Annotated in this window: 55 protein-coding genes, 3 pseudogenes and 2 riboswitches; of the genes and pseudogenes, 39 read left to right on the plus strand and 19 right to left on the minus strand. The window is 54.5% G+C overall.

All coding sequences use genetic code 11. The features are described from left to right. Positions 1–187, minus strand: a 187-nt coding sequence (locus C230_RS19890; RefSeq protein ID WP_040393261.1) for a sigma factor-like helix-turn-helix DNA-binding protein, incomplete at its 3' end; no start/stop codon positions are given. A 1,021-nt stretch (positions 188–1,208) separates the two neighbouring features. Further along, positions 1,209–1,988, minus strand: a complete 780-nt coding sequence (locus C230_RS0108715) for an NlpC/P60 family protein (protein ID WP_018131650.1) — start codon at positions 1,986–1,988, stop codon at positions 1,209–1,211. Positions 1,989–1,996: 8 nt separating this feature from the next. Continuing rightward, positions 1,997–2,122, minus strand: a riboswitch (cyclic di-AMP (ydaO/yuaA leader). Between the two features lie 174 nt (positions 2,123–2,296). Here C230_RS0108715 and C230_RS0108720 point away from each other — a divergent pair. The 4 genes and pseudogenes from C230_RS0108720 to C230_RS23885 form a co-directional block, all read left to right on the plus strand. Then, positions 2,297–2,665 (plus strand): penicillin-binding transpeptidase domain-containing protein, encoded by a 369-nt coding sequence (locus tag C230_RS0108720; protein WP_018131651.1) that lies wholly within the window; start codon positions 2,297–2,299, stop codon positions 2,663–2,665. 5 nt (positions 2,666–2,670) lie between these two features. Beyond that, positions 2,671–4,053 (plus strand): sensor histidine kinase, encoded by a 1,383-nt coding sequence (locus C230_RS19900; protein WP_018131652.1) that lies wholly within the window; start codon positions 2,671–2,673, stop codon positions 4,051–4,053. A 124-nt stretch (positions 4,054–4,177) separates the two neighbouring features. After that, on the plus strand, positions 4,178–5,008 hold the full coding sequence (locus C230_RS0108730; RefSeq protein WP_018131653.1) for a D-Ala-D-Ala carboxypeptidase VanY: 831 nt from the start codon (positions 4,178–4,180) through the stop codon (positions 5,006–5,008). Between the two features lie 89 nt (positions 5,009–5,097). Continuing rightward, positions 5,098–5,232 (plus strand): annotated as a pseudogene (locus tag C230_RS23885) (MgtC/SapB family protein); the annotation flags it as partial. A 29-nt stretch (positions 5,233–5,261) separates the two neighbouring features. Here the strand turns inward: C230_RS23885 and C230_RS0108735 are convergent. Then, positions 5,262–6,125: an NAD(P)-dependent oxidoreductase gene (locus C230_RS0108735; RefSeq protein ID WP_018131654.1), complete on the minus strand. Its 864-nt coding sequence runs from the start codon at positions 6,123–6,125 to the stop codon at positions 5,262–5,264. A 239-nt stretch (positions 6,126–6,364) separates the two neighbouring features. Beyond that, positions 6,365–6,511, plus strand: a riboswitch (cyclic di-AMP (ydaO/yuaA leader). A 145-nt stretch (positions 6,512–6,656) separates the two neighbouring features. Here C230_RS0108735 and C230_RS22510 point away from each other — a divergent pair. The 12 genes from C230_RS22510 to C230_RS23135 all read left to right on the plus strand — a co-directional run bounded on the left by C230_RS22510 (position 6,657) and on the right by C230_RS23135 (position 17,176). Continuing rightward, the gene (locus C230_RS22510) at positions 6,657–6,806 is read left to right on the plus strand and encodes a hypothetical protein (protein WP_018131655.1); all 150 of its coding nucleotides are present in this window, start codon (positions 6,657–6,659) and stop codon (positions 6,804–6,806) included. 162 nt (positions 6,807–6,968) lie between these two features. Further along, positions 6,969–7,256, plus strand: coding sequence for a DUF3055 domain-containing protein (locus C230_RS0108745; protein ID WP_018131656.1), 288 nt, complete (start codon positions 6,969–6,971; stop codon positions 7,254–7,256). A 149-nt stretch (positions 7,257–7,405) separates the two neighbouring features. Continuing rightward, positions 7,406–9,064 (plus strand): GAF domain-containing sensor histidine kinase, encoded by a 1,659-nt coding sequence (locus C230_RS0108750; RefSeq protein WP_018131657.1) that lies wholly within the window; start codon positions 7,406–7,408, stop codon positions 9,062–9,064. Continuing rightward, complete coding sequence (locus C230_RS0108755; RefSeq protein ID WP_018131658.1) at positions 9,054–9,701, plus strand: response regulator; 648 nt, start codon at positions 9,054–9,056, stop codon at positions 9,699–9,701. The genes C230_RS0108750 and C230_RS0108755 overlap by 11 nt, the downstream gene beginning before the upstream one ends. 410 nt (positions 9,702–10,111) lie before the next feature. Next, positions 10,112–10,942 (plus strand): D-amino-acid transaminase, encoded by an 831-nt coding sequence (gene dat / locus C230_RS0108765; RefSeq protein ID WP_018131660.1) that lies wholly within the window; start codon positions 10,112–10,114, stop codon positions 10,940–10,942. Positions 10,943–11,279: 337 nt separating this feature from the next. Further along, entirely contained in the window at positions 11,280–11,801 is a 522-nt protein-coding gene (locus C230_RS0108775) for a D-glycero-alpha-D-manno-heptose-1,7-bisphosphate 7-phosphatase (RefSeq protein WP_018131661.1), read from the plus strand. Next, positions 11,801–13,189 carry a class II fumarate hydratase gene (locus C230_RS0108780; protein ID WP_040393273.1) on the plus strand — a complete coding sequence of 463 codons (1,389 nt, stop codon included), beginning with the start codon at positions 11,801–11,803 and terminating at the stop codon, positions 13,187–13,189. Before C230_RS0108775 ends, C230_RS0108780 begins: the two co-directional genes overlap by 1 nt. Positions 13,190–13,293: 104 nt before the next feature. Beyond that, positions 13,294–13,992, plus strand: a complete 699-nt coding sequence (locus tag C230_RS19905) for a hypothetical protein (RefSeq protein ID WP_018131663.1) — start codon at positions 13,294–13,296, stop codon at positions 13,990–13,992. 158 nt (positions 13,993–14,150) lie between these two features. Next, entirely contained in the window at positions 14,151–14,306 is a 156-nt protein-coding gene (locus tag C230_RS22515; RefSeq protein WP_018131664.1) for a hypothetical protein, read from the plus strand. A gap of 293 nt (positions 14,307–14,599) precedes the next feature. Then, the gene (locus tag C230_RS0108800) at positions 14,600–14,902 is read left to right on the plus strand and encodes a hypothetical protein (protein ID WP_018131666.1); all 303 of its coding nucleotides are present in this window, start codon (positions 14,600–14,602) and stop codon (positions 14,900–14,902) included. Between the two features lie 307 nt (positions 14,903–15,209). Next, positions 15,210–16,823: a glycosyltransferase gene (locus C230_RS19910; RefSeq protein ID WP_018131667.1), complete on the plus strand. Its 1,614-nt coding sequence runs from the start codon at positions 15,210–15,212 to the stop codon at positions 16,821–16,823. 131 nt (positions 16,824–16,954) lie between these two features. Further along, a complete protein-coding gene (locus C230_RS23135) occupies positions 16,955–17,176 on the plus strand; it encodes a hypothetical protein (protein WP_018131668.1) in 222 nt (73 codons plus the stop codon). A gap of 242 nt (positions 17,177–17,418) precedes the next feature. Here the strand turns inward: C230_RS23135 and C230_RS22525 are convergent, their stop codons facing one another. Both C230_RS22525 and C230_RS19920 read right to left on the minus strand, forming a co-directional pair. Next, positions 17,419–18,102 (minus strand): hypothetical protein, encoded by a 684-nt coding sequence (locus C230_RS22525; protein WP_018131669.1) that lies wholly within the window; start codon positions 18,100–18,102, stop codon positions 17,419–17,421. A 169-nt stretch (positions 18,103–18,271) separates the two neighbouring features. Next, the gene (locus C230_RS19920) at positions 18,272–19,426 is read right to left on the minus strand and encodes a glycosyltransferase family 4 protein (protein ID WP_018131670.1); all 1,155 of its coding nucleotides are present in this window, start codon (positions 19,424–19,426) and stop codon (positions 18,272–18,274) included. 407 nt (positions 19,427–19,833) lie between these two features. Here C230_RS19920 and C230_RS0108825 point away from each other — a divergent pair, with 407 nt between their 5' ends. Together C230_RS0108825 and C230_RS19925 are read left to right on the plus strand one after the other, a co-directional pair. Continuing rightward, a complete protein-coding gene (locus C230_RS0108825; protein WP_018131671.1) occupies positions 19,834–20,916 on the plus strand; it encodes a glucose-1-phosphate thymidylyltransferase in 1,083 nt (360 codons plus the stop codon). 19 nt (positions 20,917–20,935) lie between these two features. Further along, a complete protein-coding gene (locus C230_RS19925) occupies positions 20,936–21,988 on the plus strand; it encodes a protein kinase family protein (protein WP_018131672.1) in 1,053 nt (350 codons plus the stop codon). A 49-nt stretch (positions 21,989–22,037) separates the two neighbouring features. Here the strand turns inward: C230_RS19925 and C230_RS0108835 are convergent, their stop codons facing one another. Next, a complete protein-coding gene (locus tag C230_RS0108835) occupies positions 22,038–22,604 on the minus strand; it encodes a hypothetical protein (RefSeq protein ID WP_018131673.1) in 567 nt (188 codons plus the stop codon). Beyond that, entirely contained in the window at positions 22,601–23,815 is a 1,215-nt protein-coding gene (locus C230_RS0108840) for a glycosyltransferase family 4 protein (RefSeq protein ID WP_026174228.1), read from the minus strand. The genes C230_RS0108835 and C230_RS0108840 overlap by 4 nt, the downstream gene beginning before the upstream one ends. 253 nt (positions 23,816–24,068) lie before the next feature. On the opposite strand from C230_RS0108840, the gene C230_RS0108845 reads away from it, so the two are divergent. The 3 genes from C230_RS0108845 to C230_RS0108855 are packed head-to-tail and all read left to right on the plus strand — an operon-like array spanning position 24,069 to position 27,261. Continuing rightward, a complete protein-coding gene (locus C230_RS0108845; RefSeq protein WP_018131675.1) occupies positions 24,069–25,349 on the plus strand; it encodes a nucleotide sugar dehydrogenase in 1,281 nt (426 codons plus the stop codon). Between the two features lie 12 nt (positions 25,350–25,361). Then, entirely contained in the window at positions 25,362–26,339 is a 978-nt protein-coding gene (locus C230_RS0108850; protein WP_018131676.1) for an NAD-dependent epimerase/dehydratase family protein, read from the plus strand. Between the two features lie 4 nt (positions 26,340–26,343). Then, entirely contained in the window at positions 26,344–27,261 is a 918-nt protein-coding gene (locus C230_RS0108855; RefSeq protein ID WP_018131677.1) for an NAD-dependent epimerase/dehydratase family protein, read from the plus strand. A 39-nt stretch (positions 27,262–27,300) separates the two neighbouring features. Here C230_RS0108855 and C230_RS0108860 read toward each other — a convergent pair whose 3' ends face one another. Then, on the minus strand, positions 27,301–28,068 hold the full coding sequence (locus C230_RS0108860; RefSeq protein ID WP_018131678.1) for an NUDIX domain-containing protein: 768 nt from the start codon (positions 28,066–28,068) through the stop codon (positions 27,301–27,303). 194 nt (positions 28,069–28,262) lie between these two features. On the opposite strand from C230_RS0108860, the gene C230_RS21345 reads away from it, so the two are divergent. The 3 genes from C230_RS21345 to C230_RS0108875 are packed head-to-tail and all read left to right on the plus strand — an operon-like array spanning position 28,263 to position 31,807. Then, entirely contained in the window at positions 28,263–29,876 is a 1,614-nt protein-coding gene (locus C230_RS21345; protein ID WP_018131679.1) for an RIO2 family protein, read from the plus strand. Positions 29,877–29,933: 57 nt separating this feature from the next. Further along, positions 29,934–31,028 (plus strand): glycosyltransferase family 4 protein, encoded by a 1,095-nt coding sequence (locus C230_RS0108870; RefSeq protein WP_018131680.1) that lies wholly within the window; start codon positions 29,934–29,936, stop codon positions 31,026–31,028. Beyond that, the gene (locus C230_RS0108875) at positions 31,028–31,807 is read left to right on the plus strand and encodes a HipA family kinase (RefSeq protein WP_018131681.1); all 780 of its coding nucleotides are present in this window, start codon (positions 31,028–31,030) and stop codon (positions 31,805–31,807) included. The genes C230_RS0108870 and C230_RS0108875 overlap by 1 nt, the downstream gene beginning before the upstream one ends. Before the next feature lie 38 nt (positions 31,808–31,845). On the opposite strand, the gene C230_RS19935 is transcribed toward C230_RS0108875, so the two are convergent. Next, entirely contained in the window at positions 31,846–32,937 is a 1,092-nt protein-coding gene (locus C230_RS19935; protein ID WP_018131682.1) for a glycosyltransferase, read from the minus strand. Between the two features lie 163 nt (positions 32,938–33,100). Here C230_RS19935 and C230_RS0108885 point away from each other — a divergent pair, with 163 nt between their 5' ends. The 6 genes from C230_RS0108885 to C230_RS0108910 are packed head-to-tail and all read left to right on the plus strand — an operon-like array spanning position 33,101 to position 39,077. Next, positions 33,101–34,174, plus strand: a complete 1,074-nt coding sequence (locus C230_RS0108885; protein ID WP_018131683.1) for a glycosyltransferase — start codon at positions 33,101–33,103, stop codon at positions 34,172–34,174. Positions 34,175–34,210: 36 nt separating this feature from the next. Beyond that, the gene (locus C230_RS19940) at positions 34,211–34,984 is read left to right on the plus strand and encodes a glycosyltransferase family 2 protein (protein WP_018131684.1); all 774 of its coding nucleotides are present in this window, start codon (positions 34,211–34,213) and stop codon (positions 34,982–34,984) included. Beyond that, positions 34,965–36,065, plus strand: a complete 1,101-nt coding sequence (locus C230_RS0108895) for a YheC/YheD family endospore coat-associated protein (RefSeq protein ID WP_018131685.1) — start codon at positions 34,965–34,967, stop codon at positions 36,063–36,065. The genes C230_RS19940 and C230_RS0108895 overlap by 20 nt, the downstream gene beginning before the upstream one ends. Further along, on the plus strand, positions 36,062–36,814 hold the full coding sequence (locus C230_RS19945) for a GT-D fold domain-containing protein (protein WP_018131686.1): 753 nt from the start codon (positions 36,062–36,064) through the stop codon (positions 36,812–36,814). Before C230_RS0108895 ends, C230_RS19945 begins: the two co-directional genes overlap by 4 nt. Then, positions 36,811–38,127 (plus strand): UDP-glucose dehydrogenase family protein, encoded by a 1,317-nt coding sequence (locus tag C230_RS0108905; protein ID WP_018131687.1) that lies wholly within the window; start codon positions 36,811–36,813, stop codon positions 38,125–38,127. The genes C230_RS19945 and C230_RS0108905 overlap by 4 nt, the downstream gene beginning before the upstream one ends. Beyond that, on the plus strand, positions 38,124–39,077 hold the full coding sequence (locus C230_RS0108910; RefSeq protein WP_018131688.1) for an NAD-dependent epimerase/dehydratase family protein: 954 nt from the start codon (positions 38,124–38,126) through the stop codon (positions 39,075–39,077). The genes C230_RS0108905 and C230_RS0108910 overlap by 4 nt, the downstream gene beginning before the upstream one ends. 63 nt (positions 39,078–39,140) lie before the next feature. Here the strand turns inward: C230_RS0108910 and C230_RS0108915 are convergent, their stop codons facing one another. The 6 genes from C230_RS0108915 to mqnE form a co-directional block, all read right to left on the minus strand. Next, positions 39,141–39,938: a carbon-nitrogen family hydrolase gene (locus C230_RS0108915; protein WP_018131689.1), complete on the minus strand. Its 798-nt coding sequence runs from the start codon at positions 39,936–39,938 to the stop codon at positions 39,141–39,143. A 24-nt stretch (positions 39,939–39,962) separates the two neighbouring features. Continuing rightward, on the minus strand, positions 39,963–40,214 hold the full coding sequence (locus C230_RS0108920; RefSeq protein WP_018131690.1) for a hypothetical protein: 252 nt from the start codon (positions 40,212–40,214) through the stop codon (positions 39,963–39,965). 5 nt (positions 40,215–40,219) lie between these two features. Next, complete coding sequence (locus C230_RS0108925) at positions 40,220–40,627, minus strand: peptidylprolyl isomerase (protein ID WP_040393285.1); 408 nt, start codon at positions 40,625–40,627, stop codon at positions 40,220–40,222. Between the two features lie 146 nt (positions 40,628–40,773). Next, positions 40,774–41,331, minus strand: coding sequence for a YhcN/YlaJ family sporulation lipoprotein (locus tag C230_RS21350; protein WP_018131692.1), 558 nt, complete (start codon positions 41,329–41,331; stop codon positions 40,774–40,776). Positions 41,332–41,368: 37 nt separating this feature from the next. After that, positions 41,369–41,767, minus strand: a complete 399-nt coding sequence (locus C230_RS0108935) for a DUF1540 domain-containing protein (RefSeq protein ID WP_018131693.1) — start codon at positions 41,765–41,767, stop codon at positions 41,369–41,371. 253 nt (positions 41,768–42,020) lie between these two features. Then, a complete protein-coding gene (gene mqnE / locus C230_RS0108940; RefSeq protein ID WP_018131694.1) occupies positions 42,021–43,127 on the minus strand; it encodes an aminofutalosine synthase MqnE in 1,107 nt (368 codons plus the stop codon). A gap of 168 nt (positions 43,128–43,295) precedes the next feature. Here mqnE and C230_RS0108945 point away from each other — a divergent pair, with 168 nt between their 5' ends. Both C230_RS0108945 and C230_RS0108950 read left to right on the plus strand, forming a co-directional pair. Continuing rightward, positions 43,296–45,092 (plus strand): ABC transporter ATP-binding protein, encoded by a 1,797-nt coding sequence (locus C230_RS0108945; RefSeq protein ID WP_156807407.1) that lies wholly within the window; start codon positions 43,296–43,298, stop codon positions 45,090–45,092. Positions 45,093–45,212: 120 nt separating this feature from the next. Continuing rightward, positions 45,213–45,785: pseudogene (locus tag C230_RS0108950) on the plus strand (sulfite oxidase-like oxidoreductase); the annotation flags it as partial. Positions 45,786–45,972: 187 nt separating this feature from the next. Here the strand turns inward: C230_RS0108950 and C230_RS19955 are convergent. Both C230_RS19955 and C230_RS0108960 read right to left on the minus strand, forming a co-directional pair. Then, the gene (locus tag C230_RS19955) at positions 45,973–46,812 is read right to left on the minus strand and encodes a VanW family protein (RefSeq protein WP_018131697.1); all 840 of its coding nucleotides are present in this window, start codon (positions 46,810–46,812) and stop codon (positions 45,973–45,975) included. A 105-nt stretch (positions 46,813–46,917) separates the two neighbouring features. Beyond that, positions 46,918–48,393 carry a Mur ligase family protein gene (locus C230_RS0108960; protein ID WP_018131698.1) on the minus strand — a complete coding sequence of 492 codons (1,476 nt, stop codon included), beginning with the start codon at positions 48,391–48,393 and terminating at the stop codon, positions 46,918–46,920. A 93-nt stretch (positions 48,394–48,486) separates the two neighbouring features. Between C230_RS0108960 and C230_RS21355 the strand changes: the two genes are divergently transcribed. From C230_RS21355 to C230_RS0108985, 5 genes and pseudogenes are all read left to right on the plus strand, one after another. After that, complete coding sequence (locus tag C230_RS21355; protein WP_018131700.1) at positions 48,487–49,371, plus strand: VanW family protein; 885 nt, start codon at positions 48,487–48,489, stop codon at positions 49,369–49,371. A 147-nt stretch (positions 49,372–49,518) separates the two neighbouring features. Then, complete coding sequence (gene trpS, locus C230_RS0108975) at positions 49,519–50,502, plus strand: tryptophan--tRNA ligase (protein ID WP_018131701.1); 984 nt, start codon at positions 49,519–49,521, stop codon at positions 50,500–50,502. Positions 50,503–50,520: 18 nt separating this feature from the next. After that, a pseudogene (locus C230_RS21975) lies at positions 50,521–50,622 on the plus strand (cell wall hydrolase); the annotation flags it as partial. A 117-nt stretch (positions 50,623–50,739) separates the two neighbouring features. Continuing rightward, the gene (locus C230_RS0108980; RefSeq protein WP_018131702.1) at positions 50,740–50,919 is read left to right on the plus strand and encodes a hypothetical protein; all 180 of its coding nucleotides are present in this window, start codon (positions 50,740–50,742) and stop codon (positions 50,917–50,919) included. A gap of 50 nt (positions 50,920–50,969) precedes the next feature. Beyond that, positions 50,970–51,323, plus strand: a complete 354-nt coding sequence (locus C230_RS0108985) for a rhodanese-like domain-containing protein (RefSeq protein ID WP_018131703.1) — start codon at positions 50,970–50,972, stop codon at positions 51,321–51,323. A gap of 113 nt (positions 51,324–51,436) precedes the next feature. On the opposite strand, the gene C230_RS0108990 is transcribed toward C230_RS0108985, so the two are convergent. Continuing rightward, positions 51,437–52,225: an ABC transporter substrate-binding protein gene (locus tag C230_RS0108990; protein WP_018131704.1), complete on the minus strand. Its 789-nt coding sequence runs from the start codon at positions 52,223–52,225 to the stop codon at positions 51,437–51,439. A gap of 147 nt (positions 52,226–52,372) precedes the next feature. Between C230_RS0108990 and C230_RS0108995 the strand changes: the two genes are divergently transcribed. Then, complete coding sequence (locus C230_RS0108995) at positions 52,373–52,624, plus strand: hypothetical protein (RefSeq protein WP_156807411.1); 252 nt, start codon at positions 52,373–52,375, stop codon at positions 52,622–52,624. 2,232 nt (positions 52,625–54,856) lie between these two features. Here C230_RS0108995 and C230_RS0109015 read toward each other — a convergent pair. Next, the gene (locus C230_RS0109015) at positions 54,857–55,348 is read right to left on the minus strand and encodes an inorganic diphosphatase (protein ID WP_018131709.1); all 492 of its coding nucleotides are present in this window, start codon (positions 55,346–55,348) and stop codon (positions 54,857–54,859) included. Positions 55,349–55,555: 207 nt separating this feature from the next. Between C230_RS0109015 and acsA the strand changes: the two genes are divergently transcribed. After that, positions 55,556–57,289 carry an acetate--CoA ligase gene (acsA, locus tag C230_RS0109020; RefSeq protein ID WP_018131710.1) on the plus strand — a complete coding sequence of 578 codons (1,734 nt, stop codon included), beginning with the start codon at positions 55,556–55,558 and terminating at the stop codon, positions 57,287–57,289. The last annotated feature ends 83 nt before the right edge of the window (positions 57,290–57,372 follow it).

Genomic DNA, 57,372 nt, shown 5'->3' on the forward strand with positions numbered 1-57,372 from the left:
GGATGAGGACGTTCGGATTCTCTAAATTTCCGCTTTGTTCCAACTCCTTTCGTTGCTGCTCGTATTGTTTGATGTATTTTCCGACCGTTTTCCGGTCAACGCCAGTCATTCTCGCAATCTCTCTCTGAGACTTCCCCTCCCGGTAATGCATAATGAGGATGTTTTGCTTTTGAATCAATTGGATCATCTCTCCCGGCTCCTCACGTTGCGAACTATCTGCTTTGTGAGGATTATCGGTCAAGGTGGGGGAATTTTCAATGAGCGGTGTGGCGTATTTTTAAGTTACCGTATACAGTCAGCAAACCGAATGGAAAAGTCCTTTTTTTCGAACACGTACGGTTGAACCGCCCCATGCTCGGCCGCTTGCAGGATTGGTTGACGCCTGTGTGGAAGCGTCTCTGTGCCGGATGCCATTTGAACAGAAACACTTTCGAACTGATTCAACGGACTGGTTTTCGGGTCGTTCGCGTGAAGGGGTACGCCAGTGATCTCTTTCTGGTGGTTGAGGCGGAGAACATGAAAGGCATGCCGGGGAGCGACGGACAAGTTTTCGGTGCAGAAAAAATTCAGATGTTGACAATGAAAAAAGACGTGTATCTGCCAACCGACCGAGGAACTCAGTGGAGCAAATTGGTCTCTGGAGGGGCTGAAGCGGGATCGTATTAGGCATAGTCAGTCAGGTTGCATCTATTCCAATTTTGCACATGGCGTCATAATCACAACGCAGGTCAAAAAACAGGATGTACGCGATGTTCAGCGTTTCAGTCTGCCGAAAAGAAGGGCGTAACAATTGTGCTTTGATTTCCTTTTCCCGCTTGTCGGGCGCAACGAGATAAAGGAGAGCATCTGCCGTTTGCGGCATGGAAAGGGACAGATCATGCAGGCGGAGGATTCCGGAATAAATGGACGTGCCCTTCTATGATTTGGAAATTATAGGTTTGGACTCTGCTATAATCAAACAACAGAAAGGGCATGAAGGTCACGGCTCTTCTCGGCAAGCGGCCAGCAGTATGATTCATTTGCATTCTGGGCCCGGATAAGAAGAAAGCATCACATTTGTTCCTCAGAGGGAAGGTATGCATCAGATCGTATGTACAATTCCGGGGCATCGGGAAAATAGCATGAAAGGACTCATCAAAGTGATATAGGGAGCAGCTGCCCCCTATATCACTTGTTTATGAGATCGGCAGATTGATTTCCGGACGGATTTATTGCGGCTTTACAACCGGCCGCTGTGGGGGGAGGACATAGGTATTCGGGATAACAGGAGGTTTTGCCTCATGACCCGGTATGGTTTTGCCCGGTGTCCAGGATCCTTCCGGTAATATCCGCTGCGCCGTAAAGAAATTGCTGCCCCACCAATAACGGAAATCGTTGACAATCCCAATCGCTGTCGGATTCCTGTCCGATCTTGTGCCGATGACTGCTGGTTGCCCATTGATCATTCCCATATAAATCGCTACGTGCCGAATATATTTTTTTCCGTTCGAATCTCTACCCCACCAAGTCAAAATATCCCCCGGGAGAAGATTTTCGGTGCCTTCAAGTTTCCATTTCCCGTTTACTTTTTTCGGATAAACACCCGTAATGCGGGTGCCAACGGAGCCATAATTGCGTGCGACATCGGTTATGTTAAAGCCAAAGTCTCCATAGACCAGCTTGGTGAACTCGGAACAGTCTATCAATCCTTTTGTCTGATAGGAGTTATAGCCGTGACCGTACACCATATACCCGTTGTCCATGTACCAGATCGCCCGCTCAATGACCTGATCCGCCACGCTTCCCCGTATGTTCCGATAAGCGTCCCGATACTGTTGAACCTTCACAAGCTCGTCTTTTTGATAGTCGGCATAATATTTTTTGTACTTTGCAATCGCTTCGCTTCTGGTTAAAACATCGGAAGTCGTTGCAGATGCAGGGTTCGTCAGAACCGTACCAAAACCGCCCAGGATAACGGCGGCGAGCAAAAAAATGCGGCCTTGTTTCATTTGAATCATCATCCTCCCTTTGCAGCCTGCGAGGTTAGCTGACGGGTTCGGATAAAGGGATTTACCCGACCACTCGTGGTTTCACCCCAAAACTGGATCCCCCGCGCTCCGAAGAGCTTCGGCTACGCTTTTTTTAAACATGAGCGTACTGTAATGGTACTAGGAGATCTGTGTGAAATTCCAGACACAATAATTGGCAGGCTCGATCTGTGATTTCGAAACAGCTTCGTCACATTTTTTCCATAATTGTTCGTTATAATGGAAAGTATCATAGAGGAAGATACGGATGTTGGGAACCGTTGACAGGGGTGCAGTATGTCAGCACGATTGCAAACGGCGGCAAGCGAATGAAGCCGTTTGTGGTGAAACAGATTGTTTCGCCGGACAAACAGGTGATTCAAAAAACGGAACCCCAGGTATTGTATACCGTTTCGTTCAGCCTGCAACAGTTGCAGAATGTGCGGGAAGGCATGTGGCAGGTTACGCGGGGTAGCTCGTCCCAGTATTGGGGGCTGATCGCCGAGAAAATGTTCGACATATGTTTTCAGGAGCCGCAAAAAAAAAACGGACGGGAAATGAACCGATTCAGCTGCGTACAAACCGGCGGCGTGCTGCAAAAGCCAGGGGCTGGCGGCCGCCGTTCGTTTGCCGCCAGCGGTGAGCTGCAAGGAGAGTGACCTGTGTGAAACGATCGCTTCAATCAAAAATGGCGTGGACATTGACAGCCCTTGCATTCGCTGTTGCATTGCTCACCTGCTGGATTTTGAATGCTGCGGACCGTTATCATTTTGTGCAGTACGTGGAACAGAACCGGCAACTTCGCAATCAACGGATTGCCCATGTCCTGGGGCAGGCCTATGAACGAAACGGCGGTTGGGGCAAGACAACGGGCATCGAAGTCGCTCAGCTCAGCGAACTGGAAGGCGTTCATATCCATCTGCTGGATGCTCACAGGAGCGTGATCTGGGAAAGTGACGCCTTCGCAACCGGCAGCCAGGACCTTTCGGTGCGGCAAGCGCCTGAAGCAACAAACGGTTACGAGCTGGTGCCGGTTCAATCCCGTGGTACCACCGTCGGTTATGCCGAAATTTTTTATCACGACCCGCAATCGTACAGTCAACTGGACTGGCACTATCGCCGGGCGATGACACAGGGCGCGATCGGCGCCATTTTCCCTGTCCTGGTGCTGTCGCTTGTGGTGAGCTGGTATCTGTCCCGCCGCATCACGCGCCCGCTGACGGAGATGATCCATTTGGCATGGCAGATGCGGAAGGGCAACCTCAGTGTTCGCATTGAAAATCCGCCCGGGAACAATGAGTTGACCCAACTGGCCCAGTCGCTCAACCATTTGGCAGATGAATTGCAGAAACAGGACAAGCTTCGCCGCACTTTGACGGCCGATGTGGCGCATGAATTGCGTACACCTCTGGCAACTTTGAAGAGCCATTTGGAAGCATTGATCGACGGCATCTGGAAACCTACGAAGTCTCGGTTCGAAGCTTGCCTCGAAGAGGTGGAGCGCCTGATTTCTTTGGTTTCCAGCTTGGAATCCCTCACGCGGGCAGAAAGCGACAGCATGCAACTGGAGCTCGAATTCCTCGACCTGGCAGAGGTTACGCGTTCGATTATCGATCTGGTTTCCCCTAACTATGCTGCCAAAGGGGTACGTCTGGAATTTCGGGCGGAGGGGTCGTTTGCAGTTCCACTGGATAAAGACAGGTGGAAACATATCCTGCTGAACCTGCTGGATAATGCGTTGAAATATACCGACCCGGGCGGTACGGTTTGCATCAGCGCGGCACGGAGTTCGCCCAAAGAGGTTTTGGTCACCGTCCAGGATACAGGTATTGGGATCAGGGAAGAGGATCTGCCGTTTATTTTTGAACGGTTTTACCGGGCGGACAAATCGCGAAACCGCGCAACCGGCGGAGCGGGAATCGGACTGGCCATCGTCAAAAAGCATGTAGAGGCCCATCATGGAACGATTGAGGTGGAAAGCCAGCCCGGCAAAGGGACCGCCTTCCGGATCCGGTTGCCTCTGAAAGATCCAAAATGGATGGATTAAAGAACGCGAATCTTATATTTTCCACATCAGGGCTTATTCTGTTGGGGGACTGCATTCGCTATAATAGGACAGACTGGAGAATGCGGCGGTAAATCACACAACACGTGATGGATAGGAAGGTACTATGCGAAAAATTCGATTGATCTCTTTTACCCGTTTGCTGCTTGTGGGAGTCATAACTCTGGCGACCGGATGCAATGGCCTGAAAACCGGCCAGAAGGCCATATTCCCCGGCGTTTTCACACCGTCTGCTCCGTCCCCGGATGCAGATACAGCTTCTCATGCAAATCCGTGGTCGCCTGCGAATCCGGAAGCTGCGGGAAGCTCAGACACTATTGTGCCCAAAAATGACGAGGTCCAAGTCGCCGCGAAACCGGATGATATCGCCGTACTTGTCAATAAAAAGAATATGCTCCCGGCCAACTATAAGCCATCGGATCTGGTCGAACCGGCGGTTCCGTTTATTTTCAGGGAGAAAGATGAACGGCGCTTAATGCGAAAGGAAGCGGCCCAAGCACTGGAAAGGCTGATCGCCGGAGCCGGGAAGGACGGCATTTATCTTGCGGTCGTATCCGCTTATCGTTCCTATGATACGCAAAAAACGTTGTTTGCCTACTATATAAAAACACAAGGGGAAGAAGCGGCTCGAAAATACAGTGCGGAGCCAGGTCACAGCGAACATCAGACAGGGCTTGCTGTCGATGTTTCCGGCAGTACCGGAAAATGTGCAGCCGAGGATTGCTTTGCTGATACGCCGGAGGCGAAATGGTTGGCCCAGCATGCGGCCGAATATGGATTTATCATCCGGTACCCGAAAGGCAAAGAATCCGTTACCGGATATAACTACGAACCATGGCACATTCGCTATGTAGGCACGAAGATGGCCAAAGAAATTGCCGAAAAAGGATTCACGCTGGAAGAATATCTGCGAAATGCCGTTCCTGCGTCTGAATAATTGCGTCTGAATAATAACGAGATGGAGTCACATGGTTACTCTTTCTGGAAAAAAATAAACATCGAAAGCAAGTTGCGGATCTGGGACCGATCACGATTGTATCGATTTACAGGGTCGAATTGTACAGCAAGCCGAACAGCGGGAAGATGGTGGACCCGATGCGGCTTGCTGCGCAGATCGTCTATAAGACCGTTGGGATCGCGATGGCGGGTGCCACGGTCTTATGGTTAACGGTTTCTTGATTATGTAATTTTTATTTGTCCAGCAGTTTGAACAGCGCTTGCGTTCCGCACTCTTCGAAGCCTTCGGCGGCCAGCCTGTCGTACAGGGACTTCGCCAGTTCCAGCCCTGGCGTCCAGAGCCCCATTTCTTTCGCCGATTGCAAAGCGATCTGCATGTCTTTGATGAAATGCTTCACATAAAAGCCCGGCTCGAAATTTCCGGCGATCATGCGGGGGGCCAGATTGCTGAGCGACCAGCTGCCGGCTGCCCCGGTCGATATGCTCTGCAACACGCGTTCAGGATCAAGTCCGGCTTTCTTCGCGTAGGCGATCGCTTCGCACACCCCGATCATGTTGGAGGCGATCGCGATCTGGTTGCACATTTTGGTGTGCTGTCCCGCACCGGCTTCCCCCTGCCAGACGATGTTGGTTCCCATCCGGCTGAAAATTGGTTTCATCGCTTCAAAATCTTCCACATTGCCCCCCACCATGATCGCCAGTCTGGCTTCTCTCGCGCCGATGTCGCCGCCCGAAACGGGAGCATCCAGGGCATGGATTCCTTTCGTTTTTGCCGCTTCGTAGATTTTTTTCGCCAGCGTGGGTGAAGAAGTGGTCATGTCAATTACATATGTGCCCTTCCCGGCGTTGGCGAGGATCCCGTTTTCGCCCAAATACAGTTCTTCCACGTCTTTCGGGTAGCCGACCATCGTGATCACGACATCTGCCTGAGCAGCCAGGTTGGCCACCGACTGCTCCCATTTTGCCCCCATCTCGACCAGCTCTTCCGCTTTCGATCTGGTGCGGTTGTACACGAGTAATGGATACCCCGCTTTGAGAAGATGGGAAGCCATGCTTTTTCCCATAACGCCCGTGCCGATAAAGCCGATCGTTTCCATCCAGATCCCTCCTCGGTTTATCCCCATTATATATCAAAAACGGGCGGCGAAAGGAGCCGGCGACCGGACCGAATACCGTCTGCCGCTGCTGCGGGGAACTTTACATAACATTTCACTCAAACCGATTTTCGCCGATTATTCGTGTAATTCTACACGCCAGTCAAAAATACTACTGATTTCGCCGTTGTTATTGATTTGCAATGGAAAACTGGCTTCCGTATAATAAACTGTACAACTTCATATCCAAGTCGCTGAATTCCGAAAGGAAACGGGGGAACCAATTTTTGGGGTGAATCCGGCCATATGACCTCTGTCATATGACTGGTAGGGCAATCTCTTAAGTCCGAACCCGGCAGCTAACTTCGTAAGCGTTTAAGAGAGGCAGTGAAGGCATTGTGCGGAGAATGTCGTGATTGTGTGCCCCCGTAGCGCGTTTTGTGTCTATGGGGTTTTTTGTTTCCTGACACGAGCTTGACGAACGGAACGGAAGCCAAATCGAGTAAAATCAATTGAAGAAAGGGGGAGACAGAGATGAAACGGATGCATCAACAAGTCGAACTGGAGAAGTTTCTGGAACGGTTGGAGATTGAAAACAGGCTGGCGAAACTGGATCGGAAGAACGGTCAACCGGATCATCTGGACGCGCACCTGACGATGCCCGTCATCGAACAGACCAAGTAATAATGGCATTGAGGGCCAAAAAGCGACAATGGCATACGCAAGAACGAGGAGCGAAAGGAAAAAAAGGCGTCGGACGTCGAAAATGCTATTTCGCCCGGAAAACGGTGTACCGCAAGGTGGAACCTGCATGGCAATGTCCAATCGAAAAAGGGGGGAGTCTGAATGGAGCAAATTCTGTTCGATCATCAGGAAACGACTCACACGCGTCATGTGGGGTTTGTGGCGGGAGGAACCCGGTTTGATTTCGTGCTGATCCATTCGCAGCATTTTTTTGGGAAGACGATCGTAACGTGTCTGCAATCCAATCGCAGCGCGCTTTTGGACACGCATGACGTCAACATCGTGGATGAACTGGCCGGCTTGTTCAATTTGCAGCGGGAAGATGCTTTGCATTTGGCCGATTTCCTGAAAGTGCCGCTGAGCGACCGGTTGTTGAGGTCGGAATATTGAGTTATCTAGAAAACACCCGCAACGGGTGTTTTTTTGTGCAATCAGCCCGTTTCCGCCTGTTCCGGCGAGACCGCCGGCACATACCATATTGCCAGAGGTATGCCAAGGATGCGATCATCTTATTAAACGAATTGGAAGGGGGATATTCGGTGCCGCAACAACGGCCGATCCACGAGTTGTTAGCGTTGAAAGAAATTGCGGAAACTTTGAACACCTTGAACGACATGCATCCGATGCTGGATGCGGTGCTCCAAAAACTGTTGCAAGTCACGGGGCTGACGACCGGTTGGATTTTTCTGGTCGATGAGGAGCCGGAATACGCCTGTGTGGTCGACCACGGTTTGCCGCCCGCCCTTTGCTGGGGCGGGAAAACTCCGATGGGAGAGGGCAGTTGCTGGTGTCTCGACCGGTACTGGAAGGGAAAACTGAATCATGCGGTGAATATTATTGAATGCAAACGGATCGAGGACGCGATCGAATTGAACTGGGGTGACACCGGCGGTATTGTGCATCATGCGACCGTGCCCCTGAAGGCGGGCGGCGAACTGTTTGGGATATTGAATGTGGCAGCACCTGGCAAGGAAATTTTTACCGATGAGGAACTAGCACTGCTGCAAGCGGTTGCTTACCAGATTGGTACGGCTGTCAAGCGTACCCGGCTGTATCACGCGCAACAAAAACGGGCGGAGCATTACGCGAAATTGGGGGAAGTCAGCCGGCGGCTCGGATCCATCTTGGAAACCGACCAAATCCCCGGCGAGTGGGTCCGGCAGGTGGCGAAAACGTTCGACTGGCCATCGGTCGCTTTTTTCGTGCGGGAAGGTGACGGGTTGTCGCTACGGGCGCTCTGCGAGAATGGAACCGTCAGCAACAGGTGGCGATCGGTTGCTCCCGAACGGGCCGGTCCGATCGGGACCGCTTTGCTTGAGGGGCGGAGAGTGATCGTGAGCGACAACCGGGACCCGCTGCCTGAATTGGAAGCGATTGGCGTGCCTGCTTTCCGGTCGGCCGTCGCAGTGCCTCTGCGGTTGCGGGAACGGGTGATTGGCGTGCTGTTTGTCGGCAGCCAAAAGAAAAACCGGTTTGATGCACATGATGCGGATGTGCTGGCCGCTTTATCCGACCATACCGCGCTGGCTTTGGAAAATGCGAGGCTCTACGCGCAGCGGCGGGAAATCGCGAAAATCGAGGAGCGCAACAGGCTGGCGAGGGATCTGCACGACTCGGTTTGCCAAACCCTGTTTTCGCTGGCGTTAACGGCGCGGGGAGCAGAATCGGCAGTCGCCAGGCAAAGCGAGATTGTCCACCAATCGCTGCGCGAGATTGAAAGATTGGCGCAAGACGCGTTTAAAGAGATGCGTTCCCTGATTTGGCAGCTTCGTCCCGCCGGGTTGGAGCAAGGATTGGTGACCGCCCTGAAACGATACGGCGAAAGCCTCGGGCTGGTGATCCGCGAGCAGCGGGAAGGGATGCGCGAATTGCCGCGGTCGGTCGAGGAAGCGCTGTGGCGGATCGGCCAGGAGTCGCTCAACAATGTCAGCAAGCATGCCGGGACCGATCAGGCGGCCGTAAGGCTGTGCATCACCGAGGCGGAAGCGTGTCTGGAAATCAGCGATCAGGGCAACGGTTTTACGGTGGGGAAAGCAGGCTGCCGGCAGTCGATGGGAATGTTGACGATGCGTGAGCGGGCCGAGATGCTTGGCGGGGTATTTTCGGTGAAATCGGCCCCGAACAGGGGCACGCAAATCCGGGTCACCATTCCATTAGCGAAAGATCAAGCGGGAATGAGGCAGGCGTATGAAAATTAGGATTTTGTTGGTCGACGATCATGCGGTGGTGTTAAAAGGGCTCAGCTTTTTCCTGGGCACGCAGCCCGATTTTGAACTGGTCGGGGAAGCCGGCAACGGGACGGAAGCGTTGGAAAAAGTGGCGGAGCTGCAGCCGGATGTCGTTTTGATGGACCTCGTGATGCCGGAGATGGATGGCATCGAAGCAACGGCGCAGATCAAGCGGCACCATCCTTCCGTCAAAGTGCTGGTGCTGACCAGTTTTTCCGAACAGGATCAGGTGCTCCCCGCCTTGCGTGCGGGAGCGTCCGGCTATCTGCTGAAAGATGTGCAGCCGGATCAATTGGCGGAAGCGATCCGCGGAGCTTACAGCGGAAATGTGCAGCTGCATCCGGAAATCACGCACAAATTGATGGCGGAGGCGGCCCTGCCGCCAGGCAAACCGGCTGCCGCGGATCCCCTTGACGAGTTGACCCAGCGGGAAAGGGAAGTGCTGGGCCTGTTGGCGCAAGGGATGAGCAACAAAGAGATCGCGGCCGCCCTGCATATCGCGGAAAAGACGGTGAAAACCCACGTCAGCAGCATCCTGGGCAAGCTCGAGCTGGCTGACCGGACGCAAGCAGCCCTCTATGCGGTGAAACGAGGCATCGCGCAATAGTCATGCCAGCGGTGCCAATCAGCCGAAAGTCTTAGGACCGGTCCCCTTGCAAAGGCGGACCTTTTTTCGTATACCGGATCGAACCATCTGCTGAAGCTGCCATCGCCTGCAAGGTGTACGATGGAGGCGGAAATCAACTCTCCGGAAACACCGGCGGAGCAAAGGGAAGGGGCGATCGGCAGATGATGTTTTATGTATACTTTTACGAGAAAATGGTCGAGTTCCAGCAGTTCGAACTGCAGAAAGCGCTGCGCAACGCCTGGATGTTCGGGCCGCATCACCATCAGAACGAACGATAAGCGAGCGGGTGGTTGCGGCCTGCTCTTTTTTTGTCGGGAGCGGGATTGCGGTTGGCTTGTGTGCGATTCCAATATATGATAGAAAGGAGGACAACGAAAGGGTGGATGAGAATGATCGTCTATGTGAACGGGCAATGGATGGATGACAGCACGGCGTCAGTATCGTTTCAGGACCGGGCGTTCGTTTTTGCGGACGCGGTGTATGAAGTGGTGTACATATACAAAGGTACTTACTTCAAAATGGATCTCCACCTGGAACGCATGCAAAACGGGCTGGACAAACTCCGCATCCCCTTCCGGGCGGACGATTTGCGAAGCGTGTTTGACGAACTGCTGCAGCGGAATCCGGGCATCGAACGGGGCATCCTGTATGTGCAGGTGACGCGCGGTGCAGCGCCGCGTGCGCACGGGCTTCCCAGGCTGGAGCAGCCGACGGTCGTCGCTTATGTGAAGCCGCTGCAATATGACTCACGGATTTGGGACAACGGAGGCCGGGCTGTGTTTGTCGAAGACTTGCGCTGGCACATGTGCAACATCAAGACGACCGGCCTGCTGCTCAACTGCATGGCGAAGGAAACCGCGTTGGAACGCGGCTGCGACGATGCGATTTTTCACAGGGGGGAGATTGTGACCGAAGCATCCGCCTCCAACCTGTTTATTGTAAAAGATGGGAACCTGGTCACCCATCCCAACGGCCCCTGGATTCTGCCTGGCATCACCCGTCATGTGGTGATCGAACTGGCCGGCAAAATTGGAATTCCTGTGATCGAGCGGCCGTTCACGAAAGACGAACTGCTGGCGGCTGACGAACTGTTCCTGACGGGAACGACGAGCGAAGTTGCTCCTTATGTGGAAGTGGAAGGGCAACCGATCGGGAACGGGCAGGTCGGACCCATCACCCGCCGGATTCAGAAGGCGTTCAGGCAGGCTACAGGCATGTAAGCCCACGGCTGCTTGCGCGCGCATGCAGCCGTTGCAGCCGCGACCCGGTTTGGAACAGGAGATATACGCACGGGTTGTCGGTCAAGGGGGGGCGCCTTGTCGCCTCCCTATCTGGTCGAAGCAAAAGTTGATCTGGTGGCGATTTAGCAAGCGGTGGAACGCAAGGGATCGCAGATTGGTACGCTCCGCCAGGCCGCCAAAATCGGGGTGATGCTGCAACCGGTGTCGGGCAGCAAGTAGGGCAGAAAGTGCCATCCGAACGGGAATGGCGCTTTTTTGTTTATCCCGCCGGATTCGGTGCACACTAGCAGATAGCTGGAAAAGGAGGCATTGCCAGATGGGGGACAAAGCGGTGTTCCTTGACCGGGACGGTGTCATTAACGACAATGCCCGGCCTGTCAATGGCCCGCAGGACCTGATTTTGTTTCCTGGCGTGGAACAGGCGATCAAACGGCTGAAAGCTGCCGGTTATCGGGTTTTTGTGGTGACCAACCAGGGCGGTGTCGGGCTTGGCTACATGACAGAGGCGGACTTGCAGCAGATTCATGACAAGCTGTTGTCGGAGCTGGGGAAAAGCGGGGCGGTGATCGATGAAATCCGTTACTGTGCGCACAAACCCCGGCAAGGGTGCGCTTGCCGCAAACCGGAGCCGGGCATGATCCTCGAACTGGCTGACAAATATCGCATCGACCTTGACAAAAGTTTTATGGTGGGCGACAGGGACTGTGACATCGAGGCAGGGCGGCGGGCCGGCACCCGGACGATTTTTGTCGGCAAGGGACATCCGGCTGCGGATGCGGCGGCCGCCGATCTGCAAGAGGCGGTGGAGATTATTTTGCAGGGGGAGCGGGCTTGCTGATGGGACAAGAGTTTCGGATCGCTAGAGATTCACTGGGGGAGGTACGGGTTCCGGCGGACGCTTATTATGGAGCCCAAACGGAACGGGCGCGGCACAATTTTCCGATATCCGGTCTGCGCTTGCAGCCGCGGTTCATTCGGGCACAAGGGATCATCAAGCGGGCGGCGGCGATCGCCAACCGGGACGTGGGCGAGCTGGATCCGTCGCTGGCGGCTGCCATCATTGCGGCGGCGGAAGAAGTGATCGAGGGAAAATTCAATGACCAGTTCGTGGTCGACGTCTATCAGGCGGGCGCCGGCACGTCGCAAAACATGAACGCGAACGAGGTGATCGCCAATCGCGCCTGCGAGTTGTTGGGCGGCGAGCGGGGGGACACGTCGCTCGTTCACCCGAACGACCATGTGAATATGGCGCAATCGACGAACGACACGATTCACGTGGCGATGAATATCGCGGCGATCGAGGCGATTACCCACGATCTGTTGCCGAATCTGCTGCACCTGGAAGAAGCGCTGTTCAAAAAAGCGAACGAGTGGGACGGAATCGTCAAATCGGGCCGCACCCACCTGCAGGACGCTGTGCCGATGCGGCTTGGCCAGGAATTTGGCGGCTATGCAAACGCGCTCAAAATGCGGCGGGAAATGCTGCAACAGGTGAGCGAACGGTTGCTGGTGATCGGGCTTGGCGGCAACGCGGTGGGTACCGGCATTAACGCGCATCCCGATTATTCGGAAAAAGCGATTGCGGAAGTTGCGCGGTTTACCGGATTGCCATTCCGGAAGCCAGACAATTATTTTACATTCGTGCAAAATCCGGATACGGCGGTCGAGGTGAGCGGGCAACTGCGCGCCCTGGCGACCACGCTCATGAAGATCGCGAACGATATCCGGCTGCTCTCTTCCGGTCCGCGGACAGGCTTGGCGGAGATCCGGCTGCCGGCCGTCCAGCCGGGGTCGTCGATCATGCCGGGCAAGGTGAATCCGGTGCTGCCCGAGATGATGAACATGATCTGCTATCAAGTGTTCGGCTGCGATGTGACAGTCGCTTCCGCAGGTTCCGCCTCCCAACTGGAATTGAACGTGATGATGCCGGTGATCGCGTACAATCTGCTGCACGCCATCCAGATCCTCGGGACGGGAGTTCGCGCGTTCACTGACAAGTGCATCGTCGGCATGCAAGCGAATGAGGAGCGCTGCCGCTATTACGCGGAGATGAGCACCTCAGTGGCGACCGCACTGAATCCGCTGATCGGGTATGACCGGGCAGCGGAAATCGCGAAGAAAGCGTACGCGGAGAACAAAACGGTGCGGGAGATCGCCAAAGCGGAAGGCTTGACGGAAGAACAACTGGCGAACTATTTGAACTTGCGCCGGTTGACAGGAAAATAAGAGACCGCCCATTTTTTCTGGGGCAAGCGCCCTTCTCCCGGCTTTGGCATATTGTGCAATGTGCCTGTGATCCGGGCGAATTCGCAAGGAGGGGAGTTTGCCGTATGAGTGACGAACAGCGTGAGCTTGCACCGGGGGAAGGATGGCCGGAAATGGGCGGGATGGCAATGGCGGACGGCGATGCAACAGCGGCTGCAGAGGATGCGGAGCCGTCGGCCGCCGACGGGATGGCCACTGCGCCTGAGGCGTCACCTGGGCCGGTGTATGATCATTGGCAGCAGGCTCCGTATGCGCCGCCGTTTCAGATGTCTCCGGGAACTGGGTATCCGCAGTTATTTCAGATTCCGTGGACGCATTTTCCCGACTTTCCTTACCGGCTTGCCGAAACCGGAGAGGAAAATACGGACGATGCACGCCAGATCCCCTGGGGATATCCGCCCACCTATCCATATCACCCGGCCCCCTATCATCACCCGTATTTCCCGTATCCGCATTATCACACTTTTTACTACGGGCAAATTCCGGGGCATCCGTGGCCGGTTCCGCGGCCCTATTACCAGCCTGGGTATGATCGCTTGGATGCGACCGATGAGGCGAGGGAAGACGGCGCAGGCGAAACGGAAACCGCATCTGGTGAAGCAGCGGCTGACCAGCAGGAAACAAGGCAGTTCCCGCCTGTCGGAGTTTCGCCGTATGGTCCTGCGCTCTTCCCGCGACCGTTTCCTTTCTTCCCGTATTACTACCGTCCGTGGTTTTACCCTTGGTACTATCGTCCGTGGTACTATCGTCCCTATTGGTGGTAGCCGGACGACCGGTCTTCCGATATTGCGGAGGACCCCCTTTTTTTGCGGGTGGCCGGACAAGCCAAACATTTCACATAAAATTCAAAACATTTCCCTGGAATTTTTTTTTGACAATTTGTATAATAGAGGATACATACACTTTGGGAGGGGACCTGAATATGAGAGAGCCTTGTGTACTGTGTCAGCAGCTAACGGAAATAGAGAAAGACACGCCATCCTACATGCGGGAGCATTTTATCGACGGGGCCGGCCAGCTGTGCGAGCACTGCTACGAGGAGATCGCCCAGAACAAAGAATGGCATAACCTGTTGTAATATAATGAAAAAAAGCTTGTTGACGGTGTGTCTGTTACCAGGCTGACCTCCTGCCTGCAGGAGGTTTTTTTGTGCCCTTGAACAAAGTTGCGCTGTGGTACATAGACTGTCAAACAGCAAAAACGTTTCTGCGGAACTGAGAAACAGCGAAGTGGACATGTTGCTCAACTTTTTGCCGGTGGGAAGCGTAAAGGCCACGGAGTTTTACGCGGAATGCGCATTGCAGGCGGGTGTTGCTTTTATCAACTGCATCCCCGTTTTTATCGGGTCCGACCCTGCCTGGGTTGCCAGATTTGAAAAAGGACTATGTATCCTGGCTGAAGGATAAAATTTGCTATATTCGCATCGAAGGAACACAATTTGGCGGCGGCGTAAAAGTGAATCTTGACCTGAAACTGTCGGTGGAGGATTCCCCGAACTGCGCCGGTGTGGCGGTCTATGCAATCCGTTGCTGCAAGCTGGCGCTGGACAGGGGAATCGCAGGAGCCCTGCCGTCTGTCGCCGCTTCTACAATGAAACATCCATTGGTTCAATATACGGATGAGGAAGCTCACATACTTCAGGAACGATTTATCAAAGGCGAAGTAAAAAAATGACAGAGAAATGCCTCTCTTGTTCACAGAGAGGTATTTTTATTGTCATTTCGGGAGAAGGCCAAACGCCGTTTCCGTTTGCACAGGGGCTTAATATACTGGAAAGAAACAGATTGGAAAAATGGAGGAAGATTGGGAGGAGGTCGTCGTGGTAAAAGCAGTGATCATGGCGGGAAGCTGTCCTTCTGTTTATTGTATTCCGATCGGTTACCAACGGTACTGAGGCAATCGCGCAAAGCGCAAACGGTCCGCTCTGAATAGGATAAACAGGGGATCATATGGTGAACTCGGGCGGAGAGGAGGAGTTTGTTTGCGGATTCTGTTGGCCACGTACTGGCACCTGCCGCATATCGGCGGAGTGTCGACGTACGTAGACACGTTGCGCAATGGCTTGGAACAGATGGGGCATGAAGTGGAGATTCTTGCCCAACATCCCGATCTGGCGCATTACTATCTGATAAAAAGCGGCCGGCAAGTGGAAAAACATGCCCTTCTCCCGCAAACGGAGGCCGCTGTATGCGATGGATACAGAAAACGCGGAATGGAACTGACCCCTTGGATCGTCGGGCGCGAAACGGAAAAATACGTCTTTGCGTCCGCATGCCGCCAGTTGGGTGTGGATGGCTACGATCTGATTCATACGCAGGATATTTTTTCCACATTTGTCTGTTCGCGGGTGAAACCGGACCACATTCCGCTGGTCGCCACCATTCACGGCTTTCTGGCCACCGAATGGATCGCCAACGGTGAAATCCGGATGCGGGCTCCGATCGAACAGGACTATCTGGTGTTGGACGAGTATTTTGGGGCTACGTCGCCCGATTGCCTGATTCTGCCCAGCCGTTGGCTGGCAGGTCGGTTGGCCGCCTTGCAAATCGCTCATCCGCGCACCCATATCATTCCATATGGCCTCGATCTGCAGGCAATTGCAGTCCGGGCGCAGGACACAGGGGATGTGCCCGCCGAACCGGGACGCAAAGTAATCGCTTGTCCCGCCAGACTGGTAGCCATTAAAGGGCAAACCTACCTGCTGCAGGCCCTGGCATTTTTGCTGCAAACACACACCGATATCGTCTGCTGGCTGATCGGGGACGGTGTGATGCGGCAGGATCTGGAGCAGCAAGCCGAACGGCTTGGAATTTCGGAACATGTACGGTTTTTGGGAGACCGGTCGGATGTTCCGGCGCTCTTGAATGCGGCCGATCTTGTCGTACTCCCCTCTCTGCAGGATAACCTGCCGTTTGTTGTGATGGAGGCACAAACGCTTGGAAAACCGGTTTTGGCGTCAAACGTTGGCGGCATAGGGGAGATGATTGCGGACGGGAAGACCGGGATGCTGGTCAAACCGGGTGACAGTTGGCAACTCTCCGAAAAGATACTGCAACTGCTGACAGACGACGGATTGCGCCAACGGCTGTCGCAGGGAGCAAAGAGCAGTGCCTGGGCGAACTGGCACGCTCGAACGATGCTGGAACGCACTGTTGAGGTGTATCAGGCAGCGGTCACAGGGCGTGTGGCGGCGAGCACCGCCGGCCGGTCGACGAAACGGATGCAAATTCCGGATCCGGCGTTTGTCACCGAATTCAGGCGAAGACGCAGGTGTTCGGATGGGGACAGCCGGGTTCCGATTGCTCCGACTGCCAGTCTGCACGGGAGGGTCAGTTGGGGACGGGAACGGCTTCCGATCCCGGGTGTTTCTGTACATCTGCTGGACGTGTCAGGGGTAGTGGTGAGCAGTGTGCGGACCGGCCGATTGGGTGAGTATACGATTCCGGCGGTGCCGATGGGCAACTACGCACTCATCTGTGCAGCTGGTACGTTCGGTATGCATATGCGCAAAATTGCAGTCACAGCGGCTGGTCGGCTATCGATCGATTTTGCGCTTGCGAATGAGGGACATACGGCACCAGATGACAATAAATAAGATTGGCCGGTACCCTGTAACGGGAAATTGGGCGTATTGTTTCGTTGAATCGTCCAATCTTATGCAGATTGACAGGAATAAACTGGGGAGTAGGATACAGCCGATTTTTTGCCGGAGGAGGGAGATAACGGATGGGCAAAGACAAGGAAAAAAAGAAGAAAGATAAAGACAAAAAGAAACCTGTGAAACTGACAGATGTGACCAAGGAACTGCTACGAATCCCTATTCCGACCAGCAGACCAACGGGAACAGCACCGGGAGCCGGGGTTGGTACTGGTCCCTATACAGGACCCGGCACCGCACCTGGAACCGGACCCGGTACTGACTTGATGGATAGCAAACGGATACCCTAAACAGTATGAGGCTGTCCCCCGCAGTAATGCTGCGGGTGAGCAGCCCTTCGTTTTTTTCAAGAACAATTTGTCCCAGCCGGATACAAGCACCTGCCACATCGCATAGCGAAGTGACGCTGTGCCTGGAAGCCGACTCCGGTTGCTTTGCCGGGAACCTGAATCCGGGCAACGCCTGGTTGATCATTCTGATCAAAAAAATCGGGGCTGCCGGAGATGCGAACAGCCCGGGTTCGGTTTGTGTGTTAGTTCGTGGCAGGTGGCGGTGCAGTTGGTCCGAACGGTCGTGCCAGGATTTGCAGGAACCTGTTGAACAAAGAAGAGGTAGCGGGTGTCGGGTTGGCGGTTGTGATGGTGGGTTCCACCAGTTGCCAGGCGACCCGTTGCGCAAGCGTGTTGACAAACACAGGATCAGGGATGGAATACCCGGCCGGCACGGCAGCGTAGGCAATATTCCAAACAGTGGGATCCACCCAGACGGGCGGTGTCTCCACTTCGAAGGAGAAGAGCGCATCATACAGGTTGTTTCCCGGGCTTAACGAATCACAGTTGCGATTTAATGGAACTGCATATTCGAGCGGGGATTCCTGCTCGTCGTCCGGCATGTACGGTTCGATTGGCTGCGCACTTTGCTGTTTGTCCTTGTTCTTGTTCTTTTTCTTCTGTTTTTCTTTCTCCTTCTCCTTCTTTTTCTTTTTCTCTTTCTTTTTCTCTTTATCCTTCTTTTGTTCCTTCGTTTTCTTTTTTTCTTTCTTTTGCTTTTCCTTATCCTTTTTCTTCTTTTTGCTTTTTTCAGGTTCGCCGTCTGTAAAATCCGCTTTGGTCCACGTTTGTTCACCAACTTGTTGCTGCTCCGATTCGTCCCGCTTTTTCTTCTTCTTTTTTTCCTCTTTTCGCTCTTTTCGGTCGTTTTTCTGATGCTTGCCCACTGTCTCCTCCTCCCTTCTTTTGCCTCGTTCTATATTCTATGAGCTGCCATCATGTTTTGAAAAAGATGTTCAACCAGATTTCATGCAGATGGCTGATTATTTCTGAAATGGGTAAATACACTATACTTGAAAATACGGCTGTGAAGTGGTCGATGCGACCGGCGGCGTATTATTTTTTCTTGCGGCTGATGGAGTGGTAGATATCTCTGATTTCATTCGACAGGCGTGCAAAATTGAATTTTTTCTCGGCTGCCAGCCGTCCTTCGCGCGCCAGCCGGTTTGCCAGTTTTGGGTGTTTCAGCAAGTGAACGATCAGCTTGGCAAGCTCCTTCGGGTTCTGATACTTTTCTTTGGAGAGCAGCAGGCCGGTTTTGCCGTGCTTGATCACTTCCCCGTTCCCCCCACGGTCGGTGGAAATGATCGGGATACCGGAAGCCATCGCTTCGTAATGCACACGCGCCAGTGGTTCATTCCATTGGGAAGGACAGACAAACAGATCAGCCATCGCAAAGAAGCCGGGCATTTCGGAGGGAGGCACAAAATGGGCGAATCGAATGTGATTGGGAAAGGCTGCAGCCGCTTTGTAGAGAGATTCCACATACGGATCGGTTTCGTTTGATCCGAACCATTTGCTTCCAACAATTAGAAGAAATGCCTTGGGCCATAGCTTGACGACCTGTTCCATCGACTGAATCAGCACGTCGACTCCCTTCACTTTGCTCAACCGACCCACAAACAGAATGACCTGCCGGTCTTCCACCCCGTATTCCCGGCGCATCATGTCCCGTACCTGCTGCATCTGCTGGTCCATCCAATAGGGCTTATACCGGTCGATATCGGCTGCCGAATAGACGGCAAACAGCTTCTTTTTCGCTTCCGGAAACCGTTCCAGCACCGTCTTTCGGATGTACTTGCTGACTGTGAGCATCGCGTCGCAGACGGCGACCGTTTGTTTTCCCCGTTCAAACGGGATCTTGTGTTCTGCCATCATTTCGTTGTGCAAAGACAGGATCAGCTTGCTGCCAGGAGAGGCGTGATGATAATCGAGTACGAATTGAGGACGGTTAAAAATATGCAGGATATCGTAGGAGGAGCTAGCCAGGTGATGGGCGATATGCACCGGGTACCGATCCTTAGGAAACCGGTGGTAGACCACGCCATCCCGTTCTTCGTTGTCCGGCAGCGATTCGTGTTTGATACCGAGAACCGTGACGTCCCACTTCTTGGCCAGGTATGGAACGATTCCATCAATATATATCTGCACCGCTCCTCCAATGATCGGAGGAACCGGGTTCATCTCGGTGCAAATGAGAACGATTTTCATCAACATCCCCCACTGTTTTCGTTTTGTGGATCCCGTTGAACCGGTGTTTCAGCGGCCAAAGCCATCATTGTGGAATGGCTCGCAGAGGTAGGCGGACGCGAGCCACGCGCTCTGCAGTTGGTATATCTTACGCGGTCGGAGAGACTTGGCTACAAAAATAGTTAAAAATCTATCAATCCAGTAGGTAGAAGTCCCTGTGGCGGATGGGCATCTCAATCCGCCGCGAAGCGGGGTAGCGATGCGGAGATGAAATAGGTATTTTCCCTCGAGGGTCAGGGACCTGATTGCCGGGAAAACGGGCTTTTGTACCGGTTAGAACGCCGTGCCTTCGCCCTGGCCAACCATCATACCTTATCGTACGGGAAGGACACGAGAAAAAAATTGGTGGATCAAGGGGAGACACTTGAATGAAAGGTTTGATTCTATGTGGAGGCAAGGGAACACGGTTACGGCCCTACAGCCACTCCCGTCCCAAACATCTGCTGCCGATTGCCAATCAACCGGTGATTCAGTATGCGATCGATCAAATGAAGGACGCGGGAATACTGGAGATCGGAATCGTGGTGCCCCCTTGCTTTCAATCCCAGTTTGCTGATACCCTGAGCCGGGGATGCGCCGGGGTGGACATTCGGTACATCGTGCAGCAGGAGGCGCGTGGACTGGCGGATGCCGTACGTTGCGCCCGTTCTTTTATTGGGAACGATTCCTTTTTGCTGTTCCTTGGAGACAATTTCTATGCGGGAGAACTGCATGATTTGGTTGACCGATTCGAGGCGGAAAAACCGGAAGCGATGCTGCTGGTCAGCCGGGTAGCGAATCCTAGCCAATTTGGAGTGGTGCAATTTGAGGGGCAGCGGATCGTACGGGTCGAGGAGAAACCCCGTCATCCGGCGAGCCCCTTTGCGATCGTCGGGATTTATCTGTTCACTCCGGCTGTGTTCGATATGATCGATCGACTGCAACCTTCTGCTCGGGGCGAGTATGAAATTACGGACGCGGTACAGGGATTAATCAACCATGGTTTCACTGTAACGGCCGTTCCAACTGACAAATGGTGGAGGGACACGGGGCAGCCCGAAGATCTGCTGGCGTGCAACCGGCGTGTTTTGTTGGAACTCCGGGGTGAGCAGTACGAAACAGGTGTCAATATCGAGTCTTCGTTGCTGGAAGGGCCTGTGGTGATCCGGAAGGGAGCGCATGTTGAAAATTCGGTGATTCGGGGGCCTGCTGTGATTGGTGCCGGCACACGGATCATTCGCTCCTATATCGGACCCTTCAGCGCGATCGGGGATGATGTTCTGGTGGAGGACAGCGAGATGGAGAACTGCATTGTGCTGGAACGGACCCGCATCCGCAACATTGCCAGGCGAATTGATGAAAGCATTATTGGCGGCGATGTGACATTGGAAGGCAGCCGGCGTTATCCCCGGTCGCTGCGTGTGCAACTGGGAGACCACTCGCGGCTGTATCTGCCGGTGGATGAGGAATAACGGGAAAGGAGCACATTGCATGAACAGCCACGAGATGAACATGGAGGACGTATACGCAGCACCGATGACGCCCCGTGAGCCACATCCGGTACTGCAGACGGAACCGGCGCCGGAGCCAGAACTGCCGCTGAAACCGGAGTGGCTATCGGAACCGGAGCAGGCCAAACAGGAGGATGGGAGGCAACTGCCAGCGATTGATCGGAAGCAGATTGCCAAATGGGTAAAAAAAATACGCGTGCAAAATCTGTTGAATGCGGATGTCGAAGTGGAAAACCGCACGCCGCTGGTGATGATCGGAAAAGGGCGGCAGGGGGCGGTCTTCCAGATCGGGGAAGACACCTGCATGAAAGTGTTCGGCAACCAGGACGATTGTGAGCGGGAACATTATGCGCTCCTGTTGGGACAATCGACAAATCTTGTTCCCCGCGTGTACGTGAAAGGCCCAAACTACATCGTGATGGAACTGATCAAGGGGATCAGTTTGCGCGACTACCTGGAAGCGGAGCCGCTGACAAAGGAGCTTTCGCGGAAATTGATCGAGATGCTGGTAACGTTTCAAAAAATTGGATATGAGCGGATCGATCATCATAAGCGGCAGATTTATCTGCAACCGGACGGCAGTCTGAAAGTGATCGACGTCGCCCGAACGGTCTGGCGGGATCGGACCTATCCGTATCCTCGCAAGTTGCTGACCAGTCTCGGCAAGGACTACCGGGAAGTCTTCCTGTCCCATGTTCAGGAGATGGCGCCGGAGTTGTACGAAGAATGGAAGCACTACATGAAAATGGACGAAATGGCCCGCCGCATCTATCGGGTTGTGCGAGCCAGCGAGCCATCCAAAGGGAGCGATGCCAGAGACGTGAAAAAACTGAGCAAGTCGTTGCTCACCACGCATGACGATAAAGTGCATTACGCCAAATTGGAGGAACTGGTCCGCAAAGTGTGGAAAGAAGAGTGGGTGAAGGATCTGATTGTGCAGGGCCGCGATCCGGAAAAGATCAAAAAAGAGATCGACCAGTACCTGAAACTGCGTAGCAAACGCAAAAAAGCAAAAGAAAAGAAAAAGAAATAAAATTTCCCCCTGCTGTTCGCGTCGGGGGAGATTTTTTGACCATGGATGATCAACTCGGCGTTGCCTCATCCTCCACCTCACCGGGAATTTGTGCCAGTGCCTGCAAAAACGAGTCATACGGCAAAGTCTGTTCGGGCAGAGTGGGTTTGAGCAGCAGCCAGGCGACAGCTGTCGACAACACCTGGACAAATGCAGGATCCGGGATCGCATAGCCGGCGGGTGCGGCTGCGTACATAATGTTCCAGACGAGTGGATCGGGCCATGTCTGTGTGGGCTCGGCAATAAGAAAGAGTGAATCGTACATGCTGTAGCCGAGACTTAATGAGTTCCAGTAGTCGTTGAGCGGCACGGAGTTCTCATCCGCAAGGTCGGCGTCCTGTTTCTCGGCATGCCGTGTGACCGTCCGGTTGCTCCCGGTGTCTGCCATTCGTTCCGCGTCACCGACCGTTTTTGGCAAATTCGCGCTGGCCGGTTGCAATTGCTGCCGCAGCCGGTCATTTTCCTGTTTCAGCTTCTCCAGCTCGGCCAGCAGCTGTTCCAGCATTTCGTCCATTGTTTCCGTATGCTGTTTCCTGTTTCGTTTGCTGTCTTTGTCACTCATGTGTTTGTCACTCAATGGAATTCCCTCCCGACCACCGTCCTGTAAATATCCAGCGTGCGATCAACCATCCTTTCGAAAGACCATTGCTCCATCCCGAACCGTTTGCCGGTTTCCGCCAGATAGTGGCGCAGGGACTCATCTTCCAGCAAATATTTCAGATTTTGGTACATCTGCTCGCTGTCGCCTGCGGGAGAGATCAATCCGGTCCGGCCATGTTCCACCATTTCCGGGATTCCGCCGGCATCCGTGACGACAACCGGCTTGCCCGCAATATGTGCTTCCATGATCGAAAAAGGCTGGTTGTCCTGCAGGCTCGGCAGCACGAAAATATCCGCTTGCCGCAGCAGAGCCGGCACGTCATTCCGGTTCCCGAGGAACATCACATGCGTGTCGAGGCCCAACTGTTCGCTCAGTTGTTCCAGCTGTTGGCGTAATGGACCATCGCCGATCAGCCAGCACAGCCAATCGGTTCGGTCCTGTTTCAGCCTTGCCAGTGCACGCAGCAGATGTTCGTGTCCTTTCACCGGAACAAGCCGTGCGGGGCAGGCGAGGATATACTTGCCGGAGGGGGTGTACGACTTTCCTCCCCTTTCCATCTTTTTCAAAAAAGCGGGGATATCCATTCCGTACGGCACGACGGTGACATGCTGAGCCGGCACATTGAATTCGCTGACCATCAGATTTTTCAGCCATTGGGTGGGGACGATCGTGATGTTACTCGAGGTGGCTCCATAGTATTCTTCGGCAGCGACGTAATGCCAGGGAAGCGTTTCTTTGCCTGTCACCTCGCCCGACACCAGGAACTCGGTGGCGAGACACCCGTGAATGGTGGCGACCAGGGGAATGGATGGCGGCTTCACCCGCCACAAGGCGCGGGTCGATACAATGTCCTGCGTATGGATCACATCATACTTGGTAAGACCGAATACGGCGGCCGCCACTTCAAAGCTGTAGCGTTCGATGTCCCGCCAGCGGATCCAGGGGTCGACTTGCGGCAGATATTTGTTGTAAAAGGCGAGCACCTTTTCGTAAATCACGTCTTTGACTTTCGGTTTATCGAGAAAACGTCCGTTGTTTGGCATGTAGTACTTATCCATATCCGGATGGTGTGCGAACATATCCACCTGGTGCCCCATTTGCTCCAACCGCCGTTTCAGCCCGTATGCATAGGTCGACACCCCTCCTACATGCGGCAGGTACCAATAGGTAGCCAACAAGATTCTCAACAGCCTCACCCTTTCTCCTGTCAAGATGTCGATACTATCCTATGTTGCCAAATACCCATCGGAAAGAGATAGAAAACTATATTTCCGGTAGGTTGGAATCCATTTTTGCCTGTGCAGTCCGAACACGGCCGGCAAACACATGATGTAAACATAAAGGCGCTTTCCTTAATTTTGGATTGGCAGGGTGCTTATCCATTACGGCGGCCAAGGTTTATACGTAGTATGTTTTAGAATCTGGAAAGGGGTGAGCGGGGTGCGAGAGATCGTCCTTTACAAACTGGCAATCATTGGTCTTGGATATGTCGGGCTGCCGCTGGCTCGTTTGTTTCTGAAAAAAGGCCATACCGTATACGGGATTGACGTGGACGCAAACAAAATCAGGAAACTGATGAAGCGGCAGAGCTATCTGTCCGACTTTACAAATGGCGACATTCGAAGCCTGTTTGCAACGGGTCGTTTCTTTGTCGGTGACTCGTACGACGTGGTGGCAGAAGTGGATGCGGTGATTCTGTGTGTGCCAACCCCCCTGGACGAACAGGCACAGCCCGATCTGCAATACGTGCGGAAGGCGATGGAAAGCGCATTGCCTTATCTGCGAAACGGTCAGCTGGTGGTCCTCGAGAGTTCGACCTATCCCGGAACGACCGAGGAAGAACTGCGACCGCTGCTCGAGGCAAGCGGCCTGCAAGCCGGTAAGGATGTAGCGTTAGCGTATTCGCCGGAACGGATCGACCCTGGCCAGGATCAGATTGCTCTGCATAAGATTCCGAAAGTGCTGGGGGGAGTGACACCCAGGTGCACGCAATTTGCGAAACGGGTCTATGAAACGGTTTTTGACCAGGTAGTGGTGGTGTCTTCTCCGAGGGTTGCTGAGATGACCAAGCTGCTGGAGAACTGTCAGCGGTTCGTCAACATTTCATTCATGAACGAACTGGCGATGTTGTGCGACAGGATGCAGATCGATCTGTGGGAAGTGATCGCTGCCGCAAGCACAAAACCGTACGGCTTTACCCCGTATTATCCGGGGCCGGGCATCGGCGGGCATTGCATTCCGGTCGACCCGCTCTACCTGTCATGGAAAGCGAGGGAATACCAGTTCGATCTGCAATTTATCGAGTTGGCCCACAAGATCAACCAACAGATGCCGGATTTTGTCGTTTGGAAACTGCAGCAGCATCTATCAGCCAAAAAGCCGCTGGCGGGAAGCCGGGTGTTTGTGATTGGCGTCACGTACAAGAAAGATGTGAATGATACGCGTGAATCGACCGCTTTCAAAATTATCGAGCGGCTGCTGGCGTTGGGGATTCTGGTCAATTTTTACGATCCCTATATCAAGGAGATCGAAGTGGCCGGGATGCGGCTGAAACGTCTGGCGCTGACCCGAAGGTATGTGGAACAGCATGATTGTACGCTGATTCTCACCGATCACACCGGCATTCCATATGAATCGATCGTGGCGTATGCGCCGTTGGTGATTGATACGCGCAACGCGACACGCAGCGTGCAGCACCGCCGGAACGTCATTTTGTTGTAGGAGGGAACGGTTTTGAAAATCCTTGTTACAGGCGGCGCCGGCTTCATCGGATCTCATCTGGTCCAGCGGCTTTTGAGAATCGGGCACCAGGTGACTACGCTGGACGATTGTTCGACAGGGCGACCGGAATTCCTGCGTGACGTGATGGGCCACCAGAGGCACACGTTTGTCCACGATTCGGTGACCAACCGGCAAACCCTCAGCAAGCTGATGGACAACTGTGACACCGTGTTTCATCTGGCTGCCGTTTTGGGAGTTAAAAATACGGTCGAAAATCCGTTGAAAGTGATGGAAGGGAATATTGACGGCACCCGGAATGTGCTGGAACTGGCCTATCGCAAGCGCGTGAAAGTGATTTTTGCATCGACTTCTGAAATCTATGGGAAGAACCAGAACCTCCCCTTCACCGAGGAATCGGATCGCGTGCTGGGGGCGCCATCGATTCACCGCTGGTGTTATGCCACAGCGAAATCACTTGACGAACATTTGTGTTTCGCCTACGCCAAGAACGGATTGCCGGTGACGATCATCCGCTATTTCAACACATACGGCCCTCGCCAGACATCCTCCCAGTATGGCGGGGTCGTGGCGCGGTTTGTCAGGGCGGCACTGAACAATGAACCGATCGAAGTCTATGGCGACGGTACCCAATCCAGGTGTTTTACGTATATTGATGATGCTGTAACGGGCACGGTGGCTGCACTCGGACCGAGAGCCAACGGACTGGCTTTCAATATCGGTTCGGACCAGCAGACTACCGTGCAGGAGTTAGCCACCCTGATCCATCGGCTGGCGGGCTCCACATCGCCGATCGTCCGGGTGCCGTATGAAGCGGCGTATGGACCCGGGTATGAAGATATGAAGGCGCGGATTCCCGACCTTTCCCGTTCCCGGTCGATCCTGGGGTACACACCGCGGGTGGGTCTGGAAACGGGGTTGCGTCGAACCATCGAATGGTACCGCCAAACTGTCGAATCCGAACGGGGGTGACACCTTGAAGGCGATTGTAACCGGCGGAGCCGGGTTTATCGGCTCCCATCTGGTAGAGGCACTGGTTGCGGAAGGGGCTTTGGTGCATGTGATCGACAATCTTGCGACCGGCCACCGGGAGTGGGTGAACCCGCAGGCGGTCCTGCACGTGCTGGATGTTGGCGATGCGGAAACCCGGGAGTTGATCGTGCGCGAGCAACCGGATGTTGTGTTTCACCTGGCGGCGCAGGTCGATGTGCAACGTTCGATCCGGGAACCGGACTATGATGCGTCTGTCAACATCCTGGGAACCATTAATGTGTTGGAGGCATGTTGCCAGGCTTCTGTCAAAAAATTGGTCTATGCATCTTCCTGCGCCGTGTATGGCGATTGCGGGACGGAACTGATCCGCGAGGAACAGCCCACCTGCCCGATTTCGTTTTACGGAATTTCCAAACTGACGCCCGAATCGTTTATCCGTTTGTTTCACCAAATGCACCGGCTGCAGTACACGATTTTGCGTTACGCGAATGTCTATGGCCCCCGGCAGACACCGAAAGGAGAAGGCGGCGTGGTGGCGATTTTCCTGGATCGCATCAAGCGGGGGATGCCGCTGCAGATTCATGGGGACGGGGAACAAACCCGCGATTTTGTCTATGTAAAAGATGTCGTACGAGCCAACCTGGCGGCCATTGGCAAAGGAGACAACCAGATCATCCACGTATCCACCGCCGCCCGCACATCGATCAATCAGTTGGTGGACTATCTGAAAGACATTCACGGTGCTGACATTCCGGTCGAATATTGGCCGGAAAGGCCGGGCGACATCCGGAACAGCTGCCTGGCCAACCGGAAAGCGTACGAACAGTTGGGGTGGCAACCCGAGTATGGCATTCGCCAGGGGCTGGCGGAGACCTATTCGTTTGTCATGAACTCCCGATAACCGCCAGCCAAACAGGCCAGTGCGGCCTTTTTTTGTGTGCTATCGGAAAGGTTCGCGATGCGGATCATACCTGCGTACAAGCTGATACGGCCTGACACGGAATGCTTCATAGGGAACGCAAATGCCGCGCATTGAGTCGAGCACGCGCGACCTGAATTTGGGACGGGTGATATAGGAAGCCAGATTGGTTTCGTCGATCTTTTGAAACCGGACCTCTTTCGTTTCGTTTGATGGAGCGGTTGGGCCTGCCTGACAAGTTCCGCGAAAGACGATCGAAATGGTGCTTCCATTTGAATAGACGCCGGTAATCCCGTGCAAGTTCACATGAATTCCCGTTTCTTCCAAAATCTCGCGACACAATGCGGCATCCAACGTTTCCCCTGCTTCAACGCCGCCCCCTGGGAGTTCCCATGTGTCAGAACGCCAATACGTGCGGACGAGCAGTGCTTCCTGCTGCTCATTTGTAATATAGCCGCTGACTGTTACAGTCTGTTGCGGCGAAGGATACGATCCGGTTGACTGCAGGAATTCCTCCCTGCACGCCAGGTACAACTCCCGTTGTTTGCACTCGGCTTGTGCGCGGCGGTGCAACTCATCCTTTTGAACCCGTTCTTCGATCTTCCGGTACTCCTCCAGGTTCGGATACTCCCAGATCGCTGTGATTTCTCGCCTGTTTTCAGTGATCCAGCACCCCACCAGCCTGGCGCCGTTTTTCACCCGGTTTGGCAGCAGGTATGCATGGAAAAACCGGTTCAGCGGCTCCGCATGTTCCGGGCGGATCTGGTACGTTTGCCTCTGGTAGATCATTCCCCTGACCTCCGCGTTGTTCCCCAGTTTGCAGGTTACGGTTTTAATCTATGCAGTGGCTGGCCCGTTTGCCAAAACTCGAGACAGACGTCCACCCATGTGCATCCAACCATTTTATGAACGGAAGCGGGTAGCGGTGCATTAAATGTTGGTAAAGACCGTAGAAGCAGACAACAGAAAGGAGCAGATCGCGCATGGATCTGGCGCAGGGAAAAATCGACCCCTCGTTCGGGGCGCAGTCGGTAGCGGACATGGAAACAATGGAAACCGACATAGATGGGGAAGAAATGGAAGCGGACGCCGTCGAACAAGCGGAACTGGAACCGGAGGCGGCCCTAGACGTCCACGACCCACCGGCGGACACACCGGTTCAGGCGGCCGAAGTTCCGGCTGCAGCGGCAGAACCGATGATCGATTACGCCCAAATCAGGGAATGGGTGCAGCAGGTACGGGTACAAAGCGTCGAGAATGAGCCGGTGATCGTTGAAAATCCCACTCCGCTGCCTCTCATCTGGCGCAGCAAGCGGGATGCCGTTCTGAAAGTGGGAGAGGATCTGTGTGTCAAGGTGTTTGCCAACGAGCAGGACTGCGAACGGGAACATCATGCGCTGTCGCTGGGTCAGAACACCTCTTTGATTCCCCGCGTGTTTGACAAGGGCACCCATTACATCTTTATGGAACTGGTGAAAGGAATCACTCTGCACGATTACTTGCAATCGCAACCGCTGACCAGGGAACTGTCCCTCAAGCTGATCGAGATGCTGGCCACATTCAAGGATATCGGGTATAAGATGATCGACCATCACAAGCGGAAAATCTATCTCCAGCCGGATGGCAGCATCAAGGTGTTTGACGTGGCCCACATGGTGTGGCGGGAGCGCACCTATCCGTATCCCCGCAAGCTGTTGAGCAGTCTGGGCAATGACCATAAGGATGTGTTCCTCGCACATGTACGGGAAATGGCCCCCAATCTTTATCAGGAATGGCAGCAACACATGCAGATCGACAGCATGGCCCGCCAGATTTACCAGGTGATCGCCAAAAGCAATCTGCCGGAAACGGAAGACGCGGTGCGTGCGCTCAGTCAGCCGTTGCTGACGATGAGCAACAAGAAGAAATATTTCGCGAAGCTGGAAGGCTTGGTGCGAAAAATTTACAAAGAAGAATGGTACAAGGATCTGGCCGAGCAGGGGCGCGATGCTGAAACTGTAAAGGAAGAGATTGACCGGCAGATCGACCAGTATCAGGCGAAAGCGGGCGAGCCTCCGCAAGGGAAGCCGGAGAAGCGACCGGAAGAGCCGATGGTGACCGAAGAGAACGACAATCTGGGGATGATGGAAACGGATCACGAGCTGGAGCAACTGCGAAACCGGTTTTATCCGTATCTGCTGGAAAAGGAAAGCAGACTCAGGAAAAACGGCAAACGGAAGCAACTGAAAGATGATTTCGCGGACTGGATCGACCGCTCGCTGGTAACCGGAAATAAACAGAAAACAAAGGACAAAAAACGGAGTGCGAAAAGCGGAAAGGCCGAAACATCGAAAAAAACCATCGAGAAGTACGTGAAACGGCAGATTGACCGGTATCTGGAGAAAAACCAGTTGGTACAAAAACTACAACAGAAATCGAGCACCGTAAAATCCAACCCAAAACTGAAGTCCAATCCCAAACCGAAACTGACGCATGTCACAAAGCCAAGCGAAAAATCGGTTACCAAGTCAAAGCCCGGTTCCGGGACAAAAGCCAAGGTCGCCAAATCAACCGCCTTGGAAGGGAAAGTGAAAAGCAAGGCGCACAAGGTTTTCTGACAGGAATAGCACATCCTGACCCCACATGGAAGATTGATTCAGTGAAGGGGGATCGTTTTGAAGATTCTTGTTATCTGGCGTCTGTTGACGGTAGGCGGTGTGAATGCCGGTTGGCGGAACCGTGCGATGTATTTTCAAAAACATGGGATTGTCACCGAATTTCTGTACACAACCGATCTTGGCGGCATGCACATCATGCAGGACGTTGCTCCCGTTTACCTGACAAAAGTGGAGCAAGAGATTGTCGGAGTGATTGAACGCAATTCGTATGATGCGATTGTCGTTGTCGATACAGGAGACGCCTATCGCTGGATTCGGAAGGCGAATTTTACCGGTCCGGTGATCGTTGAAGTGCGAACGCCGGAGATTTTAAAGCTGAAACCACATGTGCAAGGGTTTGCGGGCGTCCGGCCGGCCGCGTTTGTCGTCCCCTCCTGCTACCAGAAGCGGCTGGCTTCGATTCTGGTTGACGACATCCCGATCGAAGTGATTTACAACGGTGTGGATCTCTCATTCTTTCACCCCATCCCGTTCGATCAGATTCATTATGACACGGAACCGTTTTTGCCGAGCGGAAAAAAGATTGTCGGCTGGATCGGCCGGCTTGACAAGCGGAAAAATTGGCCGTTGCTGTTGCGAATTGCCCGTTTGATCAGGAAAGAACGAGATGACATCGAGTTCTGGGTAATCGGCGGTGCGCAAAGCGTGCAGCGGGACGAATTTGCCGCAAAGTGGAAGGAGGAGCAGCTGACCGAGATCGTAAAATGGTTCCCGGTCGTGCCCTATCAGGAGATGCCGCATGTCTATGCAAAGATTCGGCAGTCGGGCGGCTGCACACTGGCGACGACAAAAGGGGAGTCGTTCGGCAACACGTTCATCGAGTCGATGGCATGCGGTGTACCTGTCGTCGCCCCCAAAATCACCTCCATTCCCGAATTGGTCTTGCAGGGCGAAACGGGTCGCCTGTACCGGGAGGAACATGCACGCGGGGCAACCCGCCAAATTTACCGCGTGGTTGACAACCCGACTGTCTATCATCTGATGTCACAGGCGGCTGTCGAGCGGGCGCAAAACCAGTTTGCGATCAACCGTTGCGCCGAAGCCTATATCCGCCTGCTGAAGCGGGTTGTAGTGGAAGGGGGCCGCCTGTGATGCAGCCTGTTGCCTACAAGCGATGCTTCCCAGGAAAATCGGGTGCCCATTTGATCGCCTTTGATGATGGTCGCGAGTATGTGGTCAAGTTTCTGAAGCCCGGCTTCGAGCGAACGCTGGCAAATGAATGGATCGCCTATTGCCTGGCCCGATTTTTGCAACTTCCCGTCCCACCAGCCAAACTGGTAGAGATTCCCCCGTCGTTTTGCCGCAGTGTACCGGCCTTGGCCACAGTCCCTCCGACCCAAAAACAGTTTGCGTCCCTCTACATCGACGGCTGTGTGGACGGAACCGCAGCGGATGTGCAATATGTGGTGAACCACCGCTCCCTCCCGGGCATCATCCTGCTCGACTACTGGCTGTGCAATCGAGACAGGACACGAAAAAATATTTTGCTGCAGGAACAGGGACCGGGCACTTACTATTTGTGGATGATCGACCAGGCGGAAATTTTCGGATCCTACGGGTGGATGCTGCCACACCTGGAAACGCTTCCGGTCGGCATCCTGAAAAGTGCGGTGCATCAACTGATGGCCCGCTTTATCGAAGAGGAACGGCAATTTTATGAACAGTTGGATGTCATTCAGACGATCCCTTCCCTTCTGTTGGAGGAGATCCTTGCGTTTGTACCGAATGACTGGGGCTTGACAAGCGTTGACAAACGTGGAATCATCTCCACACTTCTATACCGCAGACAAAAAAGCCTGCCTCATTTGGTGCATAAATTCATCAAAAATGTATACCGGCCGTTGCACACGCAACTGGATGGAGAAACGTGATTCACTTCCAACAAGGCCACCTGTTTCAGTGGCCTTGTTCATGCACTGTGAAACGGGGTGAATTCCAGGATTTTACCAAACAGGTCGGGCAGTTCATCGAGCCGGCGGCCGGCCAGTACATGCATCGAGCGGGCGACCACCTCTGCTCCAGTTTGTGGAATTTTATTGAATTTCTGTTCGAAGTAGCTGCTATACTGCACGATCTCTGCAATCCGTTTTGCCAGATCGTCAGCGGTGAACCGGTTTGAAGCGATGCATACATCGCTCCCCACCAGTTCCGCCAGCATCATGTTTTTGACGAGCCGCTCCTTCGTATCCGCCGGCAATGCCAAGAGCGGGGTGCCAGTCGTGATGCAATCGATCAGGATTCCCATTCCAGGCTTGCTCACCACGAGCGACGCGGCGTTCACCAAATCTCTCCCATTTTCAAACAAGGGCGCCTGAATGATCGGGGGCGCAAACTCGTAATCGACCGGCTCCAACTGACTCGCCACCACGATCCGGTACGAGGTTTTCAGCCGGTTGATTTTGTTGTACCAATCTACAATGAATCGGTATCGGTACTTGCCGATGCCGCCCCCCATCTGCACGAGAATAAACGGTTCATCCTCCGGGATGCCCAATCTCTTTTTGACTTGCCCGGGAGTTTGTGTCAGGTTACGGACAATGGGAGGAATCGGCACATAGTACACGGAGAGATCTGGAAGCTTCTCCGGCAGTCGTAAATTGATGTGAAAAAACAGATCGGTTGTTTGTTGGGCGATGTTTTGGATCTGCTGTTTGAACTTTCGCGTCAATTCCGTATCGTCCGGCGAGACCGCCAGTTCACTGTGATAAATCCCGGCCAGAATCGGGCCGTCTTGTTGCCGTTTTTGCTTAAGCAGCCGTACCTCTTCCCGCCAGTCATGAAAGATCAGGTCCTGTTTCAGAAACCATTCCCTGCAGTTTTTCAACTGGGCTCCGGAAAACGCTCTAAGTCTGCAGCTTGGGAGATTGTTGCGAAGCCACTCATGCGCCGGAGGGAACGCGTGAATACGAACTGGTAACGAACCGATCTCCATGCTTTTTTCGACATTCGCCACACACCGGTTCAAATGCCCCAGGTTGCGTCCAACGATATAGTCGACCATTCGTTGCACCTCCTCGTTTTTCGTATATGTAACCAGCCCGCCCGCAGTTCCGCAGAAATCCGGAACTTCGCAAAATGGGCGTCCGCTTCTGCGGAAATTCTATGCCTTTGCACAAGAGCAACCGGCATCCGCCTCATAGTATGGCTACAAAAGGAGGAACGCCATGGTCAAGGTTGCAGTCGTACGTTCCTGGTATCTGCCGCTCAGCGAAACGTTTATTTATTCGGAACTGGTCAATCTCAGAGTGGTTTCACCGGTTGTTTGCACCAAGCGCATTCTGAATCTCAAACACTTCCCGTTTCACCCGATTTTCCAATTCAAGCGGTTACCCGACCTGGAGAGAATTCTCCGCGAACAGAACATTGACCTGATTCATGCCAGATTCGGCACCACGGGGGCGGAAATCCTCAATGTCAAAAAAAAGCTGGGGCTTCCCATGCTGACTTCCTTTCACGGATTTGACCTTCCCTCCAACCGGGTCTCTCTCGCCAAATACAAAGGCAATTTGCAGCGCCTCTTTGCGGAAGGAGAGGCGTTTACGGTTACGTCCGAAAACATGCGGGAGGTGCTGCTCAGATTCGGTTGCCCCTCGGAGAAAATCCGCGTCCACCACAGCGGAATCGATGTGGACCGGTTTGCGTTCAAACAACGAACATTTCCGGCGGATGGCAAAATCATTTTGCTATCTGTGGGGCGGTTGGTCGAGAAGAAGGGAATGAACTATCTGCTTGATGCATTTCACAAGGTGCAGCAGGAATATCCCAATATCTGCCTGCGGATTGCGGGCGATGGACCGTACCGCGAACGTTTGCGGCAGCAGGCGAGAAGCCTCCGCATCCAGCACAAAGTGGAGTTTCTGGGGGAGATTCCGCATCAGAAGGTGGCGGAAGCAATGCAACAGGCGCATCTGTTTGCGCTTGCGAGCGTCACGACCCGCAATGGCAACCAGGAGGGGATTCCCAATGTCCTAAAGGAAGCGATGGCGACCGGACTGCCGGTGGTTGCCACATCGCACGCCGGTATCCCCGAACTGGTCAAACACAAAAAATCAGGATACTTGGTACGGGAGCGGGACAGTGCGGAGTTGGCCAAGCGGTTGCTTGACCTGATCAGGAATCCTCATAAATGGGGAAAAATGGGCGAAAAAGGCAGGAAAACGGTGATCAAATCGTTTCGATTACAGACACAGGTTCTGGAGTTGGAAAAGATGTATGCCGACATTCTCACAAACCGATAGAGGAAAACAGCAGTTGCTGGAGGGAGAGATCAGGCAATGCCCACAATCAGCGTTGTGATTCCGACATACAACCGGGCAGCCTATGTCTGCCAAGCGATCGACAGCATCCTGAACCAGACGTACCGCGATTTTGAAATTCTCGTGGTGGATGATGGCTCCACTGATTCTACACGTAAGCAGGTCGCAGCGTTTGGGGATCAGGTCCGCTACATCCACCAGGCCAACCGGGGGCCGTCTGCCGCCAGAAACATCGGTATTTTGCACGCGAAAGGCGAGTATATCGCGTTTTGCGATTCGGATGACCGGTTTCTGCCGGAAAAGCTGGAAAAACAGCTGAACTATATCCGCAATCATCCAAACTGCCGGTTTCTTTACAGTTGGTATTACAACGTCGATCAACGGGGACAAATCACCAAACTGCGAAAACCCCGCGCCTGCAAGAGCCGGGAACATTTGCAGTATTGCCTCTTCACCCGCAAGTTCACAATCCGCACATCGACGGTGTTGGTTCACAAGAGATGTTTTAAGAGGGCGGGACTCTTCAATGAAAAGTACTGGTATTCCCAGGATTGGGACATGTGGATGCGACTGGCTGCTTACTACCGCGGCCACTGCCTGCAGGAACCGCTGGCCGAATACCGGCAGCACGATGATAACAGAAGCCGATTGAGCGTCAAAATCTATCATCCGGAAATACGGGCTTCCATTTTGAAGTTGTACGGTTGGAACGAAGCGAAACTCAAACAATTGGCCAAATTGTACGATAAAAAGCGCCATGGGAGGCAGGCCAATGGAGATCCAAACCGCTGATCTTGGCGTTCTGTTGAATCATTCACAGCTATGCGGTGCGCTTCGCGGCCGCTACCAGTTTGAATACCTCCCCTTTTATTCGGAAGCGGCGGAAAAAGCGGGAGTGACCGTCGTATTCTTCTCCAACCGTTCACTTCTGGGTGAAACCGGATATACGTACGCCTACGTCTGGAATCCGGATACAAATACTTATGAACAGGGTGTCTACAAAATTCCTTCCGTGGTGCACAACCGCGCCCTCCTATTGAAGAAAGGCGGCAAGCAGATTTATTCCTTCATTGCCCGTGACGGAACCATCTTATACAACCGAATCATGCGGTTTGACAAATGGGAAGTTCACCGCCATCTCGTCCAGAACCCTCAAACCGCGCAATATATACCGGATACGGAACGATTACGTTCCGACAGACAGATTCTATCGTGGTTGCGGAAGTACCAGACCGTTTATTTGAAACCGCGCAGCGGAAGCCTGGGGTGGGGAGTGGTTCGCCTGCGGTTGTCGGATGCAGGATTGATTGTGTCAAGGACAGTGGCGGGGTGCTCCCGCCACCATACGGTGCCCCTCGAAACAATCGCCGGGATCCGGCACAAAATTGGCAAACGCCCCTATCTGATCCAGGAAGCCATTCCGTTGATTCAGCTTGACGAGCAGCCGATTGATTTTCGGGTTACGGTGCAAAAGGGGGAGAAAGGAGAGTGGACAATTTCCGGGGCCGTAGCAAAGATAGGGGTGCCAAACGCCCATGCGACAAATCTCGCGGTCGGGGCAAGAGCGGCTGAAGCAAAACAGGTATTGGATAGTGTCTTTTCGAAGTCGGAGGCGGCCGAGGTTTACCGCGACCTGAAAAAGGCTTCTCTGCGGATTGCTCGCCAAATGGAACAGATCGGTCCCGAAATCGCCGATTTGGGATTAGACTTGGCGGTCACGGAGGATGGCAAGGTCAAATTCATTGAAGCGAACGGCAGGGATTTAAGAATTGCATTTCACAAGGCCAACCAACGGCAAATGTGGAGAAATACGTTTTACACTCCGATCCTGTACGGCGCCTATTTGCTGCGAAAAAGGGGAAGCGGCAAATGAACACTTCAGACAGGACAATGTTGTCAACCGAACAGGTGATTCAGTTTATCGACCAGGCCGTTTGCAAAAAAGTGCCGTTTTGTCTGGTGCGGGTCGGGGACGGGGAAAATATTGTGCTGGCGCAGCGGTTTGTCATGCCGATCAACCGTGTGCTGAAGACGCGCTGGGGGCGTCTATCCCAAAAGACGAACCGAAAAGGGATTCGGCTGCCGAACGAACGTGCCCGCGATCAGATGATCGAGGCGCTGAAACGGGCCGATCTGGTCGGAATTCCCCATTATGAGGAACGCGAGCTCCTAGCCCCGCAAAAATACCTCCGGCCGCTCACCGATCAATGTTTCAAAAAGTACGGCATCCGTCCCCAATTTGTCTGCCATACGCTGGTCAACCGGCACTTGGTTGAGAAAAAGAGCTTCTGGGAAATGCTTCAGGGACGCAGGGTGGCAGTCATTTCAAAATGGGCGGATCCGTTTGCAAAGCTGGTGGAGAAGGAATATGGGGATTTTGACATTCAAATCGTGGCGAGGATCCCGTTTTCCCATTATGACCAAATCGATCAGACCGTTCGCGAAATGAAACGTGTAAAATGCGACATTGTGCTGATCTCGGCAGGCGTCAATGCGGTGATTCTTGCGGAAAAACTTGCCCGAGAACAAGGCCGGGTTGCGATCGATTTTGGAAAATCGGCGATGTTTATGGTCAAACGAAACGCACGGATTCGACCTTGGAGAGGTGAACCCACAACATGAACATTACGGTAATCGGGTCCGGTTATGTTGGTACCACAACGGCAGTTGTTCTGGCCGCGTTGCACCATCGGGTTTTCGGGGCCGATATTGATTCGGCCAAAGTGGCAAAATTGAAGCAGGGAATTCTTCCGTTTGTCGAACCGGGACTGGATCAGTTGCTGGCGGAAATGCTCAAAACCGGCCGGCTGGTTTTTACCGATCAGATTGAAGCGGCGATTCAGGCGAGCGACATCATTTTGATAGCGGTCGGCACTCCGCCGCGTCCGGACGGTACAGCCGACATTTCTTTCCTAATGAGTGCGGCCGACACCATCGCACATTCGATCAACGGTTACAAAGTGATTGCGGTAAAAAGCACGGTTCCGGTCGGAACCAACAGGTGGCTGGCCGATTACTTGAGCCGCAAAATCGGCGATCCAAGCCTGTTTGATCTTGTCTCCAATCCGGAATTTCTAAGAGAAGGTTCGGCACTCTACGACTCGTTTCATCCGGATCGAACGGTGCTGGGAGGGATCAGCCAACGGGCGATTCAATTGATGAAGGATGCTTATAAGCCCCTGATCGGCCGCCTGCTTGTCACCGACTGGGAAACGGCGGAGCTGATCAAGTATGCCTCCAATTCCTTCCTCGCCACCAAAATTTCGTTTATTAATGAAATGGCACGAATCGCGGACCGGGCCGGGGCAGATGTGACGCAGGTGGCAAAAGGAATGGGCATGGACCGGCGGATCGGGACTGAATTTTTGCAAGCCGGCATTGGGTATGGAGGATCCTGTTTTCCGAAAGATGTGAAAGCGTTGATCGCAACCGCAAAAGAACTGGGGGTGGGGGCGGAGATACTGGAAACGGTGGAACGGGTAAATCAGACCCAATCCGATCTGTATCTGCGAAAACTAACGGAAGCGCTGCGGGGGACTGCCAAAGAACCTTGGGTGATCGCGGTGTTTGGCTTGACATTTAAGCGGGACACGGATGATCAGCGGGAATCGCCGGCAATCCGAATCGTCGAACAGTTGTTGGCGGACTGCCAGGAAATCCGGATTCTCGATCCTACCGTGGAATTCCCCAGCCAAACTCCTTGGCCGGACGAACGGAAAGTCGTCGTCTGCCAAACAGTCGAAGAAGCGCTTTCGGCCGCCGATGCCGCCTTTCTGTGCACGGATTGGGAGATGTTTGCTACAATCGATTGGGGCGAAGCTGCCCGCTGCATGCGGACGCCGATTCTGGTCGACGGGCGGAACCTGTATGACCCCGAAACCATTCGGGCGGCAGGCGTCCGCTATCTCGGATTGGGAAGAGGAGGCGTACCATGAAGATCATTGTAACGGGAGCGGCCGGTTTTATCGGTTCGCATCTGACTGAGCGGCTGTTGGCGGAGGGACATCGGGTAATCGGCATCGACATGTTCCATCAGCCGCAGTGGAACCGTTTCAAGCGGTTCAATTTGGCCGGGGCGCTGCAACATCCAAACTTCACTTTGATCGAAGGTGATCTGCTGCAACTTGATTTGGCCAAAATCGTGGCGGATGATACGGATGTGGTGTTTCATCAGGCGGCGATAGCGGGAGTGCGAAATAGCTGGGGAGCCAATTTTCAGGCATATGTGGAACTGAACATTCTGGCCACGCAGCGATTGCTTGAAGCGTGCAAGGATCGGGGGATCAAGAAGTTTGTGTACGCCTCGTCGTCCTCGGTATACGGCGGAACCAACGGTCCGACGCCGGAGGACACGCCGCCGCAGCCGATTTCGCCGTACGGTGTGAGCAAGCTGGCGGGTGAGCATCTGGTTCGCATGTATCATCTGGAATATGGGCTGCCGACGACCAGTCTGCGTTATTTTACCGTATACGGGCCCAGACAACGACCCGACATGGCGTTTCACAAGTTCCTGAAAGCGGTGTTGCAGGGACAGCCGATTCCGGTCTACGGGAACGGTCAACAAACGCGCGATTTTACTTATGTTACGGACGTTGTGGAAGCGAACGTGCAAGCGATGAATTGGCAGGAACACGGAAACGTGTTCAACATCGGCGGCGCGGAGAGAGCGTCGGTGCTCGAGGTGCTAGATGTGATCCGCGAGGTGACGGGACGGCAGGTGGAGATTGAATGGTTGCCGCGGCAGTCCGGCGATCCGCTGTGCACTTGGGCGGACATTTCGCTGGTGAGCCGGAAGCTCGGATATCACCCGCAAGTCACATTGCGCCAAGGGTTGGCGAAAGAGTGGGAGTACATCCGGGAAATCTATGCGGCGGCGCAAACCTGACAATAGATTCCCGCCAAGAGCGTGGGGCATCCAGCATTTGGCGGGAACCGCCGTTGCTTTTTGTTATTTGGATGTTTCGTACACATCCGGCCGTCTGTCTTCGAAAATTGGAATACGCTCGCGCACCGAGTCGACCGCGGCAAGATCGATTTCCGCCTGGAAGATTCCTTCCTCTTCTCCCGCTTCCAACAGGATTTCCCCCCACGGATCGACCACCATCGAATGGCCGAAAAATTCCGTATCGCCAGCCCGGCCGACCCGGTTGCAGGAGACGACGAACATCTGATTTTCGATCGCTCGTGCCATTTGCAGCGTCCGCCAGTGATGCAAGCGGGGATGCGGCCATTCGGCCGGCAGGAAGAGGATTTTCGCGCCGGACAGGGCAAGCGCGCGGGAAAGTTCGGGAAACCGCAGATCGTAACAGATCATCGTGCTGCAGGGAATCCCTTCAATCTCGATTCGCCCCAACCGGTCTCCCGCGTGCAGATATTTTTCCTCGTCCATCAGGCGAAACAGGTGCAGTTTCGAATAGGTGGCCGTGTGGCGGCCGCTGCGGTCAAACAAAAATGTGGTGTTGTACACCCGCCCGCCGCGCAGTTCGGCAACCGATCCGGCGAGAATGTTCACGTTGAGTTCCCGGGCGAGCCGGGACATCTGTTGTTTCGTTTCCCGCCCCTGATCGTCAGCCAACTGTTCGATGCGGGTGAGATCGTAGGCGGTTGTCCAAAGTTCCGGCAACAAAATCAGGTCCGGTTTGTTTCCGGCGGCTTCCCGGATCATCGCGTCCGTCCGCCGGCGATTCGTTTCCACATCACCGAACGCGATGTCCATCTGAATGATCGCAATCCGCAGTTTCTCCATGCAGGATCCTCCCCATGCAGTCTGTCAGCGCTTGCGTTTTTTCAATACTTCCTTGCTTTGTTGCAGCAGGGCTGTGACCATATCGAGCTGGTTCATTTCCGCCACCAGCGTGAGCGTGACGGCGGCCGTGCCGTAACGTTGCACCAGTTCGGCCAGCGTTTTTTTGTGCGCATCGGTCACCGGTCCGACTTGCAATTCGAGATACTCGGCGATCTCGTTGATCTCGTCCGTCAGATCGTGCGGCGGCATTCCGGTATCGCGCGGTTCTTTCGCCATTTTTCTTACTCCTCGACGACGGTGACTTTCGCCATTTTGTCGCCTTGCCGAATTTCGTCCACCACTTCCATGCCTTTTACAACCTGTCCGAACACGGTGTGATGGCCATCCAGATGCGGTTGCGGTTCATAACAGATGTAAAATTGGCTGCCGCCCGTATCACGGCCGGCATGCGCCATGGCGACAGTCCCCCGTTTATGTTTGTTTGGGTTGATTTCGCATTTGATCGTATAGCCCGGACCGCCGGTACCCGTTCCGTACGGGCAACCTCCTTGCGCCACAAACCCTTTGATCACCCGGTGAAACGTCAGTCCGTCATAGAACCCTTCATTCGCCAATTTCTCGAAGTTCGCTACCGTATTGGGAGCATCCTTGTCAAACAACTCGATTTCAATCGTTCCGCCGTTCGCCATTTCGATGTACGCTTTTTTCACTGTTCTACCTCATTTCACGCGATATCGTGTTCCATTATAGCACAAAAAGAAAAGCCCCGGAGGCAAGGGGGTAACATACGACGAAAAAGCTCCCCGCGCCGGGGAGCGTGTAGGCCATTGTATTTTTACCGGGAGGTCGGGAAGACGCGGCGGATCACATCCGCCAGATCGTTGACGCCTGCTCTCGTCCGCACTGCGATCCGATTATTGTTGAAGGCGATGAAGCGGGACATCAAAATCGGGTTGTTCGATGCGTGCACGGCTCTGATGGACTGGTCCGCCTGTTTTACCGCCTGTTCGATCCTCTGCTTCATGTCGGTCGGCAAGTCGCCCGCGGGCGGCAGGGTACCTCCGTCACCACCGGTCGTGCCGGCACCGGGTACAGGCCCCCAGCCGGCTACACCGGCACCCGGCGCATAGCCTCCCAGTTTGCTGTACGCATAACCTCCGTGCGTTACTGCGCTGCGCATGTGGGAGTCCGGGCCGCCTGAAATTCCGGGCACCGTGTTCATCACCCGCTCCGCCATGTCCGGCCGCGGCGTGTAATTTGGTTGCGGGCGGTTCTCGGAAATGCGAGCGGCCTGCGGCTGGCCCAAATTTTTCGTGTGTGCTGCCCATCCGCACCCGGCCAGCGGCAGCGTCAGTGCCGTCGCGGCCAAGAGCAACAAAATGCCGTTTTTCATGCTGCGATTCTCTCCTTTTCCTGCCGCTGCCAGAACGCTATCGCGATTTTGTGCGGAACGTCTGGCAATTGGTGTCCTGGCACTCGTCCGCATGCCTCCCGGTGACTTCAATCGCGTCTGCCACGCAGTGATTGCCGTCTTTCCAGTATTCGCAGGAATTCACGGTGCAAGTGACGGTCGGAACCATTTCGCCCCCAGCGAACAGCTTGCTGGCCGCCCCGCCCCAATTCACGTTGTCAAGCGAGCCTAGCATATTGGCGAACGACGAGGCCGGCTGAAAGGTTTTGCACATCGTCTGCTCAATGATTTGCGACATCCGCCCTTCTTCTTCGTGCATAATGTCAATGTTGCGGGCGGAACAGTAGTCCCCCGCCACATAGTGGGTGCACGTATCGACTACACATTTGACGCGCGGGTAAATATCGCCTTTTTCCATCAGGTCCTTTCTCCTTTCATTCGGTAGTTGCGCAGCTTGAAGACTGTCGATGGTAAACGTATTCAAAGCTTGCAATCACAAACGATGTCACAAACAGGTGGTGAACGTAACGGTGGAAAAAGGGGACTGCATCAGGATACAGGTAGTTTCCCGTTAAAGTGCCGGGTTTATGCAAGATCATGTTCGAGGGAAAAAAGGAGCCTTTGCAGACTCCTTTGAGAAGTTTCTGTTATTTTCATTAGGTAAGCAGATTTCAATAGGTGCGCAGGATGTTATACAGCGTGTCCCGTTCCGCCGGAATGCGGCCCGCCTCCCGGATCATCCGGATGAACGATTCTTTCGGCGTATAGTGGGCCGTTTCCGCGCCGGCGGCATGCACGATTTGCTCCTCCATCACCGTGCCGTCGAGGTCGTCCACGCCGAACGCGAGTGATACCTGGGCCATTTTTTGGCCGATCATCATCCAGAATGAACGGATATGGTCAAAATTGTCGAGCATCAGACGAGAGACCGCCAACAACTTCAGGTCATACCAGCCGGAGGTCAGCTCCTTCAGGTTGTACTCCCTTGCCAATGCGGTGTTGTCCGGGTGGAACGCGAACGGGAAAAATGCACTGAAACCGCCTGTTTTGTCCTGCAAATCGCGCAATCGGATGAAGTGATCGATCACATGCTCCGCTTTCTCGATGTGTCCGTACAGGATCGAGGCGTTGGTGCGGAATCCCATTGCATGCGCCACTTCGTGCACATGGAACCAGCGGGCCGCATCCGTTTTGTGGCCGGAAATGATCCTTCGGACTTCCGGGTCAAAAATTTCCGCACCGCCGCCAAGGATCGAATCGAGTCCGGCGAGCCGCAAGCGCTCCAATGTCTCCTCTACGGAAAGTTTCGCGACCCGCGCGATGTAGTCCAGTTCGACCGCGGTGAACGCTTGCACGTGCACACCCGGCAGGATGCGCTTCGCCAGACGCAGCATTTCCTCGTAATATTCGAGCGGCAGTTTGGCGTTGACGCCGCCGACGATATGCAGTTCGGTGAATTGTTTCGGCGCCATTTCCCGATATTTTTGCTCGATCTGATCAAGCGACAGCGTGTAGGCGTTCGGGTTGTCCGGTTTCAGGCCGAATGCGCACAGCTTGCAGTCGAGGTAGCAGACGTTTGTATAGTTCAGATGCGTGTTGTAGATGAAATAGGCGTAATCCCCGTTTTTGCGCTGCCGGACGATGTCGGCCAGTTCGCCGATCTGCAGCAGGTGGGGCGACTTCAAAAGACGAACCCCGTCTTCGAACGAAAGGCGTTCGCCCTGCAACACTTTTTCCTGGATATCCTGGAGGGTATCTCCGCGCGTGATTGTGATCATTTTGAACCTCCTGTCTCCCATTGAACGATTTTTATTGTATCATAACCGGGAGGCGGGCAGGAGGAGAGAGTTGTGGAGGGCGGCTGCCGGAAGTTGCCAAAGCGGACGGCAGGGTGGAAGATTTGTCGGAACAACGGTAGAATGGAAGCAGGAAAGGTTGGAACCACGATGAGATACTATTCCACATACGATTGGGGCGATACGAACCGTCGGTCGCACATCCAAAAGGGCACGTTGCGCCGGATCGCCCGCTATTTTTCGCCGTACCGGAAACAGTTTTTGCTGGTGTTCGCGTTCATTGCCCTGGGGGCCGCGTTCAACCTGCTGCAACCGCTGCTGATCAAGTGGACGATTGACGTAGCCATTCCGCAGGGCCGTACGGGGCTGCTCAACGGCTTGATTCTGGCGATGATCGGGGCGGCGATTGCCGGGGGCATGACGGGTGTCGCACAAACCTACTACAACACGAAAATCGGCCAGGGCGTGATGTACGACATCCGCAACCAGATGTACGAACATCTGCACCGGATGTCGCTGCAATTTTTCACCAATACGAAAACGGGCGACATCATGTCCCGTGTCAACAACGATGTGAACGGATTGCAGACGGTGGTGACCGACACCATCTCCAACTCGATCAGCAATCTGGTGACCGTCGTCTCGCTGGTTTGCACGATGTTTGCCCTTAACTGGCGTCTGACCCTGCTGTCGCTGATCACGTTGCCGCTGTTTATCATCCCGACCAAACGGGTGGCCAAGCTCAATTTTGAGGTGAAAAAAAATACGCAGCAGAAGATCGGCGAACTTTCCTCCCTGATGCAGGAAACCCTGTCGGTCAGCGGCGCCATGCTGGTAAAGGCGTTTGTCCGGCAGGACTGGGAATTGAAGCGGTTTGCCAAGGTGAACGACGAACTGAAAAATTGGCAGATCCGCCAGTCCATGATCGGCCGCTGGTTTTTTGCGTCGATTATGGTGATCGGCACGGCCGGGCCTGCGATTGTCTACTGGTACGGCGGGCATGCGGTGATCGGCCAATCGATGTCCCTGGGAACGGTGGTGGCGTTTGCCACCATTTTGCAGCGGCTGTTCGGGCCTGTATCGGCACTTGCCAATGTGCACGTCAATTTTTTCGGCTCGGTGGCGTTGTTTGAGCGGCTGTTTGAATATCTGGACATGCCGGTCGACATCCAGGACCGCCCTGGGGCGAAGCAGCTTGCTTCTGTGAAAGGACGGATCGAATTTGATCACGTCTGGTTTTCCTACCAATTAGAAAGGCCGATTTTGCGGGATGTGACGTTTACGGTCGAGCCGGGACAACTGGTGGCCCTGGTCGGGCCGAGCGGCGCGGGCAAAACGACGCTCGCGAATCTGATTCCCCGCTTTTATGATCCGACGGCCGGCAGCGTGCGAATTGACGGACAGGATATCCGCGACGTGACGCTTGCTTCACTGGGGCAAGCGATCGGCATGGTGACGCAGGAAACATTTCTGTTTCATGCCTCGATCCGGGAAAATCTCCGCTACGGCAGGCTGGATGCGACCGATGAGGAGATCGTGCGGGCGGCGAAAGCGGCCCACATTCACGATCTGATCGAAAGCCTGCCGAACGGGTATGATACGATAGTCGGGGAACGGGGCTACAAGCTGTCGGGAGGGGAGAAGCAGCGGATCGCGATTGCCCGTGTGATCCTCAAGGATCCGGCGATTTTGCTGTTGGACGAAGCGACTTCGGCGCTCGATTCCCACTCGGAAGCGCTCGTGCAGGCCGCGTTGGAACAGCTGATGAAATCCCGCACGAGCCTGGTGATTGCTCACCGGTTGTCGACCGTGCTGGCGGCTGACAAGATCGTGGTACTGGAGGAAGGCCGGGTTGTCGAACAGGGGACACACGCCCAGCTGCTGGCCAAAGGCGGGTTGTATGCAAGTTTGTATCATCAGCAGTTTGCTGCCGCCGTCAACGCTTGAGAGATGCGGATTGCGCCGTTCTGCCGGGATCCTGCTCGGGCCTATTTTTGCGAAACCTGTTGTCAGTCACCTTGCAGGGAAAGGACGTGGCGCTGTTTGAAAAGGAGAGAGGTGACCCTTATGTCTGTTACGAAAAAAGACCGGGTGCCGCCCGGCCAGTTTGTAACCGACCGCTGGCCGGTTTTGCACGCCGGCACCGTGCCGCGAATCGATCTTGACAAGTGGACGTTCCGCATCTTCGGGCTGGTGGAAGCGGAAAAGACGCTCACCTATCCGGAGTTCATGAGCCTGCCAAAATCGGTCGTCAAAAGCGACATCCACTGCGTAACCACCTGGTCACGGCTCGACAACACGTGGGAAGGCGTGCTGTTCAAGGACGTGATGCGCCTGGTCAAGGTGAAACCGGAGGCCCGGTTTGTGATGGTGCATGCGGAGGAAGGCTGGACCACCAACGTGCCGCTTGAGGACCTCTTGTATGACGATGTGATTTTTGCCTATAAGCATGATGGTGTGGATCTGACGCCAAGCCACGGCTGGCCGCTGCGGCTGGTGGTGCCGCATCTGTACTTCTGGAAGAGCGCCAAGTGGGTGCGCGGCATCGAATTCATGATAGAAGACAAGCCGGGTTTTTGGGAGGAAAGGGGCTACCACCTCTACGCGGATCCGTGGCTGGAGCAAAGGTATCGCGATGACCCGGAATGGAACGAAACGGGGAAAAATACGGAAGAGTATTACAGAACGATCAAAGCAAGGGTCCGTCGGGAAATGGCGGAGAGGGGGAAACAGTTTTAATCTGCACCGCTTCCCAAGATCCGGTGATGGAGCGATAAAAAAATCGGGCCCGCTGTCTCATCTGGACGCGGGCGTTATTTTTTGGCATTCATTTCCCGTAAATGGACACGGTTACAACGCCGTCGTGCAGGCTGCTTTTCACGATCACGGGCGTTGAGCGGTTGTTTCGGAACACAAAATCGTACCCTTCTTCGATATACACCATGGCATCTTTCCCCGGCGGAACGTACGATACCGGCAGGCTGTGCGGGTGCCGTTCCACCACTTCCAGCCCGGCGGCCAGCACCGAGTTGTACAGGGTGGTGGAGACTTGGCAGATGCCTCCGCCGTACATTTGCACCGCTTTTCCGTTTTCAATCCCCGGTCCCGGTTGGTAACCCCGTTCCGCTGTCGGATAGCCGGTCACTTTGTTGAATGATAAAGTCTGCCCCGGCATCACCACGGAATCGTTCAGAAAATCGGACGCCAGCTTGATATTGGCGAGATACCCGGGATCTTTCGGCAGCCGGGTGGAGAATTCGCCGATTTTCCGGAAACCGTCCGGCGTTTCGGTCGCCAGATGACGGGCGGTCACATCCGCATAGACGGTCTTCAATACCGGTTCCACCTTAGAACCCGGCTGAGCGCTGCGAATCCGCTCTTTCGTCTGTTCGCGATCGAGCACTTTGCCGGGAGTATCCCAGATAATCGTGTTCGTTTCGTAGTCTTTGCGCACCGGAATGGCCGGTTTTTCATAGCGGGCGGCCAGTTGGTCGAGCGCCCGCTCAATCGATTGCTCATCTTTCGGGTTTATCTGAATCTGTCCCACCGTCACCGTCGGCTGCGCCAGCATGGCAGGCACCGAACAACCGGATATGGCAACGGTTGCAGCAAAAAGCAGAACCGCCAGCACGGATGCCCGACGGTTTCGTGAAGCGATTTGGTTCATCGTCGAGCCTCCTTCGCAGAAGTTTTGGATCAGGACGATTTGCTATCATTCTAGCAGGCGGGAGGCTCATTCACCAAATCCTTTATTTTCCGGTTTGAAAATGGGTCATTTCACAAAAGCAGAGGAGATACCCTGTGTTTGGCAGAGCAGACGGAAGCCCTCGTCCATGCCTTGCGCACCGAGCAGAAACACCAGATCTCCCGGCTTCGCAGTGCGCGCCACATGTTCGATCGCTGCCGGAAGTTGCGGATAGAATGCATGTGGCACCCCGCTTTTCCACAGCGTCTCCAGAAACGCCGCCTCCTCTTCTTCGCTCACCTGATCGTTCGATCCGACATGTCCGGCGGATGACGTAATGATCAGCTGCGGTCTTGTGTGTGGCCGCATTTTGTACCACTCGGCCAGGACCTGCGCGTTCAGCCGGTTGACACTGACACCGCGGTTGCCGCGAATCGCGAACGCCACGTGCACGCGGCCGAATTGTTCCGGCCGGAAGGTGTTCAGCACCGCCAGAATCGAACCGGGATTCATGGCGGTGTCGTCGACGACCAGCCTCCCGTTCCACTGCAATGTTTGCATCCGCCGTACAACGGGAGCAAACCGGTCGAGCGCCGTCCGCATGTGCAGCGGATCCAGTCCGGATACAAGGCCGGCCAACAGGGCGGCAAGCGCGTTTGAAACGTTGTGCAGCCCGGGTAAATGGATGCGGAAGGGAATCGAATGCACATCAGAATTGATTGCCGCCTGCAGTTTCGGACCGGTTCGTACGAAAAAAACCGTCTCTCTCTCCGTCTGCTGCATATCCCGCACGGAAATGTCCGCTTGCCGATCAAGCAGCGAGTAGCTGAACACCTGGCAGCGGCTCTCCCGGCTGGCCTGCTGCACAAACGGATCATCCCAGTTGTAGATCCCGATCTTATCGGGCGCCAACCGGTTCATAAAACGTTTCTTGCATGCCCCGTAAGCGTCCAGCGAGTGGTGAAAATCAAGGTGATCGGGCGTCAGATTGGTGAATAGGCCGATCGAAAAATCGGTCGCGTCCACCCGCCCCATGTCAACGCCTTGCGCTGAAACCTCCATCACCACGTGCCGCGTACCGCCTGCCAGCAGCTCGGCCAGCATCCTTTGCAGATCGGGCGCTTCTGGAGTGGTCAGGGCGGCTGGGGTGCGGACGCCGTTGATCTCATTTTCGACTGTGCCGATCAGTCCGCAGGGAATCCGATTTTCAACAAAAAAGGCGTGCAGCATCGAAGTGATGGTGGTTTTGCCGTTCGATCCGGTGACGCCGATCACGCGCTGTTGGGCGGACGGGTTGCGGTAGACGGCGGCGGACAGATAGGGCAGCCAGCGGCGCGCGGAATCTGCAAGATAGACGGGAACCGGCGCGGTCGTCCGTTTTTCGCAAACAATGCAGGCGGCGCCTTTGCCGATCGCTTCCTGAATGTAGGCGTGGCCGTCGTGCCGCTTGCCGGACAAGGCAACGAACAGATAGCCCGGCTCGACTTTTCTCGAATCGTGGGTGATGCCGGAAAATCGTACGGCACCCTCACGGATGGCCGCCAGCAGAGATTCAACCCTCATTCTTTCACCCGCTTCCGGTTGATTTCCTTACCATGATATGGGCGGATGCCGGCTTCGGTGAGCGCAAACACTAATAGCACGGAGGTGATACGCATGCGAGCATCCCAGCACCGAACCGCAATGCTTGGCGCCGCCGTGTTCCTCTTGTTGAGCGGAACGATCGGGTGCTTGCAGCAGGCCGCCCGCGATCCGTTCAGACCCGGGGCGCACGGTTCGATCTCGGGAACGGAGCAGATTCCTACCGGTGTCCATTTGGGGGAGTACTCGTTGGAGGGCATCCCGCATCGGGATTTGCCGTCCCATCTTGCTCGGCTGGCCCCGCATTTTTACGAAAAACCGCAAAACGCGCACAAACAGGAGCAAAGTTTGCAGCTGATCCCGGAGCGTCCAGGTCGCGAACTGGATATTGAACAGACGAAGCAGCGGATCTTGCACGCGAAGCCGGGCGAACGGGTGGAACCCGTGTGGAAAACGGTGCAACCGACTGTCACAATCGCCGACCTCCGCCCCGCAGCGCCGGTGGATTTCCGGCAGCTTGGCCAATTTTCCACGCCGATTCTGGATACGAAGCCTGATCGGGTCGAGAACATTCGGGTGACGACGCAGTTGGTGAACAACACGGTTGTTGAACCGGGGCAGGAATTTTCGTTCAACAAAATCGTCGGCATGCCGACGAAGGCCAAAGGGTTCAGGCCGGGCACCGTGTTCGGTGACGGCGGCCAATTGAAACAGGAACTGGGAGGCGGCATGTGCCAGGTTTCGTCCACCCTGTACAACGTGGCACTCGAAACGGGAATGGAAATCCTCGAGCGGCATCCCCATTCCAAGCCCGTCCCGTACATCGCGCCAGGCCGGGATGCGACGATCTATGACGACAAAGATTTGCGCTTCCGCAATCCGCTGGCGAAACCGGTTATTATCAAAAGCTGGGTCGCGAACGGCCGAACCTACGTCGCGTTCTATCTGCCGGTGCGGTGAGCGGCTGAAACTTCTTCAGTTCTTTTGTTCCTCGAAGGGGTGGAAATTATACCCTTGCACCGCATGTTTTGCTATACTAGTACACATACCCGCGAATATAACGCGATGCCATTTGGGTGCATATCTGTTGCGAGTTGGAGGTACAACATGAAGCGCGTATTGTCAGGAGTGCAGCCTACGGGAGATGTGACGATCGGCAACTATTTGGGAGCGATCAAACGGTTTGTGGAGTTGCAGGAGACGACCGAACCGTTTTTTATGATTGCCAATTTGCATTCGTGGACCGTTTCCCAAGAGCCCGCGGTGCTGCGGGAGAAGACGCTCGATGTGGCGGCGCTGTACCTGGCGGTGGGACTTGACCCAAAGAGGTCGACCATTTTTGTGCAGTCGGATGTTCCGGAACACAGCGAACTCGCCTGGCTGCTGCAGTGCATGGCGTATTTCGGTGAACTGGGACGCATGGTGCAATTCAAGGAAAAAAGCGAAGGCAAGCAAAACGTGTCGGTCGGTCTCTACACGTACCCTGTGCTGCAAGCGGCCGACATCCTGTTGTACCAGGCGGATGCGGTACCGGTAGGGGAAGACCAGAAGCAGCATCTCGAACTGACGCGCGATCTGGCAGAACGGTTCAACAAACGGTTTGGCGACACGTTCAAGGTGCCGGAACCGTTGATTTCCGAATTCGGCGCGCGGATCATGGGACTGGACGATCCCACCAAGAAAATGAGCAAAAGCGCCCCGAGCCCTTACAACCGCATCACGATGAGCGATACTCCGGACGAGATTCGTTCGAAAATCATGAAAGCGGTGACCGATGCGGAAAACGAGATCCGTTACGATCCCGAGAACAAACCGGGTATCAGCAATCTGCTGACGATCTACAGCCTGTTTTCCGGCGAATCGGTCGAGCAGCTGGTAGAGCGATTCCGGGGGCAGGGGTACGGAACCCTGAAAAAATCGCTCGTCGAAGTAGTCGTCAGCCATCTGGCGCCGATCCAGGAACGGCACCGGCAATTGCGCCAATCGGGAGCGGTGCTTGACATCCTCAAGCAGGGAGCGGAGCGGGCCCGCGCGGAAGCGGCGAAGACGCTGCAGGATGTGAAAGAGAAAATGGGGCTGGTGCTGAGGTAGCACCTGAATTGCGGAAAAGGCGGCGCGCTGTATTATTTCAACCCGGCGACGGCCACTTCCAAGTGGATTTGGAGCCGGCCGCAAATCAAGCGGATCGGCAAGCATATTTTTACACGCTAAGACGGGAAAAGGGCGTTTGACCGACGCCCTTTTTTCATGGTACAAATCAAGTAACAAAATGTTGGCTCGCAGCACCGGGCCGCTTCCGGGATACGGGGCAGGGGAGGGTGCGGGAACATGCAAAATTGGGTGTATGCGGCGGCTGTGCTGGGATGTTTGCAACTGGCAGAAATTTTGTACAACCGGTTTCAGTTCAAACTAGCCGGTGAACTGGTTGCGCTTTGTTCGTTTGCGATCGCGGCCATTTGGCTGGGCGCCAGCGGCTGGAAGCTGCTGCGAAAAGAAAGATCAATCTGACAGGCCCTCCTGCAAGCGGGGGCTTTGTTGCCAAAAGGAGCCGCTGCTTGATGCAGGAAAAGCATATCGATGCGAGGAAATTTTTTGAAAAACTGGCGAACGGGGAACTGGCAGACGCCGTTCTGCTGGATGTGCGGGAACCGTTTGAATGGCAGGAATCGCACCTGGAACCGGTCGTGCTAATGCCGCTGCCGACGCTTCCGGCACGGCTTAGGGAGCTGCCGCGAGACAAGCCGATCTACTGCATCTGCGCCCATGGCATCCGTTCCTATTATGCCGTGCAGTTTCTGTGGCAAAACGGTTTTTCCGATGTGACCAACGTATTGGGCGGGATGGCGGAAATCGAACGATACCTTGCAGGAACTGAGCTGGAACATCTTTGGAAAAGAAACGCGGACGAGTAGCGGCTCGCGGAAAACAGCCCGATCCCTTCGGGCGGATAGAGGCTGCCGATTCGTTCGATGGGGGGGAGCGGCCCGCAAAGCGGGACCGCTCCGCACCCAGAGGGCATATAGGGTCAGGCGTTGTTCAATTCGGGGTGAAGCAGGTCGACCAGTTTCTCCAAACCGTCAAACAGCCGGGGGGAGGGACGGCAGTACAGCCCTTCCTCCATCACATGGATGCGGTTGTGACGGATGGCGGGAATTTGTTCCCAGCCGGGGCGGGTACGGATTTTTTCCGGATCGATTTTGTCCGGATGAACGCCAGGCCAAACGGCGAACAAAAAATCGGGTTGCTGCTCAAGAATCTCCCGGCCCGTTTGGGAGATCACGCTGTCTCCCGGCCGATCGGCGAAAATATTGACGCCGCCCGCCAACTCACTGATCGGCGTCAGCCACGTATCGCCGGCCGGCGAGATGAACGGGCGCGGCCACCATTCCCAATACACGCGGGGCGTCCAGGTGCGCTTGGCCGCTTTTTCCCGAACGCGTTCGACCCGTTGCTGCAAACGGGCGACGAGTTCTGCCGCTTTCCGTTCTGTCCCCGTGTGGGCGCCGACGAATCGGATGTCCTCATAGATCTGGTCGATCGTTTTCGGATTCAATGCGATGTACGGCAGGCCGCGTTCCTCCAGCCGTTTCACATTTTTCTCCATGCCCGGCACCGACAGGGAGGCGATCACCAGGTCCGGCTTGTAACTTTCCAGTTTGTCCATATTGATGTTCAAGTCGGGTCCCAATCGGGGCAAGCGGCTAGTTTCTTGCACCGGCCAGTCCGAGTAATCGTCAACCGCCACCACCTGCTCCATCAGGCCGAGCGCGTGCAAAATTTCGGTGTTGCTTGGACAGATCGAGATGATGCGCAAGTCCCTCTCCCTCCCTCTATATGATTGTTCGGGTCCGTTCCTGGCCGCCCATCATTTTTGCAGGATGGTTGTGTTGTCGCCACCGAAACAGTCGTGTAGAATGAATGAGTACGAACAGGGCTGAAAAAGAGGTGACAGACGGTGACGATGTATATTCTTTTGGCATTGCTGGCGTTGATCGTATCGTTTGGCGTCGGGTTTATCCTGAATATGTTGACGAAATTCTGGATGGCGAGCGGCGTTGCTTTTCTGGCGCTGTTTCTTTACATCATGGCCAAAGTTGATGCCAGTTTGCGACCGGGTGATTGGATCCTGCTGCTGTTTCTTGCATGTGGTGCGTTTGCCAGCGCGTTTACGATTCGCACCTTGCGCAACCGCGGCTTCCGCATGTTTCAATGACCGCTGATTGTTCTACCCCATGCGGCAATGCGTAGGCAATGCGTATGGGGTTTCCCCATTTTAACAAAAAGCCCTGAATCGGCTTCCGACTCAGTACCCTCTTGGGGTGGGCGTACACCAAGTCTGCCTTGACGGGCCCAGGCATCTCAGCCTGTTTTGCTGCATACCTCATCCGCTGGTATAATGGGACTCGAGCAGTTGCCAGCTCTCATGCATGCCAGCGTCGCAGGACGGTCATTGAAGATTGGCTGGCACCTGGGTGCCCCACTTTCCACCCTACAACCTTCAGCACTTCTGGGTCACGTTGCAATCGTCCCGGCTCTAACCCGTCGCTTCCCCGAGCTGGCCTCCCTAGTCATCGGGGGTGGTCACCATCCACAACATCCGCCCTCGTCCTATCCACATTACTGCGGCGTCCAGATGTACTCCGATCTGACGTCTGGATTATTTTTCTGCCCTTTTCTTCGGCCCCCATCGCTTGGGCGGGCATTCAGGCTTGCGATGCGATATAAAGTTGTCCTTTAACCTGCGACAGCGCTTCGTGGAACGATTCGGTGGCGTTGCACTTCTGGCTTGTCCACCTCTCGACAATAGGAATATGTACGGCCAAAAAAAGCCGGTTCTCAGTTCCTTCAACTGAGAATCGGCTTTCTCTCGCCGTCCTACGCTTTTTGGTTGCAACGACCTGTCCCATACGCTATAATGTCGTTACAAAGGGCCTTCCAGTTGGGTGTGAGCTGGTTGGCAAAAGCGTTGCTCAGTTGTGTTAGAGCTGAGTGGCTGAATGAGCACGTGCCTCGTGTCGTGTGTGCGAGACCGAATGCGGGGCTTTTTCATTGCTCCGATCTATCAAGTTATCTGTAATCTACCACTTTTTTGGTAGAATTGGCAAGTGTTTCATTCACATTTTGCTTTCCTGCCTTGTGATCCAAGATAGATCCGTGTAACCTCGTCCCGCTCATGCCCCAAGAGTTCCGACACTTCCTTCCGGGCCTTCAGCTTGCCTCCTCCATACTTCTAAAGCGCTTCCTTGTAGTGCTCTTGGGCGTAACGATGCCGGAGCCCGTGATAAGTGATCTTCCTCTCACTGAACTTGTTACGGTGCCTGATGATCCAGTTCTGGATCTCTTTGATAACTTTGTACGCCTTCTCATCAGGATCCACAAACACCTTTCGACCTCGCTCCGACCAATCAACGATCCTCTCGATCACGTTTCGTGCTTCCTGCGAACACCCAAAAGCTAAATCAGATGAAATTAACGCTGCGTGGGATCAGTATGCGGAACAACTACTCAAGCAAGCTGACATAAAATGACAAGGGCAATTTCCGCCCTTGTCATTTTAAATAAGCAAAATAGATACTAGCCAGAGTCCCTAGAACCACGACAACAGAGAGTAATTGAATCATTCGCCTTTTTCGTTTTGGAATCTGATCGAGTTGTTTAACAGTCTTAAATCCGTGGATTGTATCGAGATGTTTAATCACGTCATTAAAAGGCTCCCGATCTTCACCTAGAATCGTTGATATATCAGTGTCCTTTTCCTTATACGGGGGATATGGTTTATTTGAATTGCTTGGTTCCATTACTGTGTCACCTCCATAGCGGACTTATTCATAGAATACAGGATTTTCATCGTATTATATCAGAAATTTAAGAAAAAATTGAATTTGAGGGTCACGAGTTTTGAATTCCTCTTTGTATTTTGGTCGAAGTGAGCTACAAAATCGCCCCTAGAAACGGTTTTTTTGAGGTTGGTCAATCACTATCCCCATTATCACATTTAGGGGGTTCTGCTGCACATGGTTGGGGGTGCCAACTTTCTGCCCCCCTAGTTTTCTTCCCTGCCCCCGACCCTCAGCCTCTTGCGGTGAGCGAAAGCACTCAACCGCTGCGAGGCTCTTCAGATCACCACCAACCACTTCCCCCTCTTTTTTGCCTCAGTATCTGCCTGCAACACCCCTTTTAGGAAACCAGCAACCAACTGTCGCCAACCACGGAATTCCTCGGTTCCGCCGCTACTCAAGTTGCAACTTTTTATCTTCGTCCCCAGCTCGTTGGGGGAGCTGCTCTTACCTCCGCCAGAGCAGGGTACCGGTGTTGAGGGAGCAAGGGGGAGCAAGGGGGAGCAAGTCGAAGGCGCAGCTCCCCCTTACCCTATCAAACGGGTAAAGAGCCGTACCGTATGGAGCCGGTCGCTTGCCTCGGTCGGTCGCTTTCTTTGCTTCGACCGTTACTTGTTCGCGTAGCGGGCGCGGCACTCTTCCAGCAGACGGGCTGCCACATCGACACCTTGCCAGCCTTCGATCGTCACCTTTTTGTTTTCGAGATCCTTGTATACCTGGAAGAAGTGGGCGATTTCTTTCAAAACGTGCGGTGCTACGTCGTCAAGTGTATGTACTTCCTTGAAACGCGGATCTTCCGTTGGAACAGCCAGCAATTTTTCGTCCTTGCCCTTGTCGTCCGTCATGATCAGCACGCCGATCACGCGGGATTCGATCACACAGCCCGGAAACGTCGGGAATGAAGTGAGAACGAGAATGTCCAGCGGGTCGCCATCTTCCGCCAGCGTGTTTTCGATATACCCGTATTCGGTCGGGTAGTGCATCGGCGAGAAGAGCACCCGATCCAGTTTGAAGCGTCCGGTTTCCTTGTCGTATTCGTATTTGTTTTGGCTGCCGGTGGGAATCTCAATAAATGCGTCGACCACTAAATTGTTTGCCATGCCAGTCTGCCTCCTCCACAATCCAAAAATCCACTCCCTCATTATAGCAACAAAGGGGGATTGTGACAAACATCGGAGGAACCGCTTTGAAAACTTTTTCGCTCGGAATAGTCGAGTAAGGGCGAAACAGATGCTGACGTTTCGGAATCTGTTATGATACAATATTTGCAAAAATAATACATATTTCGGGGATTTGGAGGGGAAGGCATGGAGAAGGGGGCGCACCTGCAGGAATGGGAAGCGGTGGGCACGACTTCGGCGGCTTGCAATCTGGAAAATTACGATGCAATGTACGAGGCGGCCGATTGGGAGACGGAAGAACGGTTTTTTTCTTGGTATCAGACTGGGCGCGTGAACATCGCCTATGAGGCGATCGACCGGCACGCGGAGTCGGAGCGGCGGGACAAACCAGCGCTCCTGTTCAAGGACGACAATCGGGAAGAAACCTATACGTTCGCCGATTTGAAAGCGCTTTCCAACAGGTTTGCCAACGTGCTGCGAAAAATCGGGATTCGCAAGGGCGACCGCGTGTTTCTCTATATGCCGCGTTGCCCGGAACTGTATGTTGCACTGCTTGGCATCGTCAAAATCGGGGCGATTGCCGGACCGCTGTTTGAGGCGTTTATGGAGGCGGCTGTCAAGGACCGCCTGCAGGACAGCGGAGCGGTCGCGGTTGTCACGACTCCCGCCTTGCGCAAGCGGATTTTGCGGGAGGAATTGCCGGACCTGAAGCATGTGATTCTGGTCGGGGCGGAACAGACCGGGCCGGGTGAAGTCTCCTATGAACAGGAGATGGCTGAGGCACCGGACGATTTGGAAATCGCATGGATGGACCGGGAAGATCCGTATATCATCCACTATACGTCCGGTTCGACCGGCAAGCCGAAAGGCGTCGTGCACGTGCACAATGCGATGGTTCACCAGCATCGCTCCGGCCGTTGGGTGTATGATCTGCGCGAGAATGACATTTATTGGTGCACGGCTGATCCCGGCTGGGTGACGGGAACGTCGGCCGGGATGTTTGCCCCCTGGCTGAACGGGGTGACAGTGGTGCTGCGCGGCGGCCGCTTTAAACCGGAGGACTGGTATGACACGATCCAGCGTTTTCGGGTGACCGTCTGGTTCTCGGCACCGACCGCTTTTCGCATGCTGATGGCCGCCGGAACGGAGCTGGCCAAACAGTATGACCTGTCGTCGCTGCGCCACATTTTGTCAGCGGGCGAGCCGCTTAATCCGGAAGTGTTCCGTTGGGGGCTGCAGGCATTCGGGCAGCGGATTCACGATAACTGGTGGATGACCGAGACCGGTTCGACGACGATCAGCAATTTTCCCTGCCTGCCCATCAAGCCCGGTTCGATGGGCAAGCCGCTGCCGGGCATCTACGCGGCGATCGTCGATGACGAGGGGCGCGAACTGCCTCCCTATCGGATGGGCAACCTGGCGATTCGGGCCGGCTGGCCGGGCATGATGCGGCAAATCTGGAACAACCCGGCGAAGTACCAGGAATACTTCCGACTGAAAGGCTGGTACGTGTCCGGAGACTCCGCCTACAAAGACGAAGACGGCTACTTCTGGTTTCAGGGGCGGGTCGATGACGTAATCAACACGTCGGGCGAGCGGGTCGGTCCGTTCGAGGTGGAAAGCAGGCTGGTGGAACACCCGGCGGTGGCGGAAGCGGGCGTCATAGGCAAGCCGGATCCGGTTCGCGGCGAGATCATCAAAGCGTTCATTTCGCTGCGGGCCGGGTATGAGCCGAGCGAACAACTGAAACAGGAAATCGCTCAATTCGTCAAAACCGGGCTGGCGGCCCATGCTGCCCCGCGCGAGATCGAGTTCCGCGACAAGCTGCCAAAAACCCGCTCCGGCAAAATCATGCGCCGCGTCCTGAAAGCGTGGGAACTGGGTCTGCCAGCGGGCGATCTGTCGACGATGGAGGATTGACACGAGCGGACATTGACGCGATGGCGTCCTCCGGACTATAATTGTCCTGCAACTGTTTTGTTGTATATCGCGCGTTTGACGTT

It is taken from the genome of Effusibacillus pohliae DSM 22757, from assembly GCF_000376225.1.
Taxonomy (GTDB): domain Bacteria; phylum Bacillota; class Bacilli; order Tumebacillales; family Effusibacillaceae; genus Effusibacillus; species Effusibacillus pohliae.

Coding starts and splice junctions, on each gene's coding strand:
- C230_RS0108895 (WP_018131685.1), top strand. CDS start 34,965: ATGGAGATCCAAACCGCTGATCTTGGCGTTCTGTTGAATCATTCACAG.
- C230_RS0108980 (WP_018131702.1), top strand. CDS start 50,740: ATGCAAAATTGGGTGTATGCGGCGGCTGTGCTGGGATGTTTGCAACTG.
- C230_RS0108985 (WP_018131703.1), top strand. CDS start 50,970: ATGCAGGAAAAGCATATCGATGCGAGGAAATTTTTTGAAAAACTGGCG.
- C230_RS19940 (WP_018131684.1), top strand. CDS start 34,211: ATGCCCACAATCAGCGTTGTGATTCCGACATACAACCGGGCAGCCTAT.
- C230_RS0108745 (WP_018131656.1), top strand. CDS start 6,969: ATGGAGCAAATTCTGTTCGATCATCAGGAAACGACTCACACGCGTCAT.
- C230_RS22510 (WP_018131655.1), top strand. CDS start 6,657: ATGAAACGGATGCATCAACAAGTCGAACTGGAGAAGTTTCTGGAACGG.
- C230_RS0108920 (WP_018131690.1), bottom strand. CDS start 40,214: ATGGCGAAAGAACCGCGCGATACCGGAATGCCGCCGCACGATCTGACG.
- mqnE (WP_018131694.1), bottom strand. CDS start 43,127: ATGATCACAATCACGCGCGGAGATACCCTCCAGGATATCCAGGAAAAA.
- C230_RS0108780 (WP_040393273.1), top strand. CDS start 11,801: ATGGGACAAGAGTTTCGGATCGCTAGAGATTCACTGGGGGAGGTACGG.
- C230_RS0108735 (WP_018131654.1), bottom strand. CDS start 6,125: ATGGAAACGATCGGCTTTATCGGCACGGGCGTTATGGGAAAAAGCATG.
- C230_RS23135 (WP_018131668.1), top strand. CDS start 16,955: ATGGGCAAAGACAAGGAAAAAAAGAAGAAAGATAAAGACAAAAAGAAA.
- C230_RS0108755 (WP_018131658.1), top strand. CDS start 9,054: ATGAAAATTAGGATTTTGTTGGTCGACGATCATGCGGTGGTGTTAAAA.
- C230_RS0108885 (WP_018131683.1), top strand. CDS start 33,101: ATGGTCAAGGTTGCAGTCGTACGTTCCTGGTATCTGCCGCTCAGCGAA.
- dat (WP_018131660.1), top strand. CDS start 10,112: ATGATCGTCTATGTGAACGGGCAATGGATGGATGACAGCACGGCGTCA.
- C230_RS21345 (WP_018131679.1), top strand. CDS start 28,263: ATGGATCTGGCGCAGGGAAAAATCGACCCCTCGTTCGGGGCGCAGTCG.
- C230_RS21350 (WP_018131692.1), bottom strand. CDS start 41,331: ATGAAAAACGGCATTTTGTTGCTCTTGGCCGCGACGGCACTGACGCTG.
- C230_RS0108825 (WP_018131671.1), top strand. CDS start 19,834: ATGAAAGGTTTGATTCTATGTGGAGGCAAGGGAACACGGTTACGGCCC.
- C230_RS0108715 (WP_018131650.1), bottom strand. CDS start 1,988: ATGAAACAAGGCCGCATTTTTTTGCTCGCCGCCGTTATCCTGGGCGGT.
- C230_RS0109015 (WP_018131709.1), bottom strand. CDS start 55,348: ATGGCAAACAATTTAGTGGTCGACGCATTTATTGAGATTCCCACCGGC.
- C230_RS19945 (WP_018131686.1), top strand. CDS start 36,062: ATGAACACTTCAGACAGGACAATGTTGTCAACCGAACAGGTGATTCAG.
- acsA (WP_018131710.1), top strand. CDS start 55,556: ATGGAGAAGGGGGCGCACCTGCAGGAATGGGAAGCGGTGGGCACGACT.
- C230_RS21355 (WP_018131700.1), top strand. CDS start 48,487: ATGCGAGCATCCCAGCACCGAACCGCAATGCTTGGCGCCGCCGTGTTC.
- C230_RS19925 (WP_018131672.1), top strand. CDS start 20,936: ATGAACAGCCACGAGATGAACATGGAGGACGTATACGCAGCACCGATG.
- C230_RS0108775 (WP_018131661.1), top strand. CDS start 11,280: ATGGGGGACAAAGCGGTGTTCCTTGACCGGGACGGTGTCATTAACGAC.
- C230_RS0108905 (WP_018131687.1), top strand. CDS start 36,811: ATGAACATTACGGTAATCGGGTCCGGTTATGTTGGTACCACAACGGCA.
- C230_RS0108915 (WP_018131689.1), bottom strand. CDS start 39,938: ATGGAGAAACTGCGGATTGCGATCATTCAGATGGACATCGCGTTCGGT.
- C230_RS0108875 (WP_018131681.1), top strand. CDS start 31,028: ATGCAGCCTGTTGCCTACAAGCGATGCTTCCCAGGAAAATCGGGTGCC.
- C230_RS19935 (WP_018131682.1), bottom strand. CDS start 32,937: ATGGTCGACTATATCGTTGGACGCAACCTGGGGCATTTGAACCGGTGT.
- C230_RS0108960 (WP_018131698.1), bottom strand. CDS start 48,393: ATGAGGGTTGAATCTCTGCTGGCGGCCATCCGTGAGGGTGCCGTACGA.
- C230_RS19955 (WP_018131697.1), bottom strand. CDS start 46,812: ATGAACCAAATCGCTTCACGAAACCGTCGGGCATCCGTGCTGGCGGTT.
- C230_RS0108935 (WP_018131693.1), bottom strand. CDS start 41,767: ATGGAAAAAGGCGATATTTACCCGCGCGTCAAATGTGTAGTCGATACG.
- C230_RS0108945 (WP_156807407.1), top strand. CDS start 43,296: ATGAGATACTATTCCACATACGATTGGGGCGATACGAACCGTCGGTCG.
- C230_RS22515 (WP_018131664.1), top strand. CDS start 14,151: ATGAGAGAGCCTTGTGTACTGTGTCAGCAGCTAACGGAAATAGAGAAA.
- C230_RS19920 (WP_018131670.1), bottom strand. CDS start 19,426: ATGAAAATCGTTCTCATTTGCACCGAGATGAACCCGGTTCCTCCGATC.
- C230_RS0108995 (WP_156807411.1), top strand. CDS start 52,373: ATGTATATTCTTTTGGCATTGCTGGCGTTGATCGTATCGTTTGGCGTC.
- C230_RS0108730 (WP_018131653.1), top strand. CDS start 4,178: ATGCGAAAAATTCGATTGATCTCTTTTACCCGTTTGCTGCTTGTGGGA.
- C230_RS0108860 (WP_018131678.1), bottom strand. CDS start 28,068: ATGATCTACCAGAGGCAAACGTACCAGATCCGCCCGGAACATGCGGAG.
- C230_RS0108925 (WP_040393285.1), bottom strand. CDS start 40,627: ATGGCGAACGGCGGAACGATTGAAATCGAGTTGTTTGACAAGGATGCT.
- C230_RS19905 (WP_018131663.1), top strand. CDS start 13,294: ATGAGTGACGAACAGCGTGAGCTTGCACCGGGGGAAGGATGGCCGGAA.
- C230_RS0108910 (WP_018131688.1), top strand. CDS start 38,124: ATGAAGATCATTGTAACGGGAGCGGCCGGTTTTATCGGTTCGCATCTG.
- trpS (WP_018131701.1), top strand. CDS start 49,519: ATGAAGCGCGTATTGTCAGGAGTGCAGCCTACGGGAGATGTGACGATC.